The 56,460-nt window shown below is 67.8% G+C and carries 54 protein-coding genes (2 of these 54 only partly in view); 30 read left to right on the top strand and 24 right to left on the bottom strand.

The window, feature by feature from the left end:
- The 3 genes from MHN80_RS20270 to MHN80_RS20260 form a co-directional block, all read right to left on the bottom strand.
- A protein-coding gene (locus MHN80_RS20270) for a DUF2617 family protein (protein ID WP_004022851.1) crosses the window boundary here: on the bottom strand, positions 1 to 410 show its 5' portion. The gene continues 139 nt to the left of window position 1, outside the view; 410 of the gene's 549 nt are visible here — the first part of the coding sequence; it begins with the start codon at positions 408 to 410; the stop codon falls past the left edge of the window.
- A gap of 58 nt (positions 411 to 468) precedes the next feature.
- Positions 469 to 1,104 carry a DUF4178 domain-containing protein gene (locus tag MHN80_RS20265; RefSeq protein ID WP_004022852.1) on the bottom strand — a complete coding sequence of 212 codons (636 nt, stop codon included), beginning with the start codon at positions 1,102 to 1,104 and terminating at the stop codon, positions 469 to 471.
- Positions 1,105 to 1,187: 83 nt separating this feature from the next.
- Positions 1,188 to 2,084: a TIGR03621 family F420-dependent LLM class oxidoreductase gene (locus tag MHN80_RS20260; RefSeq protein WP_239403423.1), complete on the bottom strand. Its 897-nt coding sequence runs from the start codon at positions 2,082 to 2,084 to the stop codon at positions 1,188 to 1,190.
- Positions 2,085 to 2,315: 231 nt separating this feature from the next.
- Between MHN80_RS20260 and groL the strand changes: the two genes are divergently transcribed.
- Together groL and MHN80_RS20250 are read left to right on the top strand one after the other, a co-directional pair.
- A complete protein-coding gene (gene groL / locus MHN80_RS20255; protein ID WP_004022854.1) occupies positions 2,316 to 3,941 on the top strand; it encodes a chaperonin GroEL in 1,626 nt (541 codons plus the stop codon).
- Between the two features lie 153 nt (positions 3,942 to 4,094).
- Positions 4,095 to 4,595, top strand: coding sequence for a hypothetical protein (locus MHN80_RS20250; protein ID WP_239403422.1), 501 nt, complete (start codon positions 4,095 to 4,097; stop codon positions 4,593 to 4,595).
- A 400-nt stretch (positions 4,596 to 4,995) separates the two neighbouring features.
- On the opposite strand, the gene MHN80_RS20245 is transcribed toward MHN80_RS20250, so the two are convergent.
- Positions 4,996 to 5,295, bottom strand: coding sequence for a hypothetical protein (locus MHN80_RS20245; protein ID WP_239403421.1), 300 nt, complete (start codon positions 5,293 to 5,295; stop codon positions 4,996 to 4,998).
- A 499-nt stretch (positions 5,296 to 5,794) separates the two neighbouring features.
- Here MHN80_RS20245 and MHN80_RS20240 point away from each other — a divergent pair, with 499 nt between their 5' ends.
- From MHN80_RS20240 to MHN80_RS20205, 9 genes are all read left to right on the top strand, one after another.
- Complete coding sequence (locus MHN80_RS20240) at positions 5,795 to 7,396, top strand: HNH endonuclease signature motif containing protein (protein ID WP_239403420.1); 1,602 nt, start codon at positions 5,795 to 5,797, stop codon at positions 7,394 to 7,396.
- A gap of 108 nt (positions 7,397 to 7,504) precedes the next feature.
- A complete protein-coding gene (locus tag MHN80_RS20235) occupies positions 7,505 to 8,164 on the top strand; it encodes a DsbA family protein (protein WP_239403419.1) in 660 nt (219 codons plus the stop codon).
- A 172-nt stretch (positions 8,165 to 8,336) separates the two neighbouring features.
- The gene (locus tag MHN80_RS20230) at positions 8,337 to 10,010 is read left to right on the top strand and encodes an HNH endonuclease signature motif containing protein (protein WP_239403418.1); all 1,674 of its coding nucleotides are present in this window, start codon (positions 8,337 to 8,339) and stop codon (positions 10,008 to 10,010) included.
- Between the two features lie 68 nt (positions 10,011 to 10,078).
- Positions 10,079 to 10,450, top strand: a complete 372-nt coding sequence (locus tag MHN80_RS20225) for an MSMEG_6728 family protein (RefSeq protein WP_308219790.1) — start codon at positions 10,079 to 10,081, stop codon at positions 10,448 to 10,450.
- Complete coding sequence (locus MHN80_RS25825; protein ID WP_308219789.1) at positions 10,389 to 10,985, top strand: hypothetical protein; 597 nt, start codon at positions 10,389 to 10,391, stop codon at positions 10,983 to 10,985. Before MHN80_RS20225 ends, MHN80_RS25825 begins: the two co-directional genes overlap by 62 nt.
- 372 nt (positions 10,986 to 11,357) lie before the next feature.
- Positions 11,358 to 12,383, top strand: a complete 1,026-nt coding sequence (locus MHN80_RS20220; protein ID WP_064569194.1) for an alpha/beta hydrolase family protein — start codon at positions 11,358 to 11,360, stop codon at positions 12,381 to 12,383.
- Between the two features lie 28 nt (positions 12,384 to 12,411).
- Positions 12,412 to 13,221, top strand: coding sequence for a tyrosine-protein phosphatase (locus MHN80_RS20215; protein WP_239403417.1), 810 nt, complete (start codon positions 12,412 to 12,414; stop codon positions 13,219 to 13,221).
- A 127-nt stretch (positions 13,222 to 13,348) separates the two neighbouring features.
- Positions 13,349 to 13,897, top strand: a complete 549-nt coding sequence (locus tag MHN80_RS20210) for a hypothetical protein (RefSeq protein WP_239403416.1) — start codon at positions 13,349 to 13,351, stop codon at positions 13,895 to 13,897.
- 30 nt (positions 13,898 to 13,927) lie between these two features.
- Positions 13,928 to 16,129, top strand: a complete 2,202-nt coding sequence (locus tag MHN80_RS20205; RefSeq protein WP_239403415.1) for a glycoside hydrolase family 3 C-terminal domain-containing protein — start codon at positions 13,928 to 13,930, stop codon at positions 16,127 to 16,129.
- A gap of 12 nt (positions 16,130 to 16,141) precedes the next feature.
- Here the strand turns inward: MHN80_RS20205 and MHN80_RS20200 are convergent, their stop codons facing one another.
- Positions 16,142 to 16,621 carry a PaaI family thioesterase gene (locus tag MHN80_RS20200; protein WP_239403414.1) on the bottom strand — a complete coding sequence of 160 codons (480 nt, stop codon included), beginning with the start codon at positions 16,619 to 16,621 and terminating at the stop codon, positions 16,142 to 16,144.
- Between the two features lie 129 nt (positions 16,622 to 16,750).
- Here MHN80_RS20200 and MHN80_RS20195 point away from each other — a divergent pair, with 129 nt between their 5' ends.
- From MHN80_RS20195 to ppk2, 5 genes are all read left to right on the top strand, one after another.
- The gene (locus tag MHN80_RS20195; protein WP_101822189.1) at positions 16,751 to 17,362 is read left to right on the top strand and encodes a TetR/AcrR family transcriptional regulator; all 612 of its coding nucleotides are present in this window, start codon (positions 16,751 to 16,753) and stop codon (positions 17,360 to 17,362) included.
- Positions 17,363 to 17,495: 133 nt separating this feature from the next.
- Complete coding sequence (locus MHN80_RS20190) at positions 17,496 to 18,173, top strand: DUF4166 domain-containing protein (RefSeq protein ID WP_004018991.1); 678 nt, start codon at positions 17,496 to 17,498, stop codon at positions 18,171 to 18,173.
- A gap of 90 nt (positions 18,174 to 18,263) precedes the next feature.
- The gene (locus MHN80_RS20185) at positions 18,264 to 18,704 is read left to right on the top strand and encodes an SRPBCC family protein (RefSeq protein ID WP_004018990.1); all 441 of its coding nucleotides are present in this window, start codon (positions 18,264 to 18,266) and stop codon (positions 18,702 to 18,704) included.
- A 109-nt stretch (positions 18,705 to 18,813) separates the two neighbouring features.
- Positions 18,814 to 19,335: a DUF6764 family protein gene (locus tag MHN80_RS20180; RefSeq protein ID WP_064569192.1), complete on the top strand. Its 522-nt coding sequence runs from the start codon at positions 18,814 to 18,816 to the stop codon at positions 19,333 to 19,335.
- A gap of 99 nt (positions 19,336 to 19,434) precedes the next feature.
- A complete protein-coding gene (gene ppk2 / locus MHN80_RS20175; protein WP_064569191.1) occupies positions 19,435 to 20,385 on the top strand; it encodes a polyphosphate kinase 2 in 951 nt (316 codons plus the stop codon).
- A 13-nt stretch (positions 20,386 to 20,398) separates the two neighbouring features.
- Here the strand turns inward: ppk2 and MHN80_RS20170 are convergent, their stop codons facing one another.
- The 6 genes from MHN80_RS20170 to MHN80_RS20145 all read right to left on the bottom strand — a co-directional run bounded on the left by MHN80_RS20170 (position 20,399) and on the right by MHN80_RS20145 (position 28,471).
- The gene (locus tag MHN80_RS20170) at positions 20,399 to 21,211 is read right to left on the bottom strand and encodes a hypothetical protein (RefSeq protein ID WP_239403413.1); all 813 of its coding nucleotides are present in this window, start codon (positions 21,209 to 21,211) and stop codon (positions 20,399 to 20,401) included.
- A 110-nt stretch (positions 21,212 to 21,321) separates the two neighbouring features.
- A complete protein-coding gene (locus MHN80_RS20165) occupies positions 21,322 to 22,995 on the bottom strand; it encodes a thiamine pyrophosphate-binding protein (protein ID WP_239403412.1) in 1,674 nt (557 codons plus the stop codon).
- On the bottom strand, positions 22,995 to 23,774 hold the full coding sequence (locus tag MHN80_RS20160; protein ID WP_239403411.1) for a cyclase family protein: 780 nt from the start codon (positions 23,772 to 23,774) through the stop codon (positions 22,995 to 22,997). The genes MHN80_RS20165 and MHN80_RS20160 overlap by 1 nt, the downstream gene beginning before the upstream one ends.
- A gap of 14 nt (positions 23,775 to 23,788) precedes the next feature.
- On the bottom strand, positions 23,789 to 24,523 hold the full coding sequence (locus MHN80_RS20155) for a tellurium resistance protein (protein WP_081908916.1): 735 nt from the start codon (positions 24,521 to 24,523) through the stop codon (positions 23,789 to 23,791).
- Positions 24,524 to 24,624: 101 nt separating this feature from the next.
- Positions 24,625 to 26,766, bottom strand: coding sequence for an Ig-like domain repeat protein (locus MHN80_RS20150; protein WP_239403410.1), 2,142 nt, complete (start codon positions 26,764 to 26,766; stop codon positions 24,625 to 24,627).
- A 28-nt stretch (positions 26,767 to 26,794) separates the two neighbouring features.
- Positions 26,795 to 28,471, bottom strand: a complete 1,677-nt coding sequence (locus MHN80_RS20145; RefSeq protein ID WP_239403409.1) for an Hsp70 family protein — start codon at positions 28,469 to 28,471, stop codon at positions 26,795 to 26,797.
- A 77-nt stretch (positions 28,472 to 28,548) separates the two neighbouring features.
- On the opposite strand from MHN80_RS20145, the gene grpE reads away from it, so the two are divergent.
- Positions 28,549 to 29,058 (top strand): nucleotide exchange factor GrpE, encoded by a 510-nt coding sequence (grpE, locus tag MHN80_RS20140; protein ID WP_239403408.1) that lies wholly within the window; start codon positions 28,549 to 28,551, stop codon positions 29,056 to 29,058.
- Here grpE and MHN80_RS20135 read toward each other — a convergent pair.
- The gene (locus tag MHN80_RS20135; RefSeq protein WP_239403407.1) at positions 29,019 to 31,088 is read right to left on the bottom strand and encodes a prolyl oligopeptidase family protein; all 2,070 of its coding nucleotides are present in this window, start codon (positions 31,086 to 31,088) and stop codon (positions 29,019 to 29,021) included. The genes grpE and MHN80_RS20135 overlap by 40 nt on opposite strands.
- A gap of 201 nt (positions 31,089 to 31,289) precedes the next feature.
- On the opposite strand from MHN80_RS20135, the gene MHN80_RS20130 reads away from it, so the two are divergent.
- On the top strand, positions 31,290 to 32,864 hold the full coding sequence (locus MHN80_RS20130; protein ID WP_239403429.1) for a serine hydrolase: 1,575 nt from the start codon (positions 31,290 to 31,292) through the stop codon (positions 32,862 to 32,864).
- A gap of 3 nt (positions 32,865 to 32,867) precedes the next feature.
- Here MHN80_RS20130 and MHN80_RS20125 read toward each other — a convergent pair whose 3' ends face one another.
- Genes MHN80_RS20125 through MHN80_RS20115 form a run of 3 tightly spaced genes read right to left on the bottom strand, consistent with a single transcriptional unit; the run spans position 32,868 to position 35,253 of the window.
- A complete protein-coding gene (locus MHN80_RS20125; protein WP_064569240.1) occupies positions 32,868 to 33,356 on the bottom strand; it encodes a DinB family protein in 489 nt (162 codons plus the stop codon).
- A 10-nt stretch (positions 33,357 to 33,366) separates the two neighbouring features.
- Positions 33,367 to 34,626, bottom strand: coding sequence for an NADH:flavin oxidoreductase (locus MHN80_RS20120; protein ID WP_239403406.1), 1,260 nt, complete (start codon positions 34,624 to 34,626; stop codon positions 33,367 to 33,369).
- Positions 34,627 to 34,647: 21 nt separating this feature from the next.
- Positions 34,648 to 35,253, bottom strand: coding sequence for a TetR/AcrR family transcriptional regulator (locus tag MHN80_RS20115; RefSeq protein ID WP_239403405.1), 606 nt, complete (start codon positions 35,251 to 35,253; stop codon positions 34,648 to 34,650).
- A 119-nt stretch (positions 35,254 to 35,372) separates the two neighbouring features.
- On the opposite strand from MHN80_RS20115, the gene lpdA reads away from it, so the two are divergent.
- On the top strand, positions 35,373 to 36,758 hold the full coding sequence (lpdA, locus tag MHN80_RS20110; protein ID WP_239403404.1) for a dihydrolipoyl dehydrogenase: 1,386 nt from the start codon (positions 35,373 to 35,375) through the stop codon (positions 36,756 to 36,758).
- 4 nt (positions 36,759 to 36,762) lie between these two features.
- Positions 36,763 to 37,647 carry a DNA-3-methyladenine glycosylase gene (locus tag MHN80_RS20105; RefSeq protein WP_239403403.1) on the top strand — a complete coding sequence of 295 codons (885 nt, stop codon included), beginning with the start codon at positions 36,763 to 36,765 and terminating at the stop codon, positions 37,645 to 37,647.
- Positions 37,648 to 37,662: 15 nt separating this feature from the next.
- Here the strand turns inward: MHN80_RS20105 and MHN80_RS20100 are convergent, their stop codons facing one another.
- Both MHN80_RS20100 and MHN80_RS20095 read right to left on the bottom strand, forming a co-directional pair.
- Complete coding sequence (locus MHN80_RS20100) at positions 37,663 to 38,307, bottom strand: class I SAM-dependent methyltransferase (RefSeq protein WP_239403402.1); 645 nt, start codon at positions 38,305 to 38,307, stop codon at positions 37,663 to 37,665.
- A gap of 1 nt (position 38,308) precedes the next feature.
- Entirely contained in the window at positions 38,309 to 38,845 is a 537-nt protein-coding gene (locus tag MHN80_RS20095) for a carboxymuconolactone decarboxylase family protein (protein WP_101822214.1), read from the bottom strand.
- Between the two features lie 25 nt (positions 38,846 to 38,870).
- On the opposite strand from MHN80_RS20095, the gene MHN80_RS20090 reads away from it, so the two are divergent.
- Positions 38,871 to 39,335, top strand: coding sequence for a MaoC family dehydratase (locus MHN80_RS20090; RefSeq protein WP_004022738.1), 465 nt, complete (start codon positions 38,871 to 38,873; stop codon positions 39,333 to 39,335).
- Positions 39,336 to 39,358: 23 nt separating this feature from the next.
- Here MHN80_RS20090 and MHN80_RS20085 read toward each other — a convergent pair whose 3' ends face one another.
- Complete coding sequence (locus MHN80_RS20085) at positions 39,359 to 40,762, bottom strand: lipase family protein (protein WP_239403401.1); 1,404 nt, start codon at positions 40,760 to 40,762, stop codon at positions 39,359 to 39,361.
- A 310-nt stretch (positions 40,763 to 41,072) separates the two neighbouring features.
- Here MHN80_RS20085 and MHN80_RS20080 point away from each other — a divergent pair, with 310 nt between their 5' ends.
- Entirely contained in the window at positions 41,073 to 42,476 is a 1,404-nt protein-coding gene (locus MHN80_RS20080) for a lipase family protein (protein WP_239403400.1), read from the top strand.
- Positions 42,477 to 42,673: 197 nt separating this feature from the next.
- Here MHN80_RS20080 and ramB read toward each other — a convergent pair whose 3' ends face one another.
- Entirely contained in the window at positions 42,674 to 44,113 is a 1,440-nt protein-coding gene (gene ramB, locus MHN80_RS20075; RefSeq protein WP_004022741.1) for an acetate metabolism transcriptional regulator RamB, read from the bottom strand.
- Between the two features lie 60 nt (positions 44,114 to 44,173).
- Between ramB and MHN80_RS20070 the strand changes: the two genes are divergently transcribed.
- The 4 genes from MHN80_RS20070 to MHN80_RS20055 all read left to right on the top strand — a co-directional run bounded on the left by MHN80_RS20070 (position 44,174) and on the right by MHN80_RS20055 (position 48,799).
- The gene (locus MHN80_RS20070; RefSeq protein ID WP_239403399.1) at positions 44,174 to 44,944 is read left to right on the top strand and encodes a hypothetical protein; all 771 of its coding nucleotides are present in this window, start codon (positions 44,174 to 44,176) and stop codon (positions 44,942 to 44,944) included.
- Between the two features lie 467 nt (positions 44,945 to 45,411).
- Entirely contained in the window at positions 45,412 to 46,707 is a 1,296-nt protein-coding gene (gene aceA / locus MHN80_RS20065; RefSeq protein ID WP_004022743.1) for an isocitrate lyase, read from the top strand.
- 163 nt (positions 46,708 to 46,870) lie between these two features.
- Positions 46,871 to 47,737, top strand: coding sequence for a 3-hydroxybutyryl-CoA dehydrogenase (locus MHN80_RS20060; protein ID WP_239403398.1), 867 nt, complete (start codon positions 46,871 to 46,873; stop codon positions 47,735 to 47,737).
- Positions 47,738 to 48,025: 288 nt separating this feature from the next.
- Positions 48,026 to 48,799, top strand: a complete 774-nt coding sequence (locus MHN80_RS20055) for a hypothetical protein (protein ID WP_004022745.1) — start codon at positions 48,026 to 48,028, stop codon at positions 48,797 to 48,799.
- A gap of 158 nt (positions 48,800 to 48,957) precedes the next feature.
- Here MHN80_RS20055 and MHN80_RS20050 read toward each other — a convergent pair whose 3' ends face one another.
- On the bottom strand, positions 48,958 to 49,896 hold the full coding sequence (locus MHN80_RS20050) for a hypothetical protein (protein ID WP_239403397.1): 939 nt from the start codon (positions 49,894 to 49,896) through the stop codon (positions 48,958 to 48,960).
- A 136-nt stretch (positions 49,897 to 50,032) separates the two neighbouring features.
- A complete protein-coding gene (locus MHN80_RS20045; protein ID WP_239403396.1) occupies positions 50,033 to 50,557 on the bottom strand; it encodes a helix-turn-helix domain-containing protein in 525 nt (174 codons plus the stop codon).
- A gap of 86 nt (positions 50,558 to 50,643) precedes the next feature.
- Here MHN80_RS20045 and MHN80_RS20040 point away from each other — a divergent pair, with 86 nt between their 5' ends.
- Positions 50,644 to 51,834, top strand: coding sequence for a benzoate/H(+) symporter BenE family transporter (locus tag MHN80_RS20040; protein ID WP_239403395.1), 1,191 nt, complete (start codon positions 50,644 to 50,646; stop codon positions 51,832 to 51,834).
- Between the two features lie 7 nt (positions 51,835 to 51,841).
- Here MHN80_RS20040 and MHN80_RS20035 read toward each other — a convergent pair whose 3' ends face one another.
- The 3 genes from MHN80_RS20035 to MHN80_RS20025 are packed head-to-tail and all read right to left on the bottom strand — an operon-like array spanning position 51,842 to position 54,362.
- Positions 51,842 to 52,693, bottom strand: coding sequence for a PPK2 family polyphosphate kinase (locus tag MHN80_RS20035; protein WP_239403394.1), 852 nt, complete (start codon positions 52,691 to 52,693; stop codon positions 51,842 to 51,844).
- Positions 52,690 to 53,538 (bottom strand): SDR family NAD(P)-dependent oxidoreductase, encoded by an 849-nt coding sequence (locus MHN80_RS20030; RefSeq protein WP_239403393.1) that lies wholly within the window; start codon positions 53,536 to 53,538, stop codon positions 52,690 to 52,692. Before MHN80_RS20030 ends, MHN80_RS20035 begins: the two co-directional genes overlap by 4 nt.
- Positions 53,535 to 54,362: a TetR/AcrR family transcriptional regulator gene (locus tag MHN80_RS20025; RefSeq protein ID WP_239403428.1), complete on the bottom strand. Its 828-nt coding sequence runs from the start codon at positions 54,360 to 54,362 to the stop codon at positions 53,535 to 53,537. Before MHN80_RS20025 ends, MHN80_RS20030 begins: the two co-directional genes overlap by 4 nt.
- A 41-nt stretch (positions 54,363 to 54,403) precedes the next feature.
- Between MHN80_RS20025 and MHN80_RS20020 the strand changes: the two genes are divergently transcribed.
- From MHN80_RS20020 to MHN80_RS20010, 3 genes are all read left to right on the top strand, one after another.
- A complete protein-coding gene (locus tag MHN80_RS20020; protein ID WP_101822231.1) occupies positions 54,404 to 55,744 on the top strand; it encodes a DUF445 domain-containing protein in 1,341 nt (446 codons plus the stop codon).
- Positions 55,745 to 55,908: 164 nt separating this feature from the next.
- Positions 55,909 to 56,424 carry a helix-turn-helix domain-containing protein gene (locus tag MHN80_RS20015; RefSeq protein ID WP_101822233.1) on the top strand — a complete coding sequence of 172 codons (516 nt, stop codon included), beginning with the start codon at positions 55,909 to 55,911 and terminating at the stop codon, positions 56,422 to 56,424.
- A 3-nt stretch (positions 56,425 to 56,427) separates the two neighbouring features.
- A protein-coding gene (locus tag MHN80_RS20010; protein ID WP_239403392.1) for a heparin-binding hemagglutinin crosses the window boundary here: on the top strand, positions 56,428 to 56,460 show its 5' end (the start). 1,260 nt of this gene lie beyond the right edge of the window; 33 of the gene's 1,293 nt are visible here — the first part of the coding sequence; it begins with the start codon at positions 56,428 to 56,430; the stop codon falls past the right edge of the window.

Below are 56,460 nucleotides of genomic sequence, written 5' to 3'. Positions count from 1 at the left end.
TCGCCCGGGAAGTGACCCATCACGCACGGGTGGCCGGTCGCCGACTGCTCGGTGACGCGAGCGGCCAGTTGCTCGACGAGGGCGGCGAGCTGGTCGGGGTTCACGGACTCCACACGGGAACTGAAGTAATAGCCGCTCTCCTGGAAACTCTCCGGGAGCGCCGAGGTCACTTCCGGCAGGCAGGCGACGGTCTCGCAGATTCGTTGCACCCCGTCTTCGACGAGCACCTGATGGCTCGCGCCGAGCAGGCGCACCGACACGGTGATGCCGTCGATGTCGCGGTCCTCCTGGGCCAGGGGTTCCTGCAGCGGTGCGCTCAGCGAGAATCCGAGCTGGGCCGCGCTGGTGTCGGCGTAGGCGACGGCCAGCTGGGCTGAGGGGTCGCCGGGGTGTCCGAGGTTCTCTGTCATGCGTGCTTCGATCTCCGTGCTCAGGACGTCTGGGTCGGGTGGACGGCGGTGAGGGCCGTCAGGGCGTCTCCGGAGCCGGGTTGCTGGGATAGATGCGGTAGTCCGCGCGTGCCAGCAGTTCGCCGCGAGCGCACTCCCAGCCGCTGCCGTAGTCCTCGAACGACAGGCGGTCGGGGCCGGCCTGGTAATCGTGGTAGGCCATCCGGCCCGACGCCGCGACCCCGGTGGTGCCCGCGGAGGTGAAGCGCGCGGAACCCGCTTCCTCGGACCGGTATCGACGTCCCTCGAGTTCGACGGTGTCGGCGCCCGGCGTGACGGTCGCCCCGGGCACCTCGTGCCACAGCACCACCTCGAGGTCGGGATCGTCCTCGACCGAGATCCAGGCCTTCGACCCGACCCCGGTGTCCAGGAAGTTCTCCGTCCAGGTGTACCCGTCCTGCGTCAGGCGCAGCGTGCCGCGGACCGCGTAGGTCTGACCGCGCAGCTCGACGAGGTCGCCGGGTTTCAGATCACGGGGATCGCCGAAGACGGAATCGTCGTCGGCCGACGAGAACGGGTCGCCGGGCCGGTAGGTCCGCTCACGCAGGGCGTCCTGCTCGGCCTCGCGGGCCTTGCGATTGCCCAGGAAGTTGAAGATGACGACCACCGCGATGATCGCCAGCAGCGCCACGATGACGATCAGCAGGAATTCCACCCGACGACCCTATCCGGATCGGTCACTCGTCGTCAGGTGGGTTCGACGATGATCGGCGGGCTGAATGATGCCGGGGCCGGCGCTCACGCGTCGACGGCACGCAGTTCCGAGATCACCGGGGCGAACGTCTCGAGTGCCGGTTCGAGCACGGTGAGATAGCTGATGCCGGTTCGGGCGCGGAGTTCGACGAGGCGTGCGGCGATGTCGGAGACGGATCCGATGAGCACCGACGGCAGGTCGATGAACTCCTGGGCACTCATCGACAGTTCGTGTCGTGCGATCAGCTCCTCGGCCACCGTCGTCGCGTCGTCGGTCACCTCGACGATCTGCATCAGCAGATTCCATTCGACGTCCGGGGCGCGTTCGCCTGCGGCGGCGCGGGCGAACGCCACCCGTTCGTCGAAGTCGGCTGCCGACAGCGGTTCCAGATCGCCGTCGGGACCCGTCCGGGCCGCCGTGAATCCGACGACGTCCGCGTGCTCGGCGGCCATCCGCAGCACCCGGTCGCCGTTGCCGCCGAGCAGGAGCGGTACCCGCGGCTGCACGGGACGCGGCCGGTGATCCCGGTCGGCGAGGAGTTCGGTCACCTGCGAGACGGTCACCGCCAGATGGTCGACGCGTCGCCCCGCGGACCGGAATTCGATCCCGGCTGCGTCGAACTCCGCCCGGACGTACCCGGTACCGAGGCCGAGCTCCACCCGACCGTCGGACAGTTGGTCGACGGTGGCCACGTCGCGGGCGAGCAGCGCCGGATTGGTGAACGCGGCGTTGAGGACGAACGGGCCCACGCGCAGCCGTTGGGTCGCGGTGGCTGCGACCGCCAGCGCGGGCCACGGGCTCGGGATGCCCAGATGGTCGGGGACGAGGAGGACGTCGTATCCGAGCTCTTCGACGGAACGTGCACGAGACCGCCATGAGGCAGTGGTGTCGACGGCGAGCATGTTGACGCCGAATCGGAACGCCCTGGACGCGAGTGCCATGCCACCAACGTAGCCAGGGGTACCGCGCTCGACCATGCCGGCGAACGGACGCCGGCGGCAGCCTTGCACTCGCAGTGGTCGAGTGCTAAAAACGAGGTTGGCACTCACGGACTGTGAGTGCCAGGTCGGGACGGTGAGGCCGGTACCGAATGACACACCGGTCGTCCGTCGCGGGCACCGAGTTCCGGCCATACGAACCTAGTGTCACCCCCTTCGGAGGATCACTTACCCATGGCCAAGCAAATTGCGTTCGACGAAGAGGCCCGTCGCGGCCTCGAGCGGGGCCTCAACAGCCTTGCCGACGCCGTCAAGGTGACGTTGGGACCCAAGGGTCGCAACGTCGTCCTGGAAAAGAAGTGGGGCGCCCCCACGATCACCAACGATGGTGTGTCCATCGCCAAGGAGATCGAGCTGGAGGACCCGTACGAGAAGATCGGCGCCGAGCTGGTCAAGGAAGTCGCCAAGAAGACCGACGACGTCGCGGGCGATGGCACCACCACCGCCACCGTTCTGGCCCAGGCTCTCGTCCGTGAGGGTCTGCGCAACGTCGCTGCCGGCGCCAACCCGCTGGGTCTGAAGCGCGGCATCGAGAAGGCCGTCGAGGCCGTCACCGAGTCGCTGCTGAAGAGCGCCAAGGAGGTCGAGACCAAGGAGCAGATCGCTGCCACCGCCGGTATCTCGGCAGGCGACCCCTCGATCGGCGAGCTCATTGCCGAGGCGATGGACAAGGTCGGCAAGGAAGGCGTCATCACGGTCGAGGAGTCCAACACCTTCGGCCTGCAGCTCGAGCTCACCGAGGGCATGCGCTTCGACAAGGGCTACATCTCGGGTTACTTCGTCACCGACGCCGACCGCCAGGAAGCCGTCCTCGACGACCCGTACATCCTGCTGGTCTCGGGCAAGGTCTCGACCATCAAGGACCTGCTGCCGCTGCTGGAGAAGGTCATCCAGGCCGGCAAGCCGCTGCTGATCATCGCCGAGGACGTCGAGGGCGAAGCCCTGTCGACCCTCGTCGTCAACAAGCTCAAGGGCACCTTCAAGTCCGTCGCCGTCAAGGCCCCGGGCTTCGGTGACCGCCGCAAGGCCATGCTGGCCGACATCGCCATCCTCACCGGTGGCGAGGTCATCAGCGAAGAGGTCGGCCTCTCGCTCGAGGGTGCGGGCGTCGAGCTGCTCGGTACCGCACGCAAGGTCGTCGTGACCAAGGACGAGACCACCATCGTCGAGGGCTCGGGCGATCCCGACGCCATCGCCGGTCGCGTGGCCCAGATCCGCGGCGAGATCGAGAACAGCGACTCCGACTACGACCGTGAGAAGCTGCAGGAGCGTCTGGCCAAGCTGGCCGGCGGTGTTGCGGTCATCAAGGCGGGCGCGGCCACCGAGGTCGAGCTCAAGGAGCGCAAGCACCGCATCGAGGACGCTGTCCGCAACGCGAAGGCTGCTGTCGAAGAGGGCATCGTCGCCGGCGGTGGCGTGGCCCTGCTGCAGTCGGAGCCGGCCATCGACGCACTCTCGCTCGAGGGTGACGAGGCCACCGGCGCCAACATCGTCAAGGTCGCGCTGTCGGCTCCGGCCAAGCAGATCGCGATCAACGCCGGGCTCGAGCCGGGCGTCGTCGCCGACAAGGTCCTGAACTCGCCCACCGGCACCGGCCTGAACGCCGCCACCGGTGTGTACGAGGACCTCCTCAAGGCCGGCATCAACGACCCGGTGAAGGTCACCCGCTCGGCGCTGCAGAACGCAGCCTCGATCGCGGCTCTGTTCCTCACCACCGAGGCCGTCGTCGCCGACAAGCCCGAGAAGAACGCTGCCCCGGCCATGCCGGGCGGCGACGAGATGGGCGGGATGGGATTCTGACCTGACTCCGTCAGGGATGAGCTTCTGATCTCCTGATCAGATCCCCGCGTCTGCTCACGCAGCAACAACCGAAGGCCGGTCACCCGCACGGGTGGCCGGCCTTCGGCGTTGTGAAACGCGCTACGACGCAGAATCTGCCGCATAGTTGCAGCCATGACACGAAAGCGTGTGTTGTTCACCGCCAGGACTGTCGGTCACGTCATGTGGTGGGTGTTCGTTGTCGCCGCGCTGTTTGCAAGCGGAATCACCTGGTGGATGACGGAGTATGTCGCGGTCGACGCTTCTTTCGTAGGCAGGTCTTACGGTTGGACGATCTACACTCCCACCACCGTCGCAGGCTATGTCGATCTCATGAGGTCGTCTGGCCCGGAGTGGTGGCAGGATCCGGCCGTATACGCGCTCGCCGCATTCGTGGCGGTCGTGATCGCCGCTATCGTCGATGCGCTCGCAGCCCGTCGCCTCATCGCCGGCATCATCACGGTCGCAGCGCCTTTCGTAGCGCTGGGCCTCTTTGTGCTCGCAACCCCCGGCGCGGTCGATGAGGTCTACCCACACGGCACCGTTTCCCTCGTGTTGATTCTCATCGGTGTGGCGATCCGCGAGGTGTGGATGCGCGCCATCGCGCCCGGGGTGCGAGATGAGCCTCGGGGGTGAGCTTTCGGACAGGGGCGATGCGCCCCTGCTCGGTGCGCGACCTGGCCCGTTGGGCCGGTGCGATCAGATCGGCCGATAGGTTCCGTCGCGGTGCGAAGTGTTCAGCGGCGTCGACGTGCGTGTGGCCCTCCGAAGAAGAGGCGAACCCGGACGGAGTGCTGAATCGTATCCTCGTCAAGGAGGATGCTGCCTGTCACAAACATGTCACCGATGGAGACCGCCCCTGCGTCACCGGCTTGCTGCAAAACAGCTCGACGGATCGCGTCGCTGAGCTCCGGCCCTCTCAGGTCAGTTCGAAGCTCGACTAGGAAAATTTCCTCGTTACCCACCTGCACCACCACCCGACTGTTCATAAGAACAGCCCTGTGTCTTCGAAACTGTTGACTCGCAGGGTGTTACATCACTTGTGGTCGTCCGGCCGAGTGAAGTATCGAGTGGGCGCGGCGTACTCGGCGGGCGCACCTGATTCGGGGTCAGCGGTAACGATGTCGAGGTCTGTGTGGGTCAGTAGGTCTGGGATGGTCTCCGCATTCGCACCGATGCCCGCCCAGTGGGCGTCAACGTCGGAGGCGATGCACCACGCGTGATCGGCTGGCCACACGAACGATGCCGGGTTGTGCCCCGTCTCTCGCACGCCCCAGCGTCCGAAGTCGGATAGCGGGCCGTGCAGGAGGTAGTAGGACCGGTTGGGGATGATCATTCGGGCGCTCCGGCGCATAACCGTCGAGGTATCAGGCCATCCCTCCCAGATTGCGAAGTAACAGTCGTCCGGAGTGCCGGTCGCAGAGTGCAACAACTCGCAGAGACGACCAACTTTGGCCTGATCCGTGGGATCGTCCGGACCCGCGGCGAAGTCTTGTCCGTCGGGGTCGGGCATGAACCGCAATCGCGCGTAGGCCTCGAACCCTGGAGTGCCGAAAGCGGTCAAGTCCTGCCAAGGCTCCTGGGAGTTTACGATCCAGGCCGCTGCTCGAGGAGTTTCGCACGGTCGCAGTTCCACTGGTCAATGACACCACAGTCGCGATCGGAAATGCGTCGGCTCGTCAGCGCTGAGCGCTGCGTTCTGCTTACCCTGGAATCGGAGCGTCGCCACGCTGCCCGTGACGGTGATCAGCGTCCCACCCAGGCATTGCCGCCGGGGAGGTCCGGCCGACTGACGGTCGGCAATTCTTGTCGGTGGTCGCACGTATGTTTGATCTATGCAGTTCGGGGGCGGCGGCGCAGATATCTCGGGTGAGGAGTCCGGGGTCGAATCGTCGTTGCCTGCAGTGGTTGTCGACAACGAGTTGTCGGCCACCGAGCTCGTCGATGTGATCACCCACTGCGCGTCGATCACCTCCGCAGCCTCGTATCGACTGCTGACGGCGGCGAGTCTGCTGCACGAGGAACGCGAACTCGACTACCACCTCCGCCGCACCGAACACCATGACGGACAGGTCTTCTCCGAAGACGACCTCCACCGCCGAGCCGCCGACGCCGCCGCCGGTATCGACCCCTACGCGCAGTTCGGTCCCGACGGGTTCGATCAGGCCACCGCCGAACTCGGTGCAGCCCTGATGATCACCGCGGCACAGGCCCGCGACCTCATCCGTACAGGTGACGTCCTGCGGTACCGGTTGATGCTGACCGGTAGCACCCTGGCGTGTGGCCGGATCGACCAGAAGCGGTTCGAGATCGCGGTCAAGCGCACCGACTTCGTGTCCGACGCCGACATGCAGGCCGTCGATGCCCATCTGGCCGAAGCGATTCTCGCGCGCCCACCGATGTCGACGACCCAGTTCACCACCATGGTCGATGCGATCGTCGCCACACACGCACCGGATGCGGTGCGCCGCCGCCGCGAACGCGCCGGCGACGACCGCCACATCACCATCGGACCCGACCGGTTCGGTCCGGGCCAGTCCCGCATCAGCGGCAGCCTGCCCGTCACCGACGCCGCCACCCTCGATGCCCAACTCAACGCGATGGCCGCCTCCGTGCACCCTCACGACCCACGCACCAAACGGCAACGACGCATCGACGCACTGCTCGCGTTGGCCGCACACCTCGACGTGCTGGCCTGCCGCTGCCCACACTGCGCACCTCCACCCGAACCGGTCGACCTCGACGACGACACCACCCCAGCCGACGGCGCTGACACGACCGCGGCGTCGGCGGATTCGGCCACACCGTCGGCGGTCACCGGCCACGCCCCGGCACCGACCTTCCACATCGTGGTGAACCTGTCGACGCTGCTCGGCCTCGATCAGGACCCGGGGTTCCTCGACCGCCACGGGCTGCTCGACGCCGACACCATGCGATCGCTGGTCGACGGTGCCCGCCGGTCCTTCATCACCGGTCAGCCGCAGCAGCCAGGCGAATCCCGCTACACCCCGAGTCGCAAACTCCAGACCCTGGTGCGGTGCGGAGAACTGTGCTGCACCTTTCCCGGGTGTACGCAACCGGTGTGGGAGGCAGACCTCGACCACACCATCCCGTTCGACCACCACACACCCACCACTGGTGGTGCCACCACACAACGGAACCTCAAGCCGCTGTGTCGTTTCCATCACCGGATCAAGACGTTCGGGATGTGGCGGGACTACCAGGACGAGTACTGCACCGCATGGTTCCGATCCCCCACCGGACACACCTTCGTCGGCAACGCCTTCAACGGCCGCGATCTGTTCGGTTACCTCGTCCCCAGGCAACCACCGGACCACCCCGCCCGCAGCCACCTCGCCGAACAGCGAGACACCCGCACCACCACCCGCCGTCGTGAACTCGACGCGTGGGACACCGCCAACCCACCACCCTTCTGAACACCTGTGAAGCAGGGTGGGTGAGTCGACGATTCAGGAGCCCCGGCCGCTGGACAGGCGCTCGGCGCCGTGGGGAACGATTTCCGTCACGGCGATGTTGAGACGGCCATGAGTGCTCCCATCACCGTCGACATCTGGTCCGACATCGCCTGCCCGTGGTGCTACATCGGCAAGCGCAAGTTCGAGGCGGGTCTCGCCGAGTTCGCCGGGCGTGACGACGTCGAGGTGACGTATCACAGCTTCGAGCTCGCGCCCGACACGCCGGTCGACTTCGACGGGTCCGAGGTGGACTTCCTGGTCCGGCACAAGGGCATGCCTGCCCAGCAGGTCGAGGGCATGCTCGAGCAGGTGACCGGGATCGCCGCCGAGGTGGGTCTCGACTACGACTTCGACAGCCTCCAGCACACCATGACCCTGAAGGCGCATGAGGCGCTGCACTTCGCGAAAGAGCGTGGCCGACAACTCGATCTGGTGGAGCGGTTGTTCAAGGCCTACTTCGAGGAGGGTCGTCACGTCGGCCGTCCCGACGAACTCGCTGATCTGGCCGCGGACATCGGCCTCGATCGCGACGAGGTCATCGCGGCGCTGGACTCGGGCGCTTACGCGCCGGCGGTCGCGGCCGACATCGACCAGGCGCGCGCGTACGGAATCAGTGGAGTGCCCTTCTTCGTGATCAACGGCAAGTACGGAGTCTCCGGGGCGCAGGCGCCGGAGATCTTCACGCAAGCTCTCGACAAGGTACGCGCCGAGGCGGGCGATCGTGTCTGAACCGCTCGTGCCTTTCGAGATGGTCGGGGACGCTGACGCGGCTGTCTGCGTCGATGGTGTGTGCGCGCTGCCGGAGGCCGAAACCGAACCGTCGGAGCCTGTGCTGGAGTGAGTTTCGGAATCGTCTGAGCGGTCGGGGATTCTTGTCGGTGGTTGGTCGTATCTTGGTGTCATGCAGTTCGGGGGTGAGAGCGCAGGTGTCTCGGGTGAAAGTCCCGAGGCCGAGTTCTCCTTGCCTACAGCGCTTTCCGATGTCGAACTGTCGGCCACCGAGCTGGTAGATGTCATCACTCACTGCGCGTCGATCACCTCCGCCGCCACTTACCGACTCCTCACCGCGGCAAGCCTGCTGCACGAGGAACGCGAACTCGACTACCAGCAGCGCCGTACCGAGCACCGCGACGGGCAAGCCTCCTCGGCAGACGAACTGCATCGACGCGCGGCCGAGGCCGCCGCCGGGATCGACCCCTATGTCGAGTACGGGCCCGATGGTTTCGACCAAGCCACCGCCGAACTCGTTGCGGCACTGATGATTCCCGCCGCCGAAGCCCGTGGCCTCATCCGCACCGGCGATGTCTTGCGCTACCGACTCATGTTGACCGGTAACACCCTCGCGTGCGGACGTATCGACCAGCGACGCTTCACCATCGCCATGAAACGCACCGACTACGTGCCCGACGCCGACATGCAGGTCGTCGATGCCCATCTCGCCGAGGCGATCCTGGCCCGCCCACCGATGTCGACAACCCAGTTCACCGCCCTGGTCGACGCCATCGTCGCGAGGCTTGCTCCCGACGCAGTGCGCCACCGCCGTGAACGCGCCGACGCCGACCGCAACATCACCATCGGGCCCGACCGGTTCCACCCCGGCCAATCCCGCATCACCGGCACCCTCCCGGTCACCGACGCCGCCGAACTCAACGCGCAACTCAACGCGATGGCCGCCTCCGTGCACCCCGACGACCCCCGCAACAAAAGTCAGCGACGCGTCGACGCGATGATCGCCCTCGCCGCCCACCTCGACACACTGGCTTGCCGCTGCCCACGATGCGCACCCCAACCGGCATCCGACCTCGACGACACCGACACCGACGCCGAGTTGGACAGCGGCTCACCAACAGTCGAAGCCGACGACCCCCGTGCGGAAGCACCCGAATCGGCCCCGGCACCCGAACCGGCCCAACCGACCGCCACCGGACCGCACCGGCCGGTGCCCATGTTCCACATCGTGGTGAACCTGTCGACGTTGCTCGGCCTCGACGACGACCCCGGCTTCCTCGACGGCCACGGACTGATCGACGCCGACAGCATGCGCTCGCTCCTCGTCGACGCGCAACGCTCCTTTGTCACCACCGGCCGTACCCGACCAAACGGCCACGCCTCCGATCCCACTGCCGATGCCGGGTCCCGCTACACCCCGAGCCGCAAACTCCAGAACCTGGTGCGCTGCGGCGAGCTGTGCTGCACGTTCCCCGGCTGCAATCAGCCGGTGTGGACCACCGATCTCGACCACACCACCCCGTTCGACCACCACTCACCCTCGACCGGTGGCGCCACCACCCAGCGCAACCTCAAACCGCTGTGCCGGTTCCACCACCGCATCAAGACCTTCGGCATGTGGCGCGACTACCAAGACGAGTACTTGACCGCCTGGTTCCAGTCCCCAACCGGACACACCTTCATCGGCAACGCGTTCAACGGCCGCGACCTCTTCGGGTATCTCGTACCCGGCCGCCCACCCGATCATCCGGCACGCAGCACACTCGCCGGCCAGCGAACCGCCCGCACCACCACCCACCGTCGCGACACCGACGCGTGGAACGCCGCCAACCCACCGCCTTTCTGAACGGTGTGTGGGTAGCCCCCCGGCACGTTGACGTGTGAGTGCCCGGTTGCAGTGGGTACACAAACGCCATGCAGACGTTCCTGCCCTACCCGGATTTCCGACGCTCCGCGGAGGTCCTCGACCCCGCGCGGCTCGGCAAGCAGCGGGTGGAGACGTTGCAGATCCTGCGGGCGCTCGAATTGTTCGACTACGGCTGGTCCAGCCATCCCGCGGTCACGATGTGGCGCGGGCACACCCCGGCGCTGGTCGCGTACGGGCTCGCGTTCGTCGATGTGTGGACCGGCGAAGGACGTGCGGACAGCACCGCGCCGATGATCGCCGAGTTTCGCGCCCGACGTGGTGGGCCGGGCCCAGTCCGAGCTGGCCGCGCAGGGCCTGATGCCCGCGTGGCTGGGCGACGACCGGCTCCATCGCAGCCATCGTTCCGCGCTGCTCCGTAAGGCGCCGGACTTCTACGGCTCCGTGTTCGCCGACGTCGACGACGAACTGCCGTACTTCTGGCCCGATCCGCCGGTCGCCGACACCCACGAGCTGGACGAGCCGACCCGCACGGTGTGGATCGTCCGCGCCACGTCCGAGGACCAGTACACCGAGTTCCGGCGGCGACGCATCGTCGGGTTCGGCACCGAGTCCGGCATCGATGCCGACGCGTCGTCGGGCGCCGACGCGAGCCTGCGGACGCTGCTGAAAGAGTGCAGCCCGGGGCGTCGGCCGGGGAAGGACCTGCGCGTGCTCGCGTCCTTCGTCGCCGACGTGAAGGTGGGGGACCAGGTCGCCGTGGTCGACCCGGCCGACCCGGACGTGCTGGCGCGGGGCGAGGTGGTCAGCGACTACGAGTTCTCGACGCGCGCCGCGACGCTCACCCCGCACCGCCGTCGCGTCCGATGGACCGGCACGCTCGAGCGGACGTCGGTCACCCCGCCGGCACTGCTACAGAACCCGCGCACACTGTTTCCCGTAGCAGTGATGCAGTGAGTGATCCCGGGCTGAGCGCTGTCGTCCGATCGACCGAATCTCGGGCGGATGATCGTGACGCCCGGCAGTGCACGAGCCGGCCGAAATGCGCGGAGTCGACATCGCGGACATCCGAAATGGGCGTCGCGGGAGCGAGAATGGCTGCTCAGACGGGATATGTTCCGGTCACGCGAGATTTGGCATCGTGAAAATGACTCCAACCGTGGCTATACCGCGCTCGTGCTGAAGGTGAACGGCAAGGGTGCCCGACCGTGTATTCGCGGACGCATTTCCGCCCGATGCGTATGGTGAAACGTATTCGGATCGATATCTGCACGTGTGAATTCCGTTGTCGAGACGACGGCGCGGTCGTAGTGATGTGAAGGGACTGTGATGTCCGCAGCGGATGGTGCTCTCCGCCGACGCCTGGTCGCCACGACGGTCTCGATCGTTGCTCTCGTTGTCGCTCTGGCCATTCCGTCACTGGCGTCTGCGGAACCGGGAAGCGGGTCGACGCGGGCGCAGGCGTTGGCCCGGGCAGTGGCCGACGGCCGGGTGCTCGACCTGTCGGTGCATTCGCCTTCGATGAAACGAGATGTCCCGGTGCGCGTGCTCGTGCCCGCGGATCGATCGAAGCCCCGTCCGACGCTGTATCTGCTGAACGGTGCGGGTGGCGGGGAGGGTACCGGCCACTGGTTCGAGCAAACCGACATCGTCGATTTCGTCGCCGACAAGAATGTGAATGTGGTCGTGCCGATGCGCGGTGCCTACAGCTATTACACCGACTGGGTGAAAGTCGATCCGGTGCTCGGGCGAAACAAATGGACAACCTTTCTGACCAGCGAATTACCGCCGCTCATCGACGAAAAGCTGAAGACCACCGGGGTGAATGCGATCGCGGGGATCTCGATGGCGGGAACATCGTCGTTGAGTCTGGCCGAGTCCGCACCTCAGCTCTACCGGGCTGTCGCGTCCTACAGCGGATGCGCGGAGACGAGCACGAACCTGGGTCGGCTGGCCATCCGAGCGGTCGTCGAGGGCCGCGGCGGTGGCGACATCGCCAACATCTGGGGGCCGGTCGGCTCTCCGGGATGGCGTGCCCACGACCCGGTCGTCAATGCCTACAAGCTGCGCGGCAAGGCGATCTACATCAGCACCGGCACGGGTGTCCCCGGACCGCACGACCAGTTGCAGAGCCAGGGAATCGACGGCAAGACCACGATCTACATCGATCAGATCGCGGTCGGCGGCGCGATCGAGGCCGCCACCCATCAGTGCACGCTCAATCTCGACCGCCGGCTCACCCAGCTCGGCATCCCCGCGACCGTCGACTACACGCCCGGTACGCACGCCTGGCCGTACTGGCAGGATCAGCTCGTGAAGTCGTGGCCGATGCTCGAACGCGCGCTCACCGACTGAGCGGCCCGAGATCTGTCACGATGTGACCGTGACTGCGACCCCCGGTGCGCCGAGCCCCATCCCGAGCCTGCCCAACCTGCGCGATCTCGGCGGCTGGCGCACCGCCGACGGCCGGACGGTCCGATCCGGCGTCCTGTTCCGTTCGACGGACTTCTCCGCCCTCGACACCGCCGACGTGCCTGCGCTGGAAGCTCTGGGTCTCTCGACCGTCTACGATCTCCGGTCGGCGCACGAGAGCGCAGCCATTCCGGACCCGGTTCTGCCCGGTGCGTCGAACATCGCTCTCGACGTGCTCGCCGACGCACAGATGTCGATTCCGGCGAACATCGGCGCGGTGCTCGCCGACCCTGTCGTCGTCGCGGAGGCCGGCGAGATGCTGTCCGGCGGCAAGGCGCGCGAGATGATCTCCGGGACCTACCGCGAGATGATCACCCTTCCCAGCGCGACGGCCGCGTACACCGAGTTCTTCCGCGGACTTCTCGACGAGGCGACGACGCCGGCCCTCGTGCACTGCACCACCGGCAAGGATCGAACCGGTTGGGCGGCAGCATCTCTGCTGACCCTGCTCGGGGTTCCGAGGGACGATGTCTACCGCGACTACCTCCTCACCAACGAGCGGCTGATCCCGTCGCTCGAGCACATCTTCGACGGGTTCGCCGCGGCGGGGGGCGATCCCGAACTGCTCGTCGGCGTGCTGGGCGTGGACGCCGGTTACCTCGACGCGGCGTTCGACGAGGTGGACAAGCGGTACGGCGGGATCGAGGGCTACTTCGGCGAGGCGCTGGGCCTGGATGTCCGGGACCAGCAGGCCCTCCGCGACCGCTACCTCGACGGGTGAGGCAGGCGGGTTCGATGAGCTCGGCAGTGTGCGAGTGCCGGTGCCGATTCCTCCGGTGAGGGGATACCGCCGACTCGTGCCGATCGATAGCGTCGGGCGAACCCTCTCTACCGAACTACGGAGATCCATGCGCGCAGGAGTTATGGCACGGTCGTTGTTGATCTCCGTTCTGATCGTCGGAAGCGCGATCGGCGCGACGACAGACTCCCCGGACGCACGGGCGGAGCCGGGCGGGTCGGTCGACTCCGGAAGTCTCGAGGGTGCAGATCCCCGCGACCTCGACTACGGCAGCCTCGACGGTGTGGATCTCCGGGATCTCGACTTCGTCGGGAGCATCGGTGGAGGCGTGCAGCCGCCGCGAGTTCAGCAGTGTGACGAGGAGACGCGATCCGGAGGCCAGGGCGTCACGGAGACGCGGTACATGTTGGGCCGGCCGGGGCCCACCCGCTTCACCCTGCGGTACGAAACGCTCGATCAGCCCGATGAGATCCGAGTGTTTTACCAGGGCAGACTGATTCACAACACCGGGTACGTCGGTGACAATCGCAACCAGGGCACGGGTAGCGCCCGGGTCGTCGTGCCGCGGGGCACCGAATCCTCCGTCGTCGTGCGGGTGACCGGTCCGGAAGAGGGCACCCAGTGGGAGTACACGGTGTACTGTCCCGGGTCGAGCTGAGCGCCTGACGTTCGTCGGTAGTGTCTTGGGATGAGCGAACTGAGCTTGTCCCAGAAGGCCGCCCTCGGCAGCGGCGCCGATTTCTGGACCACGAAAGCGGTGGGTTCGATTCCCGCGCTCACTCTCACCGACGGCCCGCACGGGGTCCGCAAACAGACCGGCGCGACCGATCACCTCGGCCTCGCCGGCAGCGAACCCGCCACCTGCTTTCCGCCCGCAGTCGGCCTCGGCCAGAGTTGGGATGTCGGGCTGATCCGTCGTGTCGGCGAAGCGCTCGGACGGGAGGCCCGCGGTCTCGGCGTCGACATTCTGCTCGGTCCGGGAGTGAACATCAAACGAGATCCGCGGTGCGGCAGGAACTTCGAGTACTTTTCTGAGGACCCGTTCGTCACCGGCCGGCTCGGCGCGGCGTGGATCGAGGGTGTTCAGAGCATCGGGGTCGGGACATCGCCCAAACACTTCGCGCTGAACAATGCCGAGGACGACCGGATGCGGTCGAGTTCGGACGTCGATCCCCGGCCGATGCGCGAGATCTACCTCCGCGCCTTCGCGCACATCATCCGCTCGGCCGATCCCTGGACCGTGATGTGTTCCTACAACCGCATCAACGGCATCCCGGCATCGGAGAACCACTGGCTCCTCACCGACCTGCTGCGCGGCGAGTGGGGCTTCGACGGTGTGGTGGTCTCCGACTGGGGTGCCGTCGCCGATCGCGTCCGTGCGGTCGCGGCCGGACTCGATCTCGAGATGCCGGGGTCCGGCGGGCGGACCGACGCGCAGATCGTCGACGCCGTCGAGGACGGGCGCCTTGACGCGGCGGCCGTGGACCGATCGGCGTGGGCGGTACGCAAGCTCGCCGAGCGGGCCGGTGCCGGTCGCGCGGGCCGAGTCGTGGTCGATCCCGACTTGCACCACCGCCTCGCCCGGGAGGCGGCGGGGCGGTCCATCGTCCTGCTGAAGAACGAGGGCGGCGTTCTCCCACTGGGTTCCGGGCAATCTGTCGCGGTCATCGGCGAGTTCGCGCGCGAACCCCGGTATCAGGGCGGGGGCAGCTCACACGTGAATCCGACGCGCCTCGATGTGCCGGTGGACGAGATCCGGGCGGCCGGTCACACGGTGACCTACGCCCCTGGCTTCTCCACCGACGATGCGCCGGTGGATGCGGCCGAGGCGATCGCCGCCGCGGCCGAGGCCGATGTCGCCGTCCTGTTCCTGGGACTGGCGGCGTCGCAGGAGTCGGAGGGCTTCGACCGCGACGACATCGAACTGCCATCGGATCAGATCGAGCTGCTGACCCGAATCCTCGCGGTGCAACCCCGCACCGTGGTCGTGCTCGCCCACGGTGGAGTCCTCCGCCTCGAAGCGATCGCCGCGGCCCCCGCGGTCCTCGACGGTGCGCTCCTCGGCCAGGCCGGGGGTGGGGCCATCGCCGACGTGCTCGTCGGCGTGGTCAACCCGTCGGGGCGGCTCACCGAGACCGTGCCGGTCAGGTTGCAGGACGCGCCGGCTTACCTCAACTTCCCGAACGAGAACTCCCACATCCGGTACGGCGAGGGGATTCACGTCGGCTACCGCTGGTACGACGCGCGGGACCTCGAGGTGGCGTACCCGTTCGGGCACGGGTTGTCCTACACGACGTTCGAGCACTCGGGCCTCTCTGTCGCAACGGAGGATTCGGACGTCGACGGAGTGATCGTCGAGGTGACGGTCACGAACACCGGACCCCGCGCCGGTCGCGAGGTGGTCCAGATCTACACGTCGAAGCCGGACTCACGCGTCGGTCGTCCGCCGCATGAGCTGGCAGGTTTCGCGGTCACCCGCGACCTCGAGCCCGGCGAGTCCGAGACCGTGTCGGTCACGATCGACCGAAACGACCTCGCGTACTGGGACACCCGGGTCGATCGCTGGATCGTCGAGACGGGTGAGTACGCGATCCAGGTCGGCGCGTCGAGCCGCGACATCCGGCTGATCACGACCGTCGAGATCACCGGAGACGACGTGGTCCTCCCGATCGACGAGAACTCGACCCTGGGCGAGGTCCTGGCGAATCCGGCTGCGGCGCAGGCGCTCGCGGAGTTGGCCGAGAACAACCCGCTGATGAGTGCCGGGAACGACGCGCTGGGTGTCGACATGGCACGGATGCTCGCGTCGATCCCGCTCGGTCGCCTCGCCGGCTTCGGGATGAGAGACGAGGACATCACCGGGATCATCGCGGCTGCGCGCACGGACTGACCGGCCTGCGGGCTACCGGAACACGATGCAGGTGGTGGTTCCATGTGCCACGAGCTTGCCGTCGGCGGCGAACACCTTGCCCTCGGCGGTCGCGGTGGTGCGGCCGGCGTGGATGACGGTGCCCACGCCGGTCAGCTCTCCGGCGTCGACGGCGACCGAGCGGATGTAGTTCACCTTCAGCTCCAGGGTCGTGTAGCCGACGCCGGCGGGCAGCGTGGTGTGCACGGCACACCCCATCACCGAGTCCAGCAGCGTGGCACAGATGCCGCCGTGGACGGTGCCGAGGGGGTTGGCGAAGTCGGGCTGCGGGGTCACGGCGAAGGTGACCGCGCCCTCGTCGATCTGCTTGGGGACCATGCCCAGGAGGCGGCCGATGCTCGGACGGTCGGAGCCCGCGCCGTCGGCCTGCCAGGCGCGCAGTAGGTCGAGTCCGGACATCGCGGTGGGGTCGGTGGGTGCGTCGGTGGTCGTCATGACTATGCATGGTTGCATACTCGACAGTGATTATGAAGGTGTGCATATCCGGGTGGGTTCATCGCGGGGGCGATGACCTCGGCGGATGCTCTGTATGCTGGCGCAGGACATCAGATATATGAGGGTCGGCATAGGAGTTGTTGCTGCATGGCGTCACATCCCGCCGAGTCCGTGGTCACCGGCGCGGACGACCGGGGCCCGCGTGAACGCATGGTCGTGCACGCGGCCGACCTGATCGGTCGCGACGGCGTGGCCGCCACGTCGATCGGCGACGTCATCTCCGCGAGTTCCGCACCTCGCGGGTCCATCTACCACCATTTCCCGGGCGGCAAGACCCAGCTGATGACCGAGGCGGTCCGGTACGCCGGCGAGTTCATCGCCGAGCGCATCGGGCGCCCGACCACGATGACCCCGGCCGACACGGTGCGCGAGATCGGCGGAGTGTGGCGGCGTCTGCTGGTCAACACCGATTTCCAGTTCGGGTGCCCGGTCCTCGCCGGCGGACTCGCCCGCCGCAGCGAACCCGCGGTGGCGGACGCCTCCGCCGAGATCCTGCAGCGCTGGGCCGACCTGGTCACCGCGCGGCTGGTGGTCGACGGCGTCGACAGCGACCGTGCCGACTCACTGGCCAATCTCATCATCGCGGCGGTCGAGGGAGCGGTCGGACTGTGCCAGACACGGCGCAGCGTCGAACCCCTCGATCGCGTCATCGCCGAACTGGCGAGCCTGTGTGACGCCGCGGTCGATCGGCACCGATAGGGCTGAGACGTTGGACACGCGTGTGCTCCGTTAGTAGGTTCACCATGTCGTCACCGTGGGGTGACGCCTGGCCTGCGCCTGTTCATCGTCTGCGCCGGCCCGGATGGCTGGGTGATCTCGGGAGGATGACGCCATGACGCCGGTCTTCCGGCATGCGCTGGGTTCGGACTTCGACCGCCTGCATCCCAACGTCGCATGGCGCTACGGCATCGACTCGACATCCGGTGTCGCCCAGATCTGTAGCGGGATCTACGAGTCGGTGTACATCTCCTCCGCGTTGCCGCCGCCCGCGCTGTGGCACTACGCCAAACGCAACGCGCTGCCCTCGAAGACGAGCCGGATGGTGCCGTTCACCCAGGGGTACTACTGCTATTCCGACGAGCTCGGGCGCGAGTCGCTCGCGGTGTTGCGGAACTTCCAGTACACGACCGGCCCCCGCAAGCTGAACTCACTGCTCGTCGCCGGGCGAACGGGCCTGGTCGACTACTTCGGCGACGGCCCGGAGTTCCTGTATCCCATCGAGCCGTCGGTGACGCGGTCCGGCGAGTTGCTGCTGGAGAGTGGGCCGATGCGCTGGCTCGGGCGCGGACCCAAGGTCGGGATGAAAGGGCTGTTCACCGCTCAGATGAAGTACATCGAGGGGTGGGACGAGAAACGGGATCGCTTCCGGTGCGACGCGACCGTTCGCAACCCGGTCATCGGCGAGATCATGCACTTTCGTGGCTGGTTCACCGCGGTCGACCAGGCCTGCTCTCTACGCGACATCCCCGACGAGGCGTGGCCGGTCAACCTGGTCGACCGCGAGAGCTGATCGCTGTCATCCCAGGCGACTCCGCCGCGGGTCGACACGTCGTCGACGGTTCGTTGCATCGGCGGCACGGGCGCGCGGTAGGTTCTGCGCATGGCTGTCTCAGCGAACATCGAATTCGACGTCGCCGCCCCGGTCTCGGTGGTGATGGAAGTGCTCATGGACATCGAGTCCCTGCCGGAGTGGTCGGGCCCGCACAAGGAAGCCGAGATCCTGACCAGTCACGACGACGGCACGCCCGAGAAGGTGCGAATGGTCGTCACCGCGGCGGGCATCTCCGACGAACAGACGTGCACCTACGAGTGGACTCCCAACTCGTGCGAGTGGCACCTCATCGAATCGAATCAGCTGAGCGAACAGCACGGCAAATACACGGTCACCGAGACCGACAAGGGGGCCCGGGTCCGGTTCGATCTCGCCGTCGAGCTGAAGATCAAGCTGCCCGGGCTCATCGTGAAACGCGCCCAGAAGATGGCCGTGGACACCGCCCGTAAGGGGCTCACCGCTGAAGTGGAGAAGCGCGCGGCGGCCTGAGGGCGATCGTGACCCGGACGTGACGGGTCGATCGACTCCTCCCCGGCGCCGGCCCCTGTACGCTGAGGGCGTTCCCTACCGGGCGCCCGATCAATGGAGGCCAAAGCAGTTGAGAATCAAGAAGTTTGCCGTTCGCGGCCTGGTCCTGGCGGCGGGGATCGCCGGATGTGTCGGTTTCGCCGGGCTGTCGGGCGAAGGGGTCTCCTCGGCGTCGACGCATTGCTCGGTGTCGAACGGTCACCAGGTCGAGCGGGTCGAGGGACGGAGCGGATGCGGCGCGAAGGCCGGACTCGGCAGTAGCGCTACCGCCGATGAACGCAGCGGCGGCGGCACCGCGATCTCGGTGTCGGACAACGGCGGAAACGCTGCGGCGTACAACCTGCAACCGGGTTCGACGGCTCTCGCCGGTGCCAACAGCCGGGGCAACGCCTACTCGGTCACGACCGGGCCGAGCGCGCTGTCCGTCGCGCAGGCGCGCCGGGGCGGCACCACCGTCGCGGTCGGTGGCTGGGGTGGCGAGGCCTACGCCGGCCCCGAAGGTGCCCGGTGCAGCGGTGGTTTCGCAGCCGCGTTCGACACCAGCACCGGCAAGGCCTGCCTGCACTCCGGTTCGATCGACCTGCGGAACTGAACCGCAGCAGACGAGATCTGAGAGACAGAACACGCCCGGCGCGACGGTCGTTAACCGGAGCGTCGGGCGTCGTTCGTCCCTTCGTCCTATCGTTGTGGAGTGACCGACCTTCACAGTCCCGACACCCAGATCGGCCCCGACTTCAGCGTGCTGAACGGCCGCGAAGCGCTCCAGCAGCTCGTCGACCTCCACGACACCACCCACTTCACGGTCAACGACGACGATGACGACGACCCGGTTCTGCTCACCCTGCCCGAGCGCAACGTCGTCGACACCTGGCGCGAGGACTATCCGTACGAGGAGCGGATGAGTCGCCGCGAGTACGAGGTCACCAAGCGGCGCCTGCAGATCGAGCTCCTGAAACTGCAGAAGTGGTCCAAACAGACCGGGCAGCGGCACCTGCTGGTCTTCGAAGGTCGCGACGCCGCGGGCAAGGGCGGCACCATCAAACGCTTCAACGAACATCTCAACCCGCGCGGTGCCCGCACCATTGCACTGGAGAAGCCCAGTGAACGCGAGGCCACCGAGTGGTACTTCCAGCGCTATGTCCAGCACCTGCCCGCCGGCGGTGAGATGGTGTTCTTCGATCGCTCCTGGTACAACCGTGCCGGCGTCGAGCGGGTGATGGGATTCTGCAGCCCGCAGCAGTACACCCAGTTCGTCGCACAGGTCCCGGCGTTCGAGAAGATGCTCGTCGACGACGGGATCAACTTGGTCAAGTTCTGGTTCTCGGTCACCCCGCTCGAGCAGCGGACCCGGTTCGCCATCCGTCAGATCGATCCCGTGCGGCAGTGGAAGCTGTCACCGATGGACCTGGCGTCGCTCGACAAGTGGGATGCCTACACCGAGGCCAAGGAGGCGATGTTCGCCGCCACCGACACCGACCACGCACCGTGGACAGTGGTGAAGTCCAACGACAAGAAGCGGGCGCGGATCAACGCCATGCGTCACGTGCTGAGTCTGTTCGACTACGACGGCAAGAACGAGTCGTTCGTGGGTACGCCCGACCCGCTGATCGTCGGCCGCGCCGCAGACGTGATCGGGGAGTAGCGGCCCGAGCAGTTCAGCGCCGCCCGGAGATCAATCGCCCCAGGATCCCGAGGGCGAACATGGCGACGCCCACCCCGCCGACGATGAGGGCGACACGGGTGACGTCGTCGTACGCGCCGTCGATGATGAGCTCGGCCACCTGCCGGCCCGAGCTCTCCGCACCGGCGACCTCCTGTTTGGCGCGGTCGGCGAAGAACAGGCCCATGGCCCAGGTCGAGACACCGGCCGCGACCACGCCGAGTCCGAGCCACGCGAACACGGTTCCGCGGCGTCGTGCGATCAGCAGAGCCAGCACCGCCGAGATGACGGCGACCGCGGCTGATCCCCAGGCGAGCAGGGTGATCTGGCCACCGACCTCGGCGTATCGGCCCGCCTCGAGACCCGAGGCGCCGTTGGTCAGTTCCACGACGACCGGGCCCTGGATCGCGTTGCCGCCGGACAGGTTCAGGGCACGGTTGATCATGGCGGTGATGTCGAGCTGCATCACCGAGGTGTCCGAGCCCGGCGCGGGCTCCTCGAAGAGGAACGCGTGCTGCTGCCCGACGACGTCGGCGAAGTCCTGCTGGAACTGTTCGCTCTCGGTGTAGCGGCCCGCGAGTGGCCGTACGAGCGCGCCCGCGATGGGCAGATCGGTCCGGGCGGTCGCCTGTGCGGCGATCTCGTCCGCCAGGTAATCCTTGACCTTCTGGTTCTCTGCCATCGGCCCGACCGTCGAGACGAATCCCGCCTGGTCGACGATGCGCTGATCCAGCCAGAAGGACGGAACGGCGAGGACGGTCGCCGCAATCGCGACAAGTGTCAGCAGGGCACTGAGGAAGCTACGCACAGCCACGAGGCTACCGAGACAATGCGCGTGGATCATCGACCGGCGCGGTGGGGCTGATGCCACACGACCTTTGACAACTCCACAGTGTGAAACGGGCCCGCCAGGCAGGGTCAGTGCCCCGCGAACGCCTCGGCGAGCCACCACGAGCCGCCGTCGTCGGTGATCTTGGCGTCGATGACCAGTGGCCCCGACGGTTCGGGGGAGGGCAGCGACCCGACCCAGTTCCGGACCTCGTCGAGGTCGTCGAGTCCGGTGACCGTGACGCCCGTGGCGCCGTGGCCGCGGGCGATCGCGGCGATGTCGACCTCCGGGAAGGTCACCGTCGTCATGTCGGCGTTCCCGAAGTGGTGTACCTCGGCGCCGTAGGCGGAGTCGTTGTAGACGATGACCACCAGCGGCAGTGCGAGTCGGACGGCAGTCTCCAATTCGGCGATGGCCATGAGGAATCCGCCGTCACCGGTGCCGAGGACCGGCAGCCGGCCAGGTTGGGCGAAGGCCGCGCCGATGGCGGTCCCGAGGCCGAGTCCGATCGACTGGAAGGCCTGGGTGAAGCAGAACCCGTATTCGTCGGGCACGGACAGATGGGTCGACGGATACCCCATGAAGTTCCCGGAGTCGATCGACACGATGCGCTCCGCCGGGAGGATCTCGTCGAGCGCGATCGTCAGCGCCCGCGGGTCGACCCGACCGGGAGTCACCTCGCCTGTGACGGGGACATCCTGCCACCGCGACGATTCGGCGATCCGGGCGGCGACGTCGGCGGATCGATAACCGACAGGTGCGGGGGTGTCCGGCGGCAGGGCCGCGAGCACGTCGGCGGCGGTCGCGGCACAGTCGCCGACCACACCGAGATCGACCGAGCGATGTGCGCCGATGGCGTCGATGTCGACGTCGACCTGAGCCACCGTGGTGTCGGCACCGATGAGTCGGCCGTGTCGCATCGTCCACATGTTCAGGGCGCAACCCCATCCGACGATGAGATCGGCACCGGCGATCAGTTCGGCCGAGGTGGGCGAGGAGAAGCCGCCGGAGATGCCCAGAGAGAACGGGTTTCCCGCGAACAGGCCGTTCGCCACCGCCGACGTCGCGACCAGCGCACCGGATACTTCGGCCAGCGCCGCGATCTCCGGTCCGGCGGCGCGCGCACCCCGTCCCGCGACGAAGACCGGACGCCGCGCGGCGCGGATGGCGTCGGCCAGACGCGCCACCGACCGGGCCTCCGGCCGGACCCGCGGCGCCGCGACGGAGAGCTTCGTGGGACCGTCGAAATCCGCTGCGGCCGAGGCGATGTCGATCGCGACGTGGAGCACCACGGTTCGGCGCTGTGTCACTGCGGTCCGGACGGCACGGGTCACGTCCGCCACCACGGTGCCCGGTCCGTAGACGCGGTCGTTCACGGCGCCGACGCTCGCGGCGAGGGCCTCCTGGTCGATACGGAAGTTCGACCGCAGCGCCGACGCAGGCGAGTCGGCGGTCAGCACGATCATCGGTGTCCGGCTCTTGGCCGCCTCGGCGATGCCGGTCATCGCGTTGGTCAGTCCGCAGCCCTGGTGGACCGACAGCACGCCCACGCGTCCCGACATCCGCGCGTAGGCGTCGGCCATGCTCGCCGCCCCGCCCTCGTGACGGGCGGCGGCGAACGGCACCCCACCCTCGCGAAGGGCGTTGGTGAGGACGAAGTTCCCGCTGCCGACCACACCGAACGCGTGGCCGACACCGAGATCCGCGAGTACCCGGCCCGCCACGTCGGCGACCGTCGGGCCGTAGCGGTCGGGTGCCTCCATCAGCCCTCGACGATCGCCAGCACGCGCGACGGACTGCCGGTGCCCCCGACGATCGGCAGGGGGCTCACCACGATCACCGCACCGGTGGGCGGAAGCGAACCCAGGTTGCGCAGGGAGGTGAGCCCGTACTTGTCGTTGCCCAGGAAGTGGTAGTGCACGGGGAACGCGGGATCGAAGCCACCGGCGAGACCGGCGTCGACGCCGACGGTTTCGACGCCCAGGCCGGTGATCTCGCGTTCGGTGGCCAACCATTGCGCGCACTCCACCGAGACCCCGGGAGTGTGCGACCCGGTCTCGTCGGCGTTGAGGAACTCGGCTTCGGAGCCACCGCGCGACTCCCAGCCGGTCCGGAGCAGCAGCCAGGTACCGGCGGTGAGCCGCCCGTGGTCGCCTTCCCAGGCCTCGACCTCGGCGACGGTCAACAGGTGATCCGGGTCGTCGGCGACCTCCCGGGTCAGGTCGAGGACCGCCGCGGGCCCGATAAGGCGCTGCACCGGGATCTGTGACACGTCGTCGCCGTCGCGTCCGCTGATCCAGTGGATCGGGGCGTCGAGATGGGTGCCGATGTGCTCGCCGGTGTGGATGTTGTTGTGCCGCCAGTACGGTCCCGGCTCGTTGTAGGCGCTGACCTCTTCGAGACTGAAGTCGATCAGGTTCGCGAACGGGGCGGGGAGCCGCAGCGCCGGCGTCGACGCGCTCAACGGGGTGGTCAGGTCGACGACGCGGAGTGATCCGTCGGCGAGGCCGGCGACGACACCGGCCAGAGTGGTTGCGGTCATGGCGAAGTCCTCGGCTACTTGCGTGCGCCGCGCCAGTTCATGCCCCAGCCGTACGCCTCGTCGACCTTGTCCTGCGCCCCACGGATGTAGCGCACCTCGCGGTTGAGGACCAGTTCGCCGCCGCGGTTCTCGAACAGTGCGATCGCACAGGAGAGTGCCGACTGATCCGCCTCGTCGAGCCGGACCTCGATCTCCGGGCCGTTGGCCGGGAACAGGGTGACGACGCCGTTGGCGCCGGCCCAGTTGGGTGTGCCCTCGTAGATGTAGGCGAAGATCAGGATTCGCCGGATCCGGTTGGTCGCGGCGAGGTCGATGTACATGTTCTCGCCGCCGGAGCCCGATCGATCGTCGCCGTCGAGATAGATGATCGGCTGTCCGTCACGAGGAGCACGGAACGAGTTGCCCAGGGCCTGGACGATGCCCTTGCTGCCGTCGGTGAACTCCCAGAGGCAGGCCAGGTCCAGGTCGATGCCCTGCGCCTTGCGAAAGAGTCCGCCGCCCTTCGAATTCGAGGTCCAGCTCAGGTTGACGCGCACCTGGCCGGTGGTCGCACCCTGCTTGCTCAGCGAGATGCTCGGCGCGGACTTGGTGAGGGTGATCTTCGACAGCGAGACCGGTTGGGCGGGCGGCTGCTGGCCGTAACCCGCCGGGGCGGGGGGCTGCTGGCCGTAACCGGCGGGCGCGGAGGGGGGCTGGGCAGGCGGCTGCGGTGGCTGCGCCTTCGGACGCTTGGTGTAATCGATCCCCATCTCGGTTCCTCATCTCGTCGTCGGTGACATCGTCTGGTCCAGTCATCGCACGGCGAAAGACACTCGCCGCAGGTGTTGGGGCCCAGCGTAGTGGACCACCGTCACCGGGCGGCGCCCGTTGCCGGCGCCTGAGCCCGCGCGGACGGACCGAACACCGACGCGACGTCGAGCTTTCCCTGCGGGTTTCGGCGGCAGCTGGCCACCGCGACATGGCACGGACGTGGGACGTTCGGCGGGATCGGGTAACCGTCGTCGATCTGATAGCGGGTGTTGGTGACCTTCGACGCGACCGCCGCCGGGTCCGCGGGATGATCCGGAGCGGCATCCGGGCGAATGACGACCATGGCCTCGGTGACACCGGCCGGCCAGTCGAAGCGCACGGTGTCGCCCTCCACACGGACCGCGGTGATCGGTGGCGGATCGTCGGGCCGAGGTGTGGTCGGGTGCACCGGCGCCGCGCTCGCCGAATCGGCGGACGGGGCGGACGTGGAGTCGGTGCGGGCCGGCTCGGACCGGTGCCCGGCGCGGAGTGCGGTGACCTCGTAGACCGGTGCGACCGGGTCGGGTGCGCTGCCGTCGGACAGTTCGGTCGCCGTGGTGCGGCCGAGCGTCCGGGTCGACCCGTCGAATCCGATGCGCACCACGCGGTAGGTCACCGACTCCGTCGTGGAGGGATCCCACGAGACGGTGATCGCGCCACCCTCGGCGACGGACCGGACGTTTCGCGGCGGGTCCACGGTGACATCGGCGGCCGACCTGTTGAGCGCTCCGTGATCCACGATCTGACGCCGCATCTCGGCCGCGGCGGACAGGCTCGCCGGGTCTCCCGTCGACGCCGCCCGCGCGGTCTGGTCGGCCCGGGCGACGACGTCGCGCGACTGTTCGAGCCGCTCGTCGAGGCGACCGCCCGCGTCGGGGAGCAGGTCGATGTCCCGGGCCCGCCGAAGTATGTCCTCCAGCAGTTCGACTGCCGCGACATGCCGCTTCTCCTCGGCCAGGTCTCGCGCCCGGCGCGCATCCGTCACCGCCTGGCCGATGACCCGCTCGACCTCGTCGGCGACCGCGGCGATCTGCCGGAGCGCCTCGCCGTCGTCGCCGGCCGAGGCGCGCGCGTCCGCGACCGACGCACGCGCGCGGACCGGCAGACCGTCCCGCAGGGCGGCGCGGGCGGTGCGGAGATCGTTCTCCCACAGTCTCTTCGGCGGGACCTCGACAGGCTCGGCCGGCAGAGGTGGGCCGGCCGGTGGAGGTGGGTCACCCGGCGAAGTCGCGCCGAATTCGAGGGCGAGTTCGGTGATCACGGTGCGCGCGTCCCGCGAGCCCAGCCCGCGGGCTCGGGCCTCGTCGAGCAGGTACTCGTGGTCCTGCGCGCCGAGTTCGTCCTCGACCAGGACCGCAGCCCGGACCCGCGGCCGTAGGTGGTCGGTCACCGTGTCGATGACCGACTGCCGATACTCCTGCGCCAGTGCGGGATCGGCGAGCAGGACGTCGTGCACGTGGACGAGCAGTTCGTCGAGGACGCCGCGGAATCGGCCGGGGGCGAGCTCGCGGGCGCGTTCGCCCAGCGCGACCGCCCGCGACTCGATGACACCGCGGTCGGCGGCGGCGTCGGTGTCGAGGTGCAACAGGGTCAGCAGGGTCGGGGTGGGGTCGCCGTCGCGGAGTCGGTCGAATTCGGCGAGCAGGTCGCCGATCTGGGCACGTCGCTGCGCGGTCAAGGTCACCCGCGGCGGCGTCGGGGCGGCGGGCGCGGGCGGTGCATCGTCGACGATGCGGTGACGCCGCAACCGGGTGGCGATCTCCGCCGGATCGAGCCCGCCCATCGCGCCGATCTCGTCGAGTCCGGCGCGCTTGGATCTCGGGATCCCGCCGTACCGCTCGTTGAGGCGCGCGATCGCGTTGTCGAGGAGTTCGAACCGCTGCTGATCGCGGAATTCGCGTCGGGAGCTCACCGCCCGTGCCTCGGCGATCCGACCGGTCTTGTGCCGCAACGGCGCCGACCGTTCGTCGTGTTCGGCCACGAGTCGCGCCACCAGGATGCGGTACTTCGGGTGGTCGCGTTGCTTCTGCCAGAACGCCCACACCTCGTCGAGTCGAACGGCGACGGCGTCGTCGTCGAGGCGCTCGGCCTCGCCGATCGGGATGTCGTACAGTTCGAACGAATCGGATTCGCCGGGCCCCCCGCGTTTCTCGACCGCGGCGAGCACGCGCTTGCGATAGTCGTTGCCGACGAACGGCTCCATCAGATCCCCTGCCTCACCCCGAGATCGGTCACTGCTCGCGGCGCCGGGACCGGTGGACCTGTTCGAGTTCGCGCTCGACCTCCGACTTCGAGAGCGAGGCACCGGTCTTGGCCGACAGTGTCAGTGGGATCCGGGCATCGACGTGGAACGCGGTGACATGCAGGACGCCGTCGAAGGCCATCTCGAAGGTCACCGAGACCTCGCTGCCCTCGTCGTAACCGGGTGGGATGTCGGTGATCGCCCCCTCGATGAGGACCTTGGCGTCTTCGGGACGGGGAGAGGCGGCCTGTCCCTGCTGTTCCAGCACGACCAGTTCGATGCGGGACTGGTCGCGTCGCATGGTCCCGAACGACCGGCGCACCTGGACCGGCAGCGTCTGATTGCGGTGCACCAGCCAGCTGGCCTCCAGCTCACCGCTGTGACCGTTGACCGCCAGCACCCCGAACCCGCGGGAGACCACCGTGTCGACGCTGATCTCGAGCATCCGCCGGACGCTGCTGACCGGCAACGCGAACGCGTGCGCGACCCGTGTGCACGATTCGTCGAGATCGGCCTGCGCGACCCCGTCGAGTCCGCGGTCCTCGCGGAGTCGGCCGCGGGCGGCGAGGTCGGCGCGGACGAGCCGCTCGATCTCGAGCTTCTCGCCGTAGATCGCGGCGCCGCGGGCAACGGCGAGATCGGGATCGTCGATTTCGGGGGTCTTCCCCAGCGTGGCGGCGAGCTCTCGGGCGACCATCGGCATCCGCGACGAGCCGCCGACCAGCAGGACCCGGTCGACGGTGGACACCCCTCGGCGTTCGGCGGCGGCCAGGCACGACCTCGTCAGTTCGACGGTGCGGGCCAGCAGGGGGCGGGTCAGTTCCTCGAGTTCGGCACGGGTGAGCGGGATGACCGACCGGGCGCCGTCGTGAGCGACGATCACCGACGTCGAATCGGAGTCGGTCAGTTCGTGTTTCGCGCGCTCGGCAGCGAGGATCAGAGTTTGTGAACCGGCCGAGTCGTCGAGCGGGTCCTCGGCATCGGGATTCTCGGCGCAGAAGGTGCGCGAGAGATGGAGCGCCAGCCGCTCGTCCCAGTCGGCACCGCCGAGTTGATGATCACCGTCGACGGCCAACACGGTGATCCGACGGTCGGCGAGTTCGATGACCGTCGCGTCGAAGGTGCCGCCGCCGAGGTCGTAGACCAGCACCGTCTCGTCGGCCGTACTCGTGGCCACGGGATCGGTGAGCCGGCTGAACCCGTAGGACAGTGCCGCGGCGATCGGTTCGGACAGGACCCCCGCGACGTCCAGGCCCGCGTACGTGCCCGCCTGGATCGTCGCGCGCCGCTCCTCGTCGCCGAAGTACGCGGGCACGGTGATCACGGCGCGGTCGACCTGCTCACCGGCGAAGGCGGCATCGGAGATCAGCGATCGGAGGATGAGCGCCGAGATCGCCGGCGCCGACCAGGTCTGGCCGTGTGCGACGAAACGCCACTGCGCGTCGCCCATCCGTCGTTTCACCAGACTGCAGACGTTCTCGGGGTCGAGCCGGGCCTGCCGGCGCGCCCCTTCGCCGACGACGTGGTCGGTGGGCGAGGTGAGCAGGACCGTCGACGGGGTGGTCGGTGCACCGGTCAGTCCGACGATCACCTCCGGGCGACCGTCGGCATCGATCTTCGCCATCGCCGAGTTGGTGGTTCCCAGGTCGATTCCGATTACGCCCACGATCGGGGATGCTAGCAGCGCAGACGGTCTCGCCGGTGTCGGTCGAGGAGCGGGCGGGTGTTGATTACGCTGGCGGAATGACGTCTCCGGAGGGCGCAGCACCCGACCGAACCGCTGGGCTCGAGCAGTTGCGGGAGCAGGTGTCCGACCTCGCACTTGTGGTGGCACGGCAGACCCGGACGATCGAACGGCTCGTCGACGCGGCCAAGCGGCCGGGTGGGTCCGCGACGGCCGACGTTCCGCTGCTGGTCGACCTGTTCGCGCTCCACACCGATGCGGCGACGTGTGTGGTCTCCGCATCGGAGGCCGACCGGCCCGCATTCGAGTTGTTGCGCGCCGGACTGGAACGGCTCATCGTCGGCCGTGGCGGTGCCGTCGTCGCCCCGCCGCCCGGTGCCGACTTCGATGCCCGCACCATGGAAGCGGTCGATGTCCGAGCGGCGACCGACACCTCGGCGGACCGCACGGTCGCCGAGCTCCTGCGTCCGGGGCTCGTCGTCGGGGAGCGGTCGGTCCGTCCCGCAGCTGTGGTGGTCTTCCGGAGCGGTCAGTCCTCGGGAGACAGTGTCCGCCAGAGGAATTCGTAGGCGAGCGCCGACTTGAACGCGGACTGCTTGTTGTCCGCGGCGCCGCCGTGGCCACCCTCGATGTTCTCGTAGTACTGCACGTCGTGTCCTGTTTCCTCCAGGCGTGCAACGAGTTTGCGTGCATGGCCGGGGTGGACCCGGTCGTCGCGCGTCGAGGTGGTCACCAGGATGGGCGGATAGGTCGCCTCGGCGTCGACGTTCTGGTACGGCGAGAACGGCTTCATGAACTCCCATTGCGCGGGATCGTCGGGGTCGCCGTACTCGGCCATCCACGACGCTCCGGCCAGCAGGAGGTGGTAGCGCTTCATGTCGATGAGCGGCACCTGGCACACCAGGGCGCCGAACAACTCGGGGTACCGGGTCAGCATCACACCCATGAGCAACCCGCCGTTGGAACCGCCCTGCGCGCCCAGCTGTGCGGGTGTCGTCAGCCCGGTGTCGACGAGGGCGCGCGCCACCGCGGCGAAATCCTCGTAGACCTTGTGCCGCCCGGCTTTCTGGGCCTGGGTGTGCCACGACGGTCCGTACTCGCCGCCGCCGCGGATGTTGGCGATGACGTAGATCCCGCCGCGTTCGACCCAGCTCTGTCCGGCGATGGCGAGGTAGCTCGGAGTGAGGGCGTTCTCGAACCCGCCGTAGCCGTACAGGAGAGTCGGGCCGTGGGACACGTCGCGGCGCCGCACGACGAAGTACGGGACCTGGGTGCCGTCGTCGGAGGTCGCGAAGTGCTGCTCCGCGGTCACCGAGTCGGCGTCGAAGAATGCGGGACTGCGCTTGATCACCTCGGGTGCGTGGCCGCTGTTGCCGTGCAGAAGGCTCGGCGGATCGGTGAACGACGTCGCCGACCAGAACACCTCGTCGCTCTCGTCGGGGTCGGTGTCGAGCACCGAGACGGTGGCGAGGTCGGGTAGTCCCGGCATGTCGACGACCCGCCACGTCCCGAGCTCGCGGACCTCGACCCCGGTGTGCACGTCGTGGAGCTTCACGATGATGAGATGCGAACGCGTGTAGGCGTAGTCGACGAGACTCGTGTGCGCGTCGGGTGCGAACAGGACGGTCGCGTCCCGGTTGCCCGACCGGTAGGACTCGTAATCGAAGGCCAGCAGCGTGCCCGGGGCGTGGGTCGTGCCGTCCACCTCCCACTCCGATCGCGACAGCACCAGCAGCCAGTTCATCCGCACCCCGGCGTGGGCGTCGGTGGGGACGTCGAGCAACTCGGTGGTCCCGTCGCGTAGTTCGTAGTCGAGCGAGTTGAAGAAGTCCGTGGCGCGTCCGACGAAGTGACGCTCGAATCCCGGTGTGCTGTCGTACGACGCGCGCACCGACACGTCACCGGTCTCGCCCGTGAAGACCGTCACGGCATCCGAGAGCGGGGTGCCGCGCGTCCATCGCTTGACGACGCGGGGATAGCCGGAGTCGGTCAGCGAGCCCTGCCCGTCCCGTTGCTCGCCGAAATCCGTTCCGACGTAGACGGTGTCACGGTCGATCCAACCGACATCGGACTTGTTCTCGGGCAGGACGAATCCATCGGTCACCCAGGTGCGGGACGGGATGTCGAACTCGCGGACGACGGTGGCGTCGGCGCCACCCCGCGAAAGGGAGATCAGCGCGCGCTCGTACTCGGGACGCAGCGCGGTCGCACCGGCCCATACCCAGTTCTCGTCCTCGTCGCGGGCGAGTTGATCGACGTCGATGAGGACATCCCAGTCGGGGGCATCGGTGACATAGGAGTCGTACGTGGTCCGGCGCCAGAGTCCGCGCGGGTTGGTCGCGTCGCGCCAGAAGTTGTAGAGATACTCCCCACGCCGCCGTGCATAGGGGATGCGGTCGTCGGTGTCGAGGGCCGCCAGCGTCGCGGCCTCCAGCTCGCGGAACCGTTCCGAGGCGGTCAGCGCCGCGACCGTGGGCTCGTTGTGCGCGCGCACCCACGACAGCGCCTCGTCGCCGGTGACCTCCTCCAGCCACAGGTACGGATCGTCGTCGGGTGTGGTGTCGGTGGACGCGGTGCCGTGGTCGCCGTGCTCGGTCATGGCGTCCAAACTACGCGGGCGGGCCGGACCGGCTGATCCCCGCGCGGCGCCGACCCCGGCAAAACGCCTCCTCGGGCCGTTGTCTCCGGGGTATCGTGACGCAGCGACGTCGAGGAGACCCCCATGGCCACTGCCCATTCCGTTCCCGTCCGCTGTCCCGGCCATGAGCCGCCCCGGGTGTCGAGATGGGGTCGTCTCTCGATGGCCACCTGCTCCGCGGTCGCGGTGATCGCCCTCGTCGCCGCCTGCGACAGCGGGTCGTCGGGGACCGGTGCGCCACCGTCGGGCTCGTCGCCGGCCAATCCGAATTCTGTCGCCGCCGAGCCGCTGCCGGCCGATGCCGTCGACAAGGCGGTCGGACAGCTCGACGACCTCGTCAACTCGATGATGGAGTCGACGAAGATCCCCGGGGTGGCCGTGGCCGTGGTGTCGGGTGGGGAGACGAAGTACGCCAAGGGGTTCGGCGTGAAGGACATCACCACCGGTGACGCGGTCGACGCGAACACCGTCTTCCAGCTCGCGTCGGTGTCGAAGTCGGTCGGATCGACGGTGGTCGCGGCAGCCGTCACCGACAAGACGGTCACCTGGGAGATGCCGATCGTGGAATCACTGCCCTGGTTCGCGCTCGCCGAACCGTATGTCACCCGCACGGTCACGGTCGGCGACATGTACTCCCACCGGTCCGGCCTCCCGGACCATGCGGGCGACAAACTCGAGGACATGGGTTACTCGCGCGACGAGATCTTGCAGCGCATGCGTTTCATGCCGCTCGATCCGTTCCGGATCAGCTACGCCTACACCAACTTCGGGGTGACGGCCGGTGGTGAGGCGGTGGCGGTGAAGGCCGGGACGGACTGGGCGACGCTGTCTCAGGACCTCATCTACGGCCCGCTGGGCATGACCAGCACCAGCTCGCGATACGTCGACTTCGAGCGCCGGGCGGACCGCGCGGTCGGGCACATCAAGGAAGACGACAAGTGGGTCAAGACCCCGATCCCGCGTGAACCCGACGCCCAGTCACCCGCGGGCGGCGTCAGTTCGACCGTGAACGACATGGCGATCTGGCTGAAGATGGTGCTGGCCCAGGGCAAGCACAACGGACAGGAGGTCGTGGCACCCGACGCCCTGCTCCCGGCGGTCTCACCGCAGGTCGTGTCCAATCCGCCCCAGACGCCCGACTCCCGCGCCGGTTCGTACGGCTACGGCTTCAACGTCGGGGTCACCGAGGACGCGCGGACGCAGTTCAACCACGCCGGGGCCTTCGCCTCGGGCGCCGGAACGGTGTTCTCGATCCTGCCGTCCGGCGACACCGCCATCGTGGTCCTCTCCAACGCCGCGCCCCTCGGTGCGGTCGACGCGATCGCCGCCGAGTTCATGGACCTCGTGCAGTTCGGTGAGATCCGCAACGACTGGCGCGACCTGTACGCCAAGGCGTATGCGCCGCTGAGCGTGCCGGAGGGTGAACTCGTCGGCAAGGAACCGCCGTCGAATCCCGCTCCGCCGCAGCCACTGCCGTCGTATGTGGGCACGTACGCGAATCCGGTGTACGGACCGGCGGAGGTCGTCGAGCGGGATGGGAAGCTCGTCCTGGAGATGGGCCCGGGCGGGGTGCGCAAGCACGAGCTCGCCCACTGGGACGGCAACACCTTCACCTTCAGGCTGCTCAACGAGAACGCCGAGCCGGGTTCGATCTCGCAGGTCACCTTCGACGGACCGCGGATGACGATCGAGTACTACGACGACGAGGAGAGCAACGGAGAATTCATCCGCCGGTGATGTTCAGCGCCCGGTCTTGCCGTCGATGCCTTCGCGGATGATGTCCAGGTGCCCCGCGTGACGAGCGGTCTCCTCGATCAGGTGGGTCAGCGCCCACCTCATGGAGGGTGAGGAGCGTCGTCCGCTCGCTCGCGGCGCAGGTGCGGCGAGATCGGTGTAGGACTCGATGACCGCGCCGGCCTCGGATACCGCACGGCGATAGGCGTCCTGGACCGATGCCACGGTGTCGGTGTCCGGGCAGGTGAACGTCGCCTGCCAGTCGTCGGCGTCCTCGCCGAGGAAGAAGAACCGTTCCACAAACGTCAGGTGCCGGACCAGGCCGAGGAGGCTGGTGCCCGACGGAACGGCGGGCGCACGAGCGTCGTCTTCGGCGACGCCGTCGAGTTTGGCCACCGCCGACGCCCGCAGATAGTCGAGGAAACCGACGAGCACCTCCTTCTCCGAAGCGCCGGTCGCCGGTGGCGGGGTGTCCTTGCGGCGGCGAGGAGGCATGGGCACCACCCTAACGGCCGGCAGTCACCGGGTCGGGGACTTCGCCTGCCCGGATCGGGCATCGGGTGTGCGAGTAGATCGTCGGCATGCAGAGGTTGCAGTGGATGCACTTCGATGTCGTCGTGGGGTCGGCGGCCAGGCGCAGCGGAAGGTCGGGTTCACGCAACAGAGCGCGGCCCATGGCCACGAAATCGAAACCCTCGGCGAGAGCGAGGTCCATCGAGGCCCGGTCGGTGACGCCGCCCAGGAGGATCAGCGGCAGATCGACGGCCTTGCGGAGCTCACGCGCAAGGGGCAGCAGGTAGGCGTCGTGATAGCGGTAGTGCTTCAGGAAGATCGGCGCGAACGCCTTGAGGCCGTACTTCATCGCGCCGGAGAAGGCGTCGGCGAACTCCTTGCGCGGCGCCTCGCCGTGGAACAGGTACATCGGGTTGAGAAGTGAACTCCCCGCGGTGGGTTCGATGGCGTCCAGGTGACCGTCGGACTCCAGCAGCTGCGCCACCCGGCACGCCTCGTCGACATTGAAACCGCTCAACACCGACCGGCCGCGCGCCCGCGCCGCGGGAGAGCGCTCGAGGTCGACCCGGCCGACGCCGTCGAAGGTGTTCAGTTTGACCCAGATCGCCGCCTCGTCGCCGACCTCGTCGCGCACGGTCTCGACCACCTCGCGTGCGATACGTGCGCGGTTGACGAGGCTCCCGCCGTAGGCGTCGCGACGACGGTTCAGCAGGGGAGACAGGAAGCTGGAGATGAGATAGTTGTGGCCGCAATGGATCTCGAGCCCGTCGAAGCCGGAGTCCACCGCGAGCCGGGCGGCCCGACGGAACGTGGTCCGCAGGTCGGCGATGTCGTCGACGCTGATTGCGCGGGTCACCGACATCCCCATCGGCGCGGGTATCCGTGACGGCCCGAGGGAGGGGGCCCGGTTCGACGCCGAGTTCGCGACCGCGCCCGCATGTCCCAGTTGGGCGGCGGCGAGCGCACCCTCGGCGTGGATGGCGTCGGTGAGTCGCTGCAGACCGGGAACCGCCTCCGGGCGCATCCAGATCTGGTGGCGGTCGGTGCGGCCCTCGGGTGAGATCGCACAGTAGGCGACGGTGCTCATGGCGACACCACCGGCCGCGACCTCGCGATGGAACTCGATGAGCTCGTCGGTCACCAGTGCGTCGGGCGTCATCCCCTCGAAGGTGGCGCATTTGATCAGCCGGTTCCGCAGCTGCAACGGGCCCAGCCGGGCGGGGCTGAACGGTCCGGTGGTGGCGCTGTCCACGACAGGTCCTCTCACTCGTGTCTAGGTGGCGGGGGCGGTCAGTCCGGCGGTGACGAACCCGGCCAGGGCCGTCACCGCGGGGGTGCTCAACGTCTCGGTGCCGCCGAACCGCAGGAGGATGAGCTGGAAGGCGAGGGCCCAGCGCCGGCGCGCCTCGCTCGCGGTCAGGCCGGGGACGGCCTCGGCGAGCATGTCCGCGAAGGGGTCGAGATCGAACCAGCGCGACGTCCAGCTCGCACCGGGATGGGCGAACACGAACCGGGCGAGCAGCCGTAGGTGCAGGTGTCCGGTCGGGTCGGCCTGCAGGTCGACGAAAGGGGTCACCACCACGTCGACGACCTGAGCGATCGGCGTGCCGGCCGGGTCGAGTGAGGCGAGCGGGTCGGCCCACAGCGGACCGAGCCGGGACTGCAGCAGCGCGATGGTGAGGTCGTCTTTGGTGCCGAAGTGATAGTGCACCGCGGCCGGGTTGGCGTCGGCGGCCGCGCAGATCGCCCGGACGGACACCTTGTCGTATCCGTCGGCGAGGAAGAGACGTTCGGCGACGGCCAGCAGGGCGTCGCGCGTGGGCATCGGCGTCGAACCGCGACGCCCGGCACCACGTTCATCTCGGGTGGTCTGGGTCACACGAGCAGCAAAGCACAGTTCAGTCGGTGTTTCAATCAATGATTGAAATCAGAGGACTGCTACCGGCGAGTAGTGGGACACTCTGCGGCGACGGTCGGACGCGACGTAGGCTGACTGTCGTGGCTGAACACTTTCAAACAGTTGTATTGGGTGCAGGTCCAGGTGGGTACGTAGCCGCGATCCGGTCGGCTCAGCTGGGCATGAAAACCGCCGTCATCGAGGAGAAGTACTGGGGCGGTGTGTGTCTGAACGTCGGATGTATCCCGTCCAAGGCACTGCTGCGCAACGCCGAACTCGCGCACATCTTCAATCATCAGGCCAAGACCTTCGGCATCAGCGGCGACGTCTCCTTCGACTTCGGAGCAGCATTCGACCGCAGCCGCAAGGTCTCGGAGGGCATCGTCAAGGGTGTCCACTACCTGATGAAGAAGAACAAGATCACCGAGATCGACGGATACGGCGTGTTCACCGACGCCAAGACGATCACGGTGGGCGATCGCGAGATCACCTTCGACAATGTCATCATCGACACCGGGTCGACCGTCAAGCTGCTCCCCGGCGTCGAACTGTCGGACAACGTGGTCACCTACGAGGACCAGATCCTCACCCGTGAACTGCCCGACTCCATCGTCATCGTCGGCGCGGGCGCCATCGGCATGGAATTCGGCTACGTCATGGCCAACTACGGCGTGGACGTCACCATCGTCGAGTTCCTCGACCGCGTGCTGCCCAACGAGGACGCCGACTCGTCGAAGGCGCTCGCCAAGGAGTACAAGAAGCTCGGCATCAAGCTGCTCACCGGCACCCGTGTGCAGTCGGTGACCGACAACGGCGACAGCGTGACCGTCACCTACACCGACGCCAAGGACAAGGACGGCGAGCTCACCGTCGACAAGGTCCTCATGTCGGTCGGTTTCGCCCCGCGCGTCGAGGGCTTCGGCCTCGAGAAGACCGGCGTCGAACTCACCGACCGCGGCGCCATCGCGATCGACGACTACATGCGGACCAACGTCGAGGGCATCTACGCCATCGGTGACGTCACCGCCAAGCTGCAGCTCGCCCACGTCGCCGAGGCGCAGGGTGTGGTGGCCGCGGAGACCATGGCCGGCGTCGAGACCATGACCCTCGGGGACTACCGGTTCATGCCGCGCGCGACGTTCAGCCAGCCCCAGGTCGCGTCCTTCGGACTCACCGAGGCGCAGGCCAAGGACGAGGGCTACAACGTGAAGGCGACGACCTTCCCGTTCTCGGCCAACGGCAAGGCGCAGGGACTCGGCGAGACGGCGGGCTTCGTGAAGCTGCTCACCAACGCCGACACCGACGAACTCCTCGGCGGACACCTCGTGGGCGACAACGTCTCCGAGATGCTCCCGGAGATGACGCTGGCCCACAAGTGGGACCTCACCGCCAAGGAACTCGCCCGCAACGTGCACACGCACCCGACCCTGTCGGAGGCACTCCAGGAGACGTTCCACGGCGCGATCGGGCACATGATCAACCTGTAGGCGAGTGAGTGCCGCCGAACGTGTCCGCGAGTGGACACCCCCGTGGCCGCTGGACATCGGGGCGACGGTCGGCCTGCACCGGCGCGGTGCGGGCGACCCCGCTTTCGTCTACGGACGAGACAGGTCGGTGTGGCGGGCGGCGTACACGCCCGATGGGCCGGGCACGCTGACCGTTCGCTCCGATGGCACGACCATCACCGGACGCGCCTGGGGGCCGGGGGCGGACTGGCTGCTCGAGCAGATGCCCGATTTCCTCGGGGCGAGCGATGATCCGAACGCGCTGGTTCCACGTCACCCCGTGGTGAGCGAACTCGTCCGTCGCACCGAGGGATTGCGCCTCGGGCGCACCGATCGTGTGTGGGAGGCCTTGGTGCCCGCGATCCTCGAACAGAAGGTCGTGGGCGCCGAGGCGTTCCGCGCATGGCGGTATCTGTTGCGCCGCTTCGGTACTCCCGCGCCCGGACCGGTTCCGGAGACGATGAGGGTGCCACCGCCCCGAGCGGAGTGGGCCCGCATCCCGAGTTGGGAGTGGCACCGCAGCGGCATCGAACCGGTCCGGATGCGGACGATCCGCGGGGCGACCGCCCTCGACGTCGAACGCCATGCGGCCAAGCTCACCGTGCTACGCGGCGTCGGGCGATGGACCGAGGCCGAGACGCTCTCGCGGGCGCTTGGCGACCCCGACGTCGTCAACGTCGGCGACTACCACATCCCGAAGCTGGTGGGGCTCACGCTGATCGGCGAGGCCGTCGACGACGCGGGCATGCTCGAGTTGCTCGAACCCTATGCGGGACAGCGACAGCGCATCATCCGGATGGTCACGCGGGGCGGCGTTCGCCCCGAGCGTCGCGGACCGCGGATGACCATCCGTGACTACCGGTCGTTCTGAAGAGGGGTCGGGCCCCTACGATCCCGTCTTGCGTGCCAGCACGAATTGCCCCTGGCCGGTGATGGTCTGCTCGACGTCGTCCACTCCGGCGCGACGGAGGCGCTCGACGATCTCGTGGTCGTCGAAGATCCGGTATCCGCTCGCTCCGGCGAGTGGCCGGACACCCGGGAGTGAGGTGAGCGGGGTGGCCACCGAGGTGAAGACCACGATCTCGCCACCGGGCGCGGTCACTCGCACCAATTCGTCGACTACTGGTAGGGGATCGGGGATCAGGTAGAGCGCGGCCAGGCAGGTGACCACGTCGAAGGTGTTGTCGGCGAACGGCAGTGCGTGGGCGTCACCGCGCAGGAACGCGGCCCGCCCCACGGCGTTGGTCTGCGCGGCCCGCGCCAGCATGGGTGCGGAGAAGTCCACGCCGATGCACCGACCGTCGCCGGTGAGGCCATCGGCGATCTCTCGCGTGTAATTGCCGGGCCCACAGGCGACATCGAGCACCAGGCGGTCGCCGGGGCGGGCGAGGTAGGCGCGCAGCGCGCGATCGAAGTCGGCGGTGGACCGGCCGCCCAGACTGAAGAGCCGCGTGAAAGTCGGTCGCCACAGGTGTTCGTAGATCTCGGCGAAGTACTCGTTGCGCATCAGCCGCTGCGCGATCGACTCCATCTCAGGAGCGGGTGTCGCGCTGGATGCGCAGCGTGTGGATGGTGGTTGCGAGACTGTCGTACTGGCCGACAAGCAAGGTGAAGCCGATGAGCTTTCGGTCGTCGAGGTGCCGGGACAACGCCTGCCAGGCGATGTCGGAGACGTCCTTTGTCTCGACGAGTTCGTCGACGGCCCGCAGGATGGCGCGTTCGCGATCGCCCCACCCGGCGTCGGGACCCTCCAGGATGCGGTCGAACTCGTCCGCGGTGATCCCGGCCCGACGGCCGAGGCGTCGGTGATGATCGAGTTCGTAGTCGCATTTCCGAAGGTGCGCCACCCGGATGATCACCATCTCGGAGTCCTTGCGCGGCAACACTCCGAACGGCATGAGTCGGCTGCTGAAGTGGAGCCAGCCGCGGAACAGTCCCTTCGCGCGGCCGAGCGTGGAGAAGATGTGCGCGTCGTCCACCCCGATCGTGCGCGCGGCTCCCCGTGCGAAGACGAAATTGACCGGCCCTAGCTCCCGGAAACCACCCGGTGCGACGCGAGGTGTGCCCATGGCCCCACGGTAGACTACGCGGACTATGACGCACAGCACACGGACGTTCACCAGTGTCGACGAACTCAAGGCCGCGATCGGCGAGGATCTGGGGTCGGGCGAGTGGCTCGAGATCACCCAGGAACGGGTCGACGCCTTCGCCGATGCGACCGGCGATCACCAGTGGATTCACGTCGATCCCGAGCGTGCGAAGTCCGGTCCGTTCGGGACGACCATCGCGCACGGGTACCTGACGGTGTCGCTGCTGCCGATGATCGCCGGCAAGATCTTCACCGTCGAGGGTCCCAAGTTGGTCCTCAACTACGGGATGAACAAGTTGCGCTTCCCGAATCCGGTGAAGGTCGGCGCCCGTATCCGGTCCAACGCGGTGATCACCTCGATCGAGGAGACGCCCAAGGGCGTGAACATGGTTGTCACCAACACAGTGGAGATCGAGGGGGAGGCCAAACCCGCCTGCGTCGCCGAGAATCTCCGCGTCCTCGTCTTCTGACCCGGCGCAAAACGTCTCGGCGCTCAGCGGCGGCACTCGTCGACGGCCGGTTCGCCACGAAGTCGACGATCGAGCCAGTCGAGAGCGACCGGGAAGCCGAGTAGCGCCGCGGCGACGTGTTCACCGAAGATCTCGCGGTAGGCCGCGGTGGCGCCGTGCGCACACTGCTCGCGATAGAGCGCCCGGGCGCCGGCGGCAGGTATCCACCACTCGTGGGTGCCGTGGTAGATCAGCAGCGGAATCGCGGACACGCGATCGGCCATCCGGGTCAGCCGGTAGACGCGTTCGGCGGTCGGCGACCGGAACGGGTCGGGGTCGTCGGACAGCACCTGCATCGGTAGGAAGGTCCCTCCGGCGATCGCCTCGGGGATGACGCACACGTTTTTCAACGGCGACGAGGCCAGCCATCGCGCCGGCCGGTTGGCCAGGACCAGGATCTCCGGATGTTCGCGCGCGATACCGAAAGTGGCGGCATGGAACAGGCCGGACGCCAGGTTTGCGTTCATGCTCCCGACGAGCATGCGGAAGTCGGCCGGGACACCGCCGAGTGCCGCCCCGACGACCTGCTCGGTGAGTTCGGGGGCATAGTCGCCCAACAGTTTCGACGCTCCGTGTGTGGCGATGGCGCCGCCGGAGTATCCGGTCATCGCTATCCGACTGTCGCGCAGCGTGTCCGGTCGCACCTGAACGGCAGCGCGGATGGCGTCGAGCGTCACGTGGCCGGCGAGTACCGGTTCGGCGTAGGCCATCCGGGGACCCTGGTGGTCGGGCACGAGAACCGCAAAGCCCTGGTCCAGGGCGAGCTGGGTGGCCGGCGGGATGAGGTCCGTGACCCCGGTCGCAATGGAGAACCCGTGCGCGAGTGTGTATCCGGGCGTACAGGCGGCGCCGAGGGAATCGATCGGGAGGTTGTTCACCAGCATCGGCATCGATGCGTCGACCGCCCGTCGCGGGATCAGCAGGGTCGCCGTGCCGTAGATCGGTGCCCCGACGGCATCGGTGCTCCGGAACTTGATCAGTGTCGCCGATCGGAGCGGTACCGTCACCACGGGACCGGCGGCCGCGGTGACATCGCGGGTGGCGATCACGTCGCCCGGCGCGCGGCCGAGCAGATCCACCGGCCAGCGGTCGAACATCGGGTCCCCGGTGGGCGAGGGCAGGATCGATTCGAGCAATTCGAGTGTGCGGTGGTCGAATCCGCCGGCCCGCGCACGCGGTGGGATGACGCCGAGTCGGGGAATCGGCGGCGGGGGCACCGCCTCGTCGATCGCCCCGACGACAGGCGGCGGCAACGGCATCATGTTCGGTGGGTCGGCGGCCGCGCGTCCGACATGCGACGAAGCGAGGACGGCGGCGAGCAGGACGCCGACCGTCCACACTGACGGGTGCCGGAGCGGTGACCCGCGGTGGTTTGAGGTTGTCGTCATGACGGTGCCTCCGCTTCGCGGGCGCCCCGATGCACCCGCCACCTCGTGACGGTAGGACGCGCAACCGGGCCCGGGCGCCCAACGCGTATCGATGGTCGCCACACCGAGACGCAACCGTGATATCCGGTGCCCAAGAGGTATTCGCGTGTCGCCCGACCGGACTACACGTGCGACCGCCTGCGCAATCGGCACGGCGTGTGCGCCCCGCGCCATCTAGCATTGGCCCACAGGTGATCGCGATTCGAGTCGTCAGATGTGCTGCCGGGGGGCGGGGACTCGACGGTCACCGATGTGAGACGGGAGATCGGCGATGCCGATAAGGGGAGTTCGGCGATCGGTTCGACGGGCAGCGATCGCAATCACGGCGGTGGCAGCCGCGGTGGCTCTCGTCGCGGGTCCAACCGGGACGGCCGACGCCGAACCGCCCAACCTCACCTCGGTCCCGTCGCAGCTACCAGCGGACATCGACGCGGTGATCCCGCCGCCGCCGGTCAAGAAGTTGTCACGCATCCCGGAACGGTCCCGTATCCCGGGCGCCTCGCAGGAACTGCAAGAACTCCGCGAAGCGCTCATGCCGTCGCCGAGCGGAGACCGATTCTTCGATCACTGGCCGGCGGGGCTGGGTGCGCGGACCCCCGGGGAGATCCTGTCCACACGGTCGGTGACGCGCGTGGCGCAGCCGCTCGTCTTCGTCCCGCTGCGGTCGGCGCGGCAGGTCAAGTTCCGGACAACCGACGCGAACGACGCACCGATGTTCGGCACCGCGACCCTCCTGGTGCCGGCCAAGGCGTGGACCGGGCCGGGAGCCCGGCCCGTCCTGATCAACAATTCGCCGATCGTCGCGTTGGGTACCAGGTGCACGACAGGGTTCACCTACGCGCACGGTTTCACCAACAACACGAACGAGACCGATCTGATCCCGCCGTTCACCCAGCTCGCACTCGATCGCGGTTATGCGGTGCTCGTGCCCGATCACACGGGGCCCCGGATGGCGTACGCCGAGCCGTATGTCGCGGCACACGTGATCCTCGACTCGGTCCGCGCGGCCGCAGACCTCGACCCGACGAACTTCGCGTACGGACCCATCGCGATGGTCGGCTACTCCGGCGGGGCGATCGCCACCCACGGAGCGGCCAACCTCGCCGCCGGATATGCACCCGACATCGCCGGCCGTTTCGTGGGAGCGGCCATCGGCGGGGTGCCTGCCGACTACCGGTCGCTCGCCGGCGCCATGAATGCGAACCTGGCCTCCGGGGTCTTCCACGCCGCGATGCTCGGTATCGCGCGGGAGCGGCCCGAGGTCTTGCGGATGTCGAACCATCTGGCGAGATGGCTCGCGACGTCGGAGATCCGCAACATCTGCACCGACGACATGGGCAATCTCGGCATCGCCCACCTGCCGACCCAGCTGCTGTCGACCGACCCGGATCCGTTCCACTCCGCACTTGCCGAGAAGCTGTTCGAGGTCACGGCCATGTCTGATCTCGAGGCGTCGATGCCGTTGCTGATCTACCACGGGCGCTACGAGTGGTGGGTCCCGGCTAGTCAGGCACGGGCGCTGTTCGACCAGCAGTGTGCGCTCGGTGCCACCGCTATCTACCGCGAATACGGGGCCGAGCACGTGTCGGCGGCCGCGCTCGGCTTCCCGGACACCGCGAGATGGCTCGACGACCGGTTGCGTGGGCTGCCGGCACCGAACGGGTGCCGACGCTGATCGTGGTACGGCCCTTCGTGGCTCGTCGCTAGCGCTCCTCGCACCTCAGGGAGCAGTGGGGCAGGTCGCCAGCGCTCCTCGCACCTCAGGGAGCAGTGGGGCAGGTCGCCAGCGCTCCTCGCACCTCAGGGAGCAGTGGGGCAGGTCGCTAGCGCTCCTCGCACCTCAGGGAGCAGTGGTTGTGTGTTTCGTTCGGATCAGGGAGCGGGACGTGTCTCGGTGAGGCTCATGTACGGCGAGACGCTGCTGGTGTGTTCGTCGATGCGCAGTGAGGCCCCCAGGGCGGGGAATGCACGCTGGGCGCAGTTGGTCCGCTCGCATACCCGGCAACCGGCACCGATCGGCGTGACATGTGCCTGCGGCCCGATCTCCAGGCCGTCGGAGTAGATGACCCGCGCGGCATGGCGCAGTTCGCAACCCATGCCGATCGCGAAGGTCTTGCCGGGTTGGCCGTAGCGAGTCGCGCGGCGTTCGACGGTTCGTGCCACCCAGAAGTAGTTGCGGCCGTCGGGCATCTCGGCGATCTGGGTGATGATCTTGCCGGGGTAGGCGAAGGTCTCGTAGACATTCCAGAGCGGGCACGTCCCGCCGCTCTGCGAGAAGTGGAAACCGGTGGCGGACTGGCGTTTCGACATGTTCCCCGCGCGGTCGACGCGAACGAACGACCAGGGGATGCCGCGTAGGTTGGGTCGCTGCAGTGTAGAGAGCCGGTGGCAGATCGTCTCGTACGAAACTGAGTAGAAGGCGGACAGTCGTTCGATGTCATACCGGAAGTCCTCTGCCGCGCCGTGAAACTGGCTGTAGGGCAGGACGACCGCGGCGGCGAAATAGTTCGCCAGACCGAGTAGTCCGAGCGCCCTGGCGTCCTCGCTGCTGAAATTGGCCTCGTCGACCAGCTTGTCGAGGAGATCCTGGTATTCGAGATAGCAGAGTTCGCTCGCGAGTTTGAACGTCCGCTGCCCCGCCGACAGCGATGCGGAGAACTCCAGGCGCCGGGCCTCGCGGTCGAACCGGTGCAGCGTGTAGTCGCCGAGGTCGACGCGTCGCACGATGCTGATGCCGTGGACGCTCTCGATGCGATTCATGATCTCGCGGCGGATGTCGGCCGAATGCATCCGCATCCGGGTCGTCATCCCCTCGGCAGCGACGTCGAGTTCGTGAATGTAGTTACGGCGCTGATAGAAGTAGTCGCGCACCTCCTCGTGCGGCGCGCTGATGGTGCCGCGCATGCTGCGATCCCCGCGTTCGTCGGTGGCCGCCGCGAGCTGATCGGTCGCGATCCGATAGCGGCGGTGGAGGTTCACCATCGCCTGCGCCATCTCGGGGTGCGACGTGACCATCGCGCTGATCCCCTGTGCGTCGAGCGCGCCGGGGGATGCCTCGAGATCGTCGTCGAGCAGGGCCTCCCGCAACTCGGCGACCAGACGGACGTCGTCCTGCGAGTCGAAGAACCCGGCATCGACGCCGAAGGCCTCGGTGATCTTGGCGAGCACCGAGGCGGTGAGGGGACGCGCATCGTGCTCGATCTGATTGAGATACGACGCCGAGATCGACAGGGTCTGGGCGAGAGCGACCTGCGACAGGCCACGCTCGGAACGCAACTGGCGTAACCGCGACCCCACATAGGTCCTGCTCATCGTCCACCTCCCGGACAGGTGCCGCCGCCCTGAGCGTCGCCCCCAGGGTACGGTGACCGCGTGCTCACCCTCCTCGGCCGACGCCGCTCGCCGGCAGCGCTGGCCGTGTCGGTCGCGGCCGTGGCGCTCGGCGTCGCGGGGTGCGCAGCCGGTCCGGAGACCGCGCCGGCTCCACGGGGACCCGCCGATCTGGTGCTGTCCGCGTCGGAGCTGCCGCCCGGGTACGCCGCCGCTCCGCTGTCCGTGTCCGATCTCGTCGGGGGGAACCAGGCCGCCATCGATGCGTCCCGGTCGGCGCGTGTCACGCCCGAGTACTGTCGGCCCACGTCCGATGAGTCGCTCAACAAGCAGCTGACCGCGGACAACTCCGCTGTCCTGGCCGCCCGTGACGGCGCCACGGGGACCCTCGTCGAACTCGTCACCACCGCATCTCGCGACATCGACGCCGATCGTCTGACAACGACGGGCCGTTGCTCGCGCACCACGACGGAGATCACCACCGGGCATCTGTCGGGGAGCCGGGTGCTCACGGTGTACACCGAACTCCCCCAGCCGGATGTCGACGGGGGGTTGCTGCCCGGTGAGCAGTTGCTGGTCACCCGATCCGACGTCACGACGACACTTCCCGACGGCGGCGTCCGCCGGCAGATCGGCTTCGCGGGGTACGCACTGCTCGACCGCCCAGCGTCGGGCCAGGTGACGGTGCAACTCACGGTATCGGGCGCGCCGACCCGAGCGACCGATCCGCCGACCACGCCGGTCGAGCCGATCGATCCGGCCGCTTTCTCGGCCCTGTTCGACGTCGCTGTCGAACGAGTCACCACACCCTGAGCCCCGCGGACCGCGATCGACGCGGCCCCGGATCGTGTGAAGGGCGTCACTCTCGGCCACCTGACCGTTCCCGGCGTCGTGCGGACCGAGAGCGCTTCGGTACCCGGGTGCATTCCTACCCGCGAGTAGAAAATCCCAGTACGGACGTACTTTTTGGCGGGCGACGCTTCGCGATTCACAGATCAATATTTGCAAACTTTGCACACCGGTGACGAAAAATAACCCAGATTTGCAGTGGTCAAGGGTTGGACCTGCAGGTTTGTCTTGTGGCACCCTTGCTGCAGGCACTACCGACACTGAGTCCGCAGGTTCGCAAGTTCGGCCGAGACTGACGCCGACCGCGAGTCAACACCTTCAGGCGAGGATGTCGGTTGTCTGTCAGCAGAGAGGTTCCGGCGGCGCGCCGGGCCGTCGCCCCGATCCGGCCCCCGGTCGGGACGAGCAGGACAACGAAAGCGAAGTAGCCAATGAGCAACGTCGGAAAGCCCCGTACCGCCGCAGAGATCCAGCAGGATTGGGACACCAACCCGCGCTGGAAGGGCATCAAGCGCGACTACACCGCCGAGCAGGTCGCCGAGCTCCAGGGTTCGGTCGTCGAGGAGCACACCCTCGCCCGTCGTGGCGCGGAGATCCTGTGGGACGGCGTGACCAAGGGTGACGGCAGCTACATCAACGCACTCGGCGCCCTCACCGGCAACCAGGCCGTTCAGCAGGTTCGCGCCGGCCTGAAGGCCGTGTACCTCTCGGGCTGGCAGGTCGCCGGCGACGCCAACCTCTCCGGGCACACCTACCCCGACCAGTCGCTCTACCCGGCCAACTCGGTGCCGAGCGTCGTGCGTCGCATCAACAACGCGCTGCTGCGCGCGGACGAGATCGCCCGTGTCGAGGGTGACGACTCGGTCGACAACTGGGTCGTCCCGATCGTCGCCGACGGTGAGGCCGGCTTCGGTGGCGCCCTCAACGTCTACGAGCTGCAGAAGGCCATGATCGCCGCGGGTGCCGCCGGTACCCACTGGGAGGATCAGCTCGCCTCGGAGAAGAAGTGCGGCCACCTCGGTGGCAAGGTGCTGATCCCGACCCAGCAGCACGTCCGCACCCTGAACTCGGCTCGTCTGGCCGCCGACGTCGCCGGTGTGCCCACCGTCGTCATCGCACGCACCGACGCCGAGGCTGCGACGCTGATCACCTCGGACGTCGACGACCGCGACAAGCAGTTCGTCACCGGTGAGCGCACCGCCGAGGGCTACTACCACGTGAAGAACGGCATCGAGCCTTGCATCGAGCGTGCGAAGTCCTACGCTCCCTACGCCGACATGATCTGGATGGAGACCGGCACCCCCGATCTCGAGCTGGCGCGCAAGTTCGCCGAGGCCGTCAAGAGCGAGTACCCCGACCAGCTGCTGTCCTACAACTGCAGCCCGTCGTTCAACTGGAGCAAGCACCTCGACGACAGCACCATCGCCAAGTTCCAGAACGAGCTCGGCGCCATGGGCTTCACCTTCCAGTTCATCACGCTGGCCGGCTTCCACTCGCTGAACTACGGCATGTTCGACCTGGCCTACGGCTACGCCCGCGAGCAGATGTCGGCGTTCGTCGACCTGCAGAACCGCGAGTTCAAGGCTGCCGAAGAGCGTGGCTTCACCGCCGTCAAGCACCAGCGTGAGGTCGGCGCAGGCTACTTCGACAACATCGCCACCACCGTCGACCCCAACACCTCGACCGCAGCTCTCAAGGGCTCGACCGAGGAGGGTCAGTTCCACTAGGAACCCGACCGCCTCTGGCGTGATTTGGCAAACCAGTCAGGCGGTCCGCGGCTTTCGCTGCGGGCCGCCTGTTGGCGTATCCCGGGCGTGATCAGTACCTGGGAGTCACCCCTGTTCTCGCGAAATCGGTTGTCGCCAGAACGTTTTTCTCCGAGGAGCCGACATGACAAGCCAGACGATCTCCCGCGTCGGGGTGGTGGGGGCAGGGCAGATGGGCGCCGGAATCGCCGAGGTGTGCGCGCGCGCCCACTCGGATGTGCTCGTCTACGAATTCACCCGCGAACTGGCCGCCGCCGGTCGCGATCGGGTCCTCCGATCGCTCGACCGCGGGGTCTCCAGCGGCAAACTGACCGAGCGGGAACGCGAACAGGCGTCGCTTCGACTCCGCTTCACCTCGGACCTGGGCGACTTCGCCGACCGTCAACTCGTGTGCGAGGCCGTCGTCGAGGACGAAACGGTCAAGGCCGAGATCTTCACCCAACTGGACAAGGTCGTCGCCGACCCCGAGGCCGTCCTGGCGTCGAACACCTCGTCCATCCCGATCATGAAGCTGGGCATGGCAACTCAGAATGCCGCCCGTGTCATCGGCATGCACTTCTTCAACCCCGTCCCGGTTCTCCCGCTGGTCGAGGTCGTCACCACCCTGGTGACCACGCCGGCGGTCGTCGAGCGCGCCGAGACCTTCGCGCACGACGTGCTGGGCAAGCAGGTGGTCCGATCGGCCGATCGGTCCGGGTTCGTCGTGAACGCCCTGCTCGTCCCGTACCTGCTCTCGTCCATCCGGATGGTGGAGAGCGGCTTCGCGACGGTTGACGACATCGACAAGGCCATGGTCCTGGGCTGCGCCCATCCGATGGGCCCGCTCAAGCTGGCCGACCTCGTCGGACTCGATACGGTCAAGGCGATCGCCGACAAGATGTACGAGGAGTTCAAAGAGCCCCTCTACTCGCCGCCTCCGCTGCTCCTGCGCATGGTCGAGGCTGGCCGTCTGGGCAAGAAGGCCGGTCACGGCTTCCACCGATACGGGTGATCTGACCGGTCTGTCGGGGCGTCCGAGTGACCTCCGTCACGAGTGTTAGCAGGATGCTTGCATTTGCTAGCACAGCGTGGATACTGGATATCGGAAACACCAATACCGATGGCGCCGCGGTTCCCCTTTTCTCGCGCGGTGTGAGCCGGATCGAATCGGCTTGCGACACCGACCGTTTCGAGGCGACAGGCGACGGAATGTTCCGACATGCGCCCGGCGAAGATGCCGAGATGAGCGAGACCGCATGTGCTGCAGCGCGATTGGTGACCCAACCCGAAGGAGTCCATTGTGACCACCACCGAACGCAACTATGCCCCCCTCTACGCCGCAGTCGGCGCAGGCGACTACGCCTTCGCGCAGGTCACCGAGAAGCTGACCGAACTGCGTGAGCGCACCGAAGCTGCTGCCGAGACCGCTCAATCGCGTTTCGATGAAGCCAAGACCCGGATCACGGATCTGCCGGAGACCGCACAGACGCGCTTCGACGAGGCCAAGACCCGCATCGGTTCGCTGTCCGAGGAGGTCCCCGGCGACCTCGAGGAGCTGCGCGGCAAGCTGACCGCCGACGAGCTCAAGCGCATCACCGATCCGTACGTGGAGAAGGCCTACGGCTTCTACACCTCGCTCGCCGAGCGCGGTGAGGCCACGCTCGAACGCCTCCGCACCAAGCCGCTCGTCCAGGAGAACCTCTCGCGTGCCGAGAAGGTCTACAACGACGCGGTCGACCTCACCGAGGATGCTCTCGGGGTCGTGTCCACCCAGACCCGCCTGGTCGGCGACCGCGCGGCGAAGCTCGCCGGCCGCGCAAGTGAGCAGGTCGAGGACGTCGCCGTCGCCATCGAAGAGGCCGGCAGCAACGTCAAGGAGCAGGCCGACGACGCGGCCAAGGAAATCGACGGCGCCGCAGGCACTGTCGAGGCCAAGGGCCGCGCCGCCAAGTCGTCGCCGGCCACCAAGGTGGCCGAGGCCAAGGACACCCCGGTTCCGGCCGTGAAGAAGACCGCCGCCAAGCGGGCGCCGGCCAAGAAGGCTCCCGTCAAGAAGCCGACCACCGCGAAGTAAGCTCTCGCACAGTCGCATCCGCAACGCCCCCGCCCTCGGCGGGGGCGTTGTCGTGTGTCGGGGTGCCGTTGTCTCGGGGGAGGGCCCTCTGTCCCGCGGTGTTGTTTCCGTTGCGCTGATGAGATCTGATCAGCGGGAGGGAAATGGGACCGCGGGACTCAGCTCATCAATTCGAACTTCTCCAGCCATGGCCGGAGCAGGCCGATGAAAGACCCGTCCTCGAGCATCGACCATGTCCAGCGCACGACGACGGGGCCCAGCGCGCGGATCTCGTCCTCGCGCAACTTCTCCTGCAGCACGACATCGGCCACGGTCTTCCCTGCTGCCCGCAGGCGGCCGTATTTCACCATGCCGTCGAACTCCCCGACGAGCTTCGCCTCCCAGTCGAAGTCGACACGGTAGACGCCGCTCCGCCCGCAGAACTGGTGTTGCAGCCCCGGGGCAGGCAGGCCGGCCTCGATCATCTGCGCCCGACTCCACGATTCGCCGACGCTTTCGGCCGCCCCATCGGCCAGTGCCAGCGCACGCCGCGCCACTCTGCCCCCTTGGCGACGACGCGAGGTCAGGATCCGTCCCATGAGCTGACGATCGGCGCCGATGCGAATTGCCTGGTCGAAGGCGGTGAGCGCCTGTGCGAAGTCGCCCCCGGCCGCCACATCGACGGCGGTTCGCTCGATTGTGGTGACAAGTATTCCGTCGACGACGGTGAGCTCGTCCTCCGTCAGGGCGGCTGCGTGAACGTGACGATGCGTCGCGATGAATCCGCCGGCCTTCTTGCCGCTGGTGACGTGGACGCGGTCGGTGTCGGGCTTCAGCAGTGGAAGGCCGAGCACCGCGGCGGCCGACACGTTACTCAGCGGCAGCTGCGGTGCGTTGGCGGGCTGTGACGTGGCGACCGCTACAGATTTGAGGCGGTGCAACTCCTGATCGCCTTCGTGCCCGGCGAAGTCGTCGGATGCCGGCACGAAGACGCCGGGGATGAGGCGGATCAGGTCGCCGGCAGATACTGCTGCGGCGAGCAGATTGTCGGAGAAGGCCGCATCGAGTGCGGCGCCGCGACGGATCAGACCGTAGCGGTCCACTGGGTAGCTGGTCATCTCTATTCGACGCAGCGGAGGGCGTTTCGGCTCCATCGAGTTTTCCCTGGCTTCCCGCGGCCCCGCTTCCGTCCCGCTGATCGGATCCCATCAGCGGGACGGAAACAGCACCGCGGGAGAGCGATCCGGCAGGCCGTCAGGGCGTCCGGATGGTCAGGACCGCGAGGGCGCCGTCGTCGCTGCGATAGGTGTGCGGAACGTCGGACAGCCAGTGCAGGGAGTCGCCCGGCCCGGCCGTGTGCTCCTCGCCGGCGCGCCCGGCGCAGAGGTGGCCGCTGACCACATGGACGTGTTCGACCACGCCGGGCCCGTGCGCGGGCGACTCCCTGGTTCCGCCGGAGGTGACGCGCAGCCAGAACACCTCGGTGACCGATCCGTCGTCGTGGTGCTCGACATGGAGCAACCGTGCGGCGAGATGGGGTCCGGCCCCCTCGGTACCGGATTCCTCGCCCAGGAGCGCCGACAGGGGCACACCGAGCGGCCCGGCAATGGCATACAGCGTGTCGAGGGTGGGGTTGCGTTGACCGGCTTCGAGTTCGGACAGCGAACCCTTGCCGATTCGCGCTTCCCGGGCGAGGCCGGACAGGCTCAGGCCACGTTGCTTCCGAATGGCGGAGATCCGGGCCCCGACGGCTCGTCGTCGGTCATCGCCGTGTGTCATCGTCTGGGCCCGCGCTCGTTTCTCACGTCAATGGACACCGCGCACGCGGTGTTCTGTTTACGGAACGATACCGTTATGCTCGCGGCATGACCAGTCCCGTCTCGTCGACTCTCAGCGAGCCGATCATCGCCGGGGTGGTGACCTCCTTGGTCGGGTTCACCTCCTCCTTCGTCGTGGTGGTGACCGGATTGCGTTCGGTGGGCGCCGACCCGTCCCAGGCCGCGTCGGGTCTGCTCGTGCTGACGGTTCTGTTCGGACTCGGGTCGATCCTGCTGTCACTCCGCACGCGCCGGCCGGTGACGCTGGCGTGGTCCACGCCGGGCGCCGCACTGCTCGTATCGGCCGGCTCGTCCTACGACGCCGGATGGCCGGCGGCGATCGGCGCCTTTCTGGTGGTCGGGTTTCTGATCCTCGCAACCGGACTGGTGCCGGCGCTCGGCGAGTTGATCGGCCGCATCCCGACGCCGATCGCCCAGGCGATGCTGGCCGGGGTCCTCCTCTCGCTGTGCCTCGCGCCGATGACCTCACTGGCCGCCCAACCGTGGTCGACCATTCCGATCCTCGTCGTCTGGTTGCTGGCGATGCGATGGCTCCCGCGGTGGGCGCTGCCGCTGGCGCTCGTCACGGCCCTGATCGTGATCGGGGTGAACCTGGTCCTCGACGACTACAGTGGCTGGGCGGGTGAGTCGTGGTGGCCGCAACTGACCTGGACCACACCCGCTTTCGATGTGAGCGCGATCGTCGGGCTCGCGGTTCCGCTCTACATCGTCACGATGGCCTCGCAGAATGTTCCGGGGGTGGCCGTGCTCAAGTCCTTCGGCTACGAGACGCCCTGGCGTCCGGCGATGTTCGTGACCGGGGCCGGAACAGTGCTCGGTGCGCCATTCGGCGGCCACGCGATCAACCTCGCCGCGCTGTCCGCGGCACTGGCCGCAGGCCCGGAGGCGGGTGCCGACCGGTCGCGACGGTGGATCGCGGGTGTGGCGACGGGTTCGACGAGTCTCGTGCTCGCAGCGCTGTCGGGCGCGCTGGTGGTCATCACGGCGATCGCACCGGAGGGATTGCTCGAAGCGGTTGCGGGACTTGCGCTGTTGACCACCTTCGTGGCGTCGATCCTCGGTGCGTTCGAGAAGGCGGAGTTCCGCATGCCCGCGGCACTGACCTTCGTGACCGCGGCCGCGGGTGTCACCTTCGCCGGGATCGGTGGCGCGTTCTGGGCTCTCGTCGTCGGGCTGGTGGCGCACTGGGTGCAAGCACGTCGCCCATCTGCTCCCTGAGCAGATTTCAGTCGGCGGCGGCGAGTCGCTTCTTCTCGGCCTCGACGTCGAAATCGGCCGGTGGCCAATCGAGATCGAGACGGGCGAGCGCGTCGATGAGGAGTTCGCACACGGCGAGACGTGCGTACCACTTGTGGTTCGACGGGATGACGAACCACGGTGCGGAGTCGCGGTCGGTGAGGTCGAAGATCGCCTGGTACGCCTCGAGGTAGGCATCCCAGTGGCCGCGTTCGTCGACGTCGCCCGGGTTGTACTTCCAGTACTTGTCCGGCCGGTCCAGACGCTGCGCCAGGCGGGCCTTCTGTTCGTCCTTCGACACCACGAGACAGCACTTGAGAACGGTAGTCCCGCCGGCGACGAGCTCGGACTCGAACTGGTTGATCAGGTCGTAGCGCTTCTCCCACTCCGACTGCGGAACCAGATTGTGCACCCGAACCGGCAGGACGTCCTCGTAGTGCGATCGGTCGAAGATCCCGATGCGGCCGGCGGGCGGCAGGGCCCGATGGATGCGCCACAGGAAGTCGTGCTGCAGTTCCTCTTTCGTGGGCTTGCCGAATCCTTTCACCGACAGGCCCTGCGGGTCCAACAGGCCGCCGACGTGACGCACGATGCCGCCCTTGCCCGCCGTGTCCATGCCCTGTAGGACGAGCAACACCGACCGATGATCGCCGGCCCGACCGTTGGCGAACAACAATTCCTGCAGGTCGGCGAGTACGTCACCGCGCTGCGCGAGGAGGTCGGTGCCGGCGGCCTTGTCGCCCTCGAAGCCGGGCGTCGTCTCCGGATCGAACGACGCCACCGGTCCGATTGCCTTGGCGCGCAGGGCCTCGACGGCGGGGGTGGACCAACCGGTGCTCATGACGGCGTCCTCTCGGATTCGGATTCGGATTCGGGTTCGGGGTCGGTTGTTTGCTCACCCGGCGGCGGGAAGAGCGGTCCGCCGCCGAAGGCGGCGCGGTGTGAATCCGGCGGCGTGCCATCGTTGTTGACGATCCCGTACTCCCCGCCCAGCTCGGCGGTGACGAGTGTGTGTCCGCTGAGTCGGGAGAGCCGGGGGTCGGCGGCCAGCCGGGCGATGACGCGGCCGACGAATTCTGGGTCCTCGGCACGCGCGAGTGAGAAACCGGCGAACTCGTCGAGGCCGAGAGACAGCAGCAGCTCGGTGCGGATCAGGCCGAGCCACAACGAGATCGAACTGACCCCGGTGCCGCGTAGTTCCCCCGCCATGTCGGCGGCCATCTTGTCGAGGGCGGTCTTGCTCATCCCGTACAGAACCGAATGCAGATGACCGCGCGAGCCGAACGACGAGATGTTCGCGATGAGCCCGCTGCCGGCCTCCGTCATCACTCGGGCCGCATGCACCGAAGCCACGTAATGCGCTCGTAATCCGACGCCGATCAAGGTGTCCCAGTCGTCGACGGGTCGTTTCCAGAACGGTTCGGAGAAACCGCCGAAACCCTTCGGGGCTGCCCACGCGTTGTTGACGAGCAGATCGAGTCGGCCTGTGTCCGTGCCGATCTGGTCGAACACCGCGGACACCGCGGCATCGTCGGCGTGATCACAGGCGAGCGCTCGAGCGCCGTCGGGCCCCGATCCCGCCCGTGAGGTGACGTAGGTCGTCCACCCGTCATCGATGAGCGCGCGAGCGATTCCGTACCCGACGCCGCGGCTGCCGCCGGTCACGAGCGCAACGCGTCCCGTCATTCGCCTGCGGTTTCGGCGGTGGGATCGGTGGGCAGGGGATCGGTGGGCAGGGAATCGAAGAGCGCAGGCGGCGCCGCGAGGAACTTCTCCCGCGATCCGTTGACCTGCCACACACCCACCACCGCGCTCCAGACCATCATGGTCAGATAATCCACCACCTCGTCCGCGCTGAGGGTGCGTTTGGTCATCCACCAGTCGACGACGTGCTGGATACCGCCGACGAGGGCATGTGACCAGAGTTCGGCTCCGGTGGTGTCCGCGCCGCGCTCGGCCATCCGCATCTGGATGCTGCCCATGACCAGTTGGGTGACCAGTCGCACGGAATCCGCCGGCGCCGGCGACGACGTCGGCGAACTCGCCAGCGCGAACCGGTACAGCTGCGGTTCGTCGTCGACGGCGTGGACGTACACCCCGATGATGGTGTGGGTGAGGGTGTACTCGTCGAGATCGTCGGCGATCGCCTCGGTCAGCCGCGGGTAGATCGTCGTCTCGAAGAATCGCACCGTCGTCGCCACGCCGAGGTCGCTCTTGTCGGCGAAGTAGCGGTACAGCACCGTTTTCGAGACACCGATGTGCGCGGCGATCTCATCCATCCCGACGTCGGCGCCCAGGTCGCGGACCGCGGCGATGACGCCGTCGGTGAGTTCGGTGCGTCGAGCGAGCTTGTGTTTCTCCCAGCGCTGTTTGCGACCGTCGGGTTTGGCGCCGGTCTCGGCGACCGACTCGGTGACGGTCGTCAGGACCTGTTCGAGCCCGCGCGTCACGTTGGCCGCGGCCGCCACTGCTGCGCGCGCCGCGGCGGCGGGATTCGGGCGGTTGGCCATCACGCAGCCAGCGTAGTCGCTCGATGGGTGACACTGGTCCCATGGCATCGACAGTCATCCCGGGAGTCGCCGGTCAGCACGAGGGTCCGCCGGCCAAGTCGTCCGCGCCCGGATTCGGCGGGAACAGCGCCGGAGACGAGGGCAGGCGCAGGGATCTGCGCAAGATGAAAGCCGTGGCCACGGGCTTCCTGGTCTTCGCGGCGATCGTGTATCTGTTCACCCGCTACCTCGAGCATCGCGACGGCGCCGAGGTGGCGGCATGGGTCGGCTATGTCCGCGCGGCCTCGGAAGCCGGGATGGTGGGCGCGCTCGCCGACTGGTTCGCGGTGACCGCGCTCTTCCGCCATCCGCTGGGTATCCCGATCCCGCACACCGCGCTGATCCGCAAGAAGAAGGACGACATCGGCGACCAGCTGGGCGGCTTCATCGAAGAGAACTTCATGACGCCCGACGTGGTGGTCTATCGCGCCGAGCAACTCGATCTGCCGCGGCGCCTGTCGACGTGGGTCGCGGACCCGCGCAACGCACCGCGGGTCAGCGGTGAGGCCGCGCGCGCGATCAAGCTCGCCGCCGAGATGCTGCGCGACGAGGACGTCGAACAGCTCATCCAGGCGGCGCTGAAGTGGGCGGCCGAACCGCAGTGGGCGCCGCCCACCGGCCGCATCCTCGAACAACTCATCGCCGAGGATCGGCTGGAACCGGTGTTCCAGCTGCTGTGTGATCGGGCACACGAGTGGGCGGTCGGCAGTCAGGACCTCGTCGACCGGGTGGTCGACCGGGACGGACCGCAGTGGACGCCGAAGTTCGTGAACAACCTGGTGGGTGACCGGATCTATCGCGAACTCGTCGATTTCACCTACAAGGTGCGGATGGATCCCGACCACGAATTGCGCCGCGCCATGCACCAATTCGTGGAGAAGTTCGCCGACGACCTGCAGAACGACCCCGACATGATCGCGAAGTTCGAGGCTCTCAAGCTCGAACTGGTGGGGCGCGACGAGGTGACCGGCGCGGCGTCGACGGCATGGCAGACCGGCAAGGCCGTGATCGAGGAGATGCTGTCGGACCCGAACAGCACCCTGCGGAACACGCTGTCGGACTCGATCATCCAGCTCGCGCAGCGAATCCGTGACGATCGTCCGCTGCAGGAGAAGATGAACGGCTGGGTGGCGAGGGTCGCGCACCACGTCGCCGCGAACTATTCACAGGAGATCATCTCGGTCATCACCGAGACCGTGCGCGGGTGGGATGCCGACGACACCAGTCGCAAGATCGAACTCCAGGTCGGCCGGGACCTGCAGTTCATCCGCATCAACGGCACCGTTGTCGGCGCACTCGCCGGACTCGTCATCTACTCCACGTCGGTGCTGATCTTCTCCTGACGGGTCGTGGGGCGGTCGGCCGCGGCGTCGACACCGGGCAGTTTGCTGTGTGCTTGCACGGGTTAGCAGTCGTGTTGATACTGGGGGAACGGGCTTGAAGTCGGACACCTCGCCGAGCGTCCCGACCGACGACACCGGAACAGGTCCCGGGGAACGGAGCGTTGATGCAACCCGAAAAGGACGACGCGTCTCCCGACGCCGACGACGCCTCGGTCGCAGACGCCGTCCCGGTCACGGGATCGTCCACTGCCGCAGCCGGTTCGGAGGTCGCCGACGAAGGGGACGACGGGTCGACGCCGATCGCCGTGGAGGCGGTGGAGGCCGTGGCCAACGCGGCCCAGGACATCGGCGCCTTCATCCGATCGCAACGCGTGGCGGGCAAGGTCTCGCTGCGTCAGCTCGCGGAGCGGGCCGGCGTGAGCAATCCCTACCTCAGTCAGATCGAGCGTGGACTGCGGAAACCGTCGGCGGAGGTGCTCGCCCAGATCGCCAAGGGGCTCCGCGTGTCGGCCGAGGTCCTGTATGTGCGGGCGGGGATACTCGAAGAACGGCCCGCGAGTCCGGTCCGTGATGCTCTCATCGCAGATGACTCCATCAACGAACGCCAGAAGCAGATGTTGCTGGAGATCTACGAGTCATTCCGAAAAGAGAACACGATCGAGTCGACCGGCAAGGAGTAGTTGATGAGCGAGAACCCGTTGACCACAGCCGTGGGG

The organism is Gordonia sp. McavH-238-E, assembly GCF_022348225.1.
In the GTDB taxonomy this organism is placed as follows: Bacteria; Actinomycetota; Actinomycetes; order Mycobacteriales; family Mycobacteriaceae; genus Gordonia; species Gordonia terrae.
This window is presented reverse-complemented; position numbering and strand designations above follow the sequence as displayed.

Excerpts from the sequence above, each read along its gene's own strand:
- MHN80_RS20260 (WP_239403423.1), bottom strand. The coding sequence starts at position 2,084 with ATGGCACTCGCGTCCAGGGCGTTCCGATTCGGCGTCAACATGCTCGCC.
- groL (WP_004022854.1), top strand. The coding sequence starts at position 2,316 with ATGGCCAAGCAAATTGCGTTCGACGAAGAGGCCCGTCGCGGCCTCGAG.
- MHN80_RS20250 (WP_239403422.1), top strand. The coding sequence starts at position 4,095 with ATGACACGAAAGCGTGTGTTGTTCACCGCCAGGACTGTCGGTCACGTC.
- MHN80_RS20245 (WP_239403421.1), bottom strand. The coding sequence starts at position 5,295 with ATGATCATCCCCAACCGGTCCTACTACCTCCTGCACGGCCCGCTATCC.
- MHN80_RS20240 (WP_239403420.1), top strand. The coding sequence starts at position 5,795 with ATGCAGTTCGGGGGCGGCGGCGCAGATATCTCGGGTGAGGAGTCCGGG.
- MHN80_RS20235 (WP_239403419.1), top strand. The coding sequence starts at position 7,505 with ATGAGTGCTCCCATCACCGTCGACATCTGGTCCGACATCGCCTGCCCG.
- MHN80_RS20230 (WP_239403418.1), top strand. The coding sequence starts at position 8,337 with ATGCAGTTCGGGGGTGAGAGCGCAGGTGTCTCGGGTGAAAGTCCCGAG.
- MHN80_RS20225 (WP_308219790.1), top strand. The coding sequence starts at position 10,079 with ATGCAGACGTTCCTGCCCTACCCGGATTTCCGACGCTCCGCGGAGGTC.
- MHN80_RS25825 (WP_308219789.1), top strand. The coding sequence starts at position 10,389 with ATGCCCGCGTGGCTGGGCGACGACCGGCTCCATCGCAGCCATCGTTCC.
- MHN80_RS20220 (WP_064569194.1), top strand. The coding sequence starts at position 11,358 with ATGTCCGCAGCGGATGGTGCTCTCCGCCGACGCCTGGTCGCCACGACG.
- MHN80_RS20210 (WP_239403416.1), top strand. The coding sequence starts at position 13,349 with ATGCGCGCAGGAGTTATGGCACGGTCGTTGTTGATCTCCGTTCTGATC.
- MHN80_RS20205 (WP_239403415.1), top strand. The coding sequence starts at position 13,928 with ATGAGCGAACTGAGCTTGTCCCAGAAGGCCGCCCTCGGCAGCGGCGCC.
- MHN80_RS20200 (WP_239403414.1), bottom strand. The coding sequence starts at position 16,621 with ATGCAACCATGCATAGTCATGACGACCACCGACGCACCCACCGACCCC.
- MHN80_RS20195 (WP_101822189.1), top strand. The coding sequence starts at position 16,751 with ATGGCGTCACATCCCGCCGAGTCCGTGGTCACCGGCGCGGACGACCGG.
- MHN80_RS20190 (WP_004018991.1), top strand. The coding sequence starts at position 17,496 with ATGACGCCGGTCTTCCGGCATGCGCTGGGTTCGGACTTCGACCGCCTG.
- MHN80_RS20185 (WP_004018990.1), top strand. The coding sequence starts at position 18,264 with ATGGCTGTCTCAGCGAACATCGAATTCGACGTCGCCGCCCCGGTCTCG.
- MHN80_RS20165 (WP_239403412.1), bottom strand. The coding sequence starts at position 22,995 with ATGGAGGCACCCGACCGCTACGGCCCGACGGTCGCCGACGTGGCGGGC.
- MHN80_RS20160 (WP_239403411.1), bottom strand. The coding sequence starts at position 23,774 with ATGACCGCAACCACTCTGGCCGGTGTCGTCGCCGGCCTCGCCGACGGA.
- MHN80_RS20155 (WP_081908916.1), bottom strand. The coding sequence starts at position 24,523 with ATGGGGATCGATTACACCAAGCGTCCGAAGGCGCAGCCACCGCAGCCG.
- MHN80_RS20150 (WP_239403410.1), bottom strand. The coding sequence starts at position 26,766 with ATGGAGCCGTTCGTCGGCAACGACTATCGCAAGCGCGTGCTCGCCGCG.
- grpE (WP_239403408.1), top strand. The coding sequence starts at position 28,549 with ATGACGTCTCCGGAGGGCGCAGCACCCGACCGAACCGCTGGGCTCGAG.
- MHN80_RS20135 (WP_239403407.1), bottom strand. The coding sequence starts at position 31,088 with ATGACCGAGCACGGCGACCACGGCACCGCGTCCACCGACACCACACCC.
- MHN80_RS20130 (WP_239403429.1), top strand. The coding sequence starts at position 31,290 with ATGGCCACCTGCTCCGCGGTCGCGGTGATCGCCCTCGTCGCCGCCTGC.
- MHN80_RS20125 (WP_064569240.1), bottom strand. The coding sequence starts at position 33,356 with ATGCCTCCTCGCCGCCGCAAGGACACCCCGCCACCGGCGACCGGCGCT.
- MHN80_RS20100 (WP_239403402.1), bottom strand. The coding sequence starts at position 38,307 with ATGGAGTCGATCGCGCAGCGGCTGATGCGCAACGAGTACTTCGCCGAG.
- MHN80_RS20095 (WP_101822214.1), bottom strand. The coding sequence starts at position 38,845 with ATGGGCACACCTCGCGTCGCACCGGGTGGTTTCCGGGAGCTAGGGCCG.
- MHN80_RS20090 (WP_004022738.1), top strand. The coding sequence starts at position 38,871 with ATGACGCACAGCACACGGACGTTCACCAGTGTCGACGAACTCAAGGCC.
- MHN80_RS20085 (WP_239403401.1), bottom strand. The coding sequence starts at position 40,762 with ATGACGACAACCTCAAACCACCGCGGGTCACCGCTCCGGCACCCGTCA.
- MHN80_RS20080 (WP_239403400.1), top strand. The coding sequence starts at position 41,073 with ATGCCGATAAGGGGAGTTCGGCGATCGGTTCGACGGGCAGCGATCGCA.
- ramB (WP_004022741.1), bottom strand. The coding sequence starts at position 44,113 with ATGAGCAGGACCTATGTGGGGTCGCGGTTACGCCAGTTGCGTTCCGAG.
- aceA (WP_004022743.1), top strand. The coding sequence starts at position 45,412 with ATGAGCAACGTCGGAAAGCCCCGTACCGCCGCAGAGATCCAGCAGGAT.
- MHN80_RS20060 (WP_239403398.1), top strand. The coding sequence starts at position 46,871 with ATGACAAGCCAGACGATCTCCCGCGTCGGGGTGGTGGGGGCAGGGCAG.
- MHN80_RS20050 (WP_239403397.1), bottom strand. The coding sequence starts at position 49,896 with ATGACCAGCTACCCAGTGGACCGCTACGGTCTGATCCGTCGCGGCGCC.
- MHN80_RS20045 (WP_239403396.1), bottom strand. The coding sequence starts at position 50,557 with ATGACACACGGCGATGACCGACGACGAGCCGTCGGGGCCCGGATCTCC.
- MHN80_RS20040 (WP_239403395.1), top strand. The coding sequence starts at position 50,644 with ATGACCAGTCCCGTCTCGTCGACTCTCAGCGAGCCGATCATCGCCGGG.
- MHN80_RS20035 (WP_239403394.1), bottom strand. The coding sequence starts at position 52,693 with ATGAGCACCGGTTGGTCCACCCCCGCCGTCGAGGCCCTGCGCGCCAAG.
- MHN80_RS20030 (WP_239403393.1), bottom strand. The coding sequence starts at position 53,538 with ATGACGGGACGCGTTGCGCTCGTGACCGGCGGCAGCCGCGGCGTCGGG.
- MHN80_RS20025 (WP_239403428.1), bottom strand. The coding sequence starts at position 54,362 with ATGGCCAACCGCCCGAATCCCGCCGCCGCGGCGCGCGCAGCAGTGGCG.
- MHN80_RS20020 (WP_101822231.1), top strand. The coding sequence starts at position 54,404 with ATGGCATCGACAGTCATCCCGGGAGTCGCCGGTCAGCACGAGGGTCCG.
- MHN80_RS20015 (WP_101822233.1), top strand. The coding sequence starts at position 55,909 with ATGCAACCCGAAAAGGACGACGCGTCTCCCGACGCCGACGACGCCTCG.